Source organism: Ensifer sp. M14 (genome assembly GCF_003355565.1).
Taxonomy (GTDB): domain Bacteria; phylum Pseudomonadota; class Alphaproteobacteria; order Rhizobiales; family Rhizobiaceae; genus Ensifer.
The window spans coordinates 1,279,016-1,334,520 of the sequence record NZ_QJNR01000004.1 but is presented as its reverse complement, the minus strand read 5'-3'; the positions used below and the strand labels follow the sequence as shown (position 1 = coordinate 1,334,520).

Annotated in this window: 54 protein-coding genes, 1 other RNA gene and 1 pseudogene (1 of these 56 cut by a window edge); 34 read left to right on the top strand and 22 right to left on the bottom strand. The window is 61.8% G+C overall.

Annotated features, from left to right (window positions below; translation table 11 throughout):
- From BLJAPNOD_RS06355 to BLJAPNOD_RS06335, 5 genes are all read right to left on the bottom strand, one after another.
- Positions 1–1,025: the 5' portion of a DNA repair ATPase gene (locus BLJAPNOD_RS06355; protein WP_115419267.1), read on the bottom strand. 640 nt of this gene lie to the left of the window's left edge; the window shows 1,025 of its 1,665 coding nt (coding positions 1–1,025); its start codon is at positions 1,023–1,025; its stop codon lies beyond the left edge, outside the window.
- Positions 1,026–1,280: 255 nt separating this feature from the next.
- Complete coding sequence (locus BLJAPNOD_RS06350; protein ID WP_147294523.1) at positions 1,281–2,783, bottom strand: site-specific integrase; 1,503 nt, start codon at positions 2,781–2,783, stop codon at positions 1,281–1,283.
- Between the two features lie 46 nt (positions 2,784–2,829).
- Positions 2,830–2,988, bottom strand: a non-coding RNA gene (gene ssrS, locus BLJAPNOD_RS06345) — 6S RNA.
- A 55-nt stretch (positions 2,989–3,043) separates the two neighbouring features.
- Positions 3,044–3,421, bottom strand: a complete 378-nt coding sequence (locus tag BLJAPNOD_RS06340; RefSeq protein WP_077500687.1) for a cell division protein ZapA — start codon at positions 3,419–3,421, stop codon at positions 3,044–3,046.
- Positions 3,422–3,432: 11 nt separating this feature from the next.
- Positions 3,433–3,702 (bottom strand): DUF4164 domain-containing protein, encoded by a 270-nt coding sequence (locus BLJAPNOD_RS06335; protein WP_053249644.1) that lies wholly within the window; start codon positions 3,700–3,702, stop codon positions 3,433–3,435.
- Between the two features lie 336 nt (positions 3,703–4,038).
- On the opposite strand from BLJAPNOD_RS06335, the gene tkt reads away from it, so the two are divergent.
- The 9 genes from tkt (at position 4,039) to BLJAPNOD_RS06290 (ending at position 13,068) form a co-directional block, all read left to right on the top strand.
- Positions 4,039–6,021: a transketolase gene (tkt, locus tag BLJAPNOD_RS06330; RefSeq protein WP_115419265.1), complete on the top strand. Its 1,983-nt coding sequence runs from the start codon at positions 4,039–4,041 to the stop codon at positions 6,019–6,021.
- 75 nt (positions 6,022–6,096) lie between these two features.
- On the top strand, positions 6,097–7,107 hold the full coding sequence (gene gap / locus BLJAPNOD_RS06325; protein WP_077500685.1) for a type I glyceraldehyde-3-phosphate dehydrogenase: 1,011 nt from the start codon (positions 6,097–6,099) through the stop codon (positions 7,105–7,107).
- A gap of 5 nt (positions 7,108–7,112) precedes the next feature.
- Positions 7,113–7,703 carry a putative glycolipid-binding domain-containing protein gene (locus BLJAPNOD_RS06320; protein WP_115419264.1) on the top strand — a complete coding sequence of 197 codons (591 nt, stop codon included), beginning with the start codon at positions 7,113–7,115 and terminating at the stop codon, positions 7,701–7,703.
- Positions 7,703–8,902, top strand: a complete 1,200-nt coding sequence (locus BLJAPNOD_RS06315) for a phosphoglycerate kinase (RefSeq protein WP_115419263.1) — start codon at positions 7,703–7,705, stop codon at positions 8,900–8,902. The genes BLJAPNOD_RS06320 and BLJAPNOD_RS06315 overlap by 1 nt, the downstream gene beginning before the upstream one ends.
- A 242-nt stretch (positions 8,903–9,144) precedes the next feature.
- On the top strand, positions 9,145–10,170 hold the full coding sequence (locus BLJAPNOD_RS06310) for a class I fructose-bisphosphate aldolase (RefSeq protein WP_115419262.1): 1,026 nt from the start codon (positions 9,145–9,147) through the stop codon (positions 10,168–10,170).
- 228 nt (positions 10,171–10,398) lie between these two features.
- Entirely contained in the window at positions 10,399–11,316 is a 918-nt protein-coding gene (locus BLJAPNOD_RS06305; RefSeq protein ID WP_115421159.1) for a PhzF family phenazine biosynthesis protein, read from the top strand.
- A 99-nt stretch (positions 11,317–11,415) separates the two neighbouring features.
- Complete coding sequence (locus BLJAPNOD_RS06300) at positions 11,416–11,949, top strand: MarR family transcriptional regulator (protein WP_115419261.1); 534 nt, start codon at positions 11,416–11,418, stop codon at positions 11,947–11,949.
- Positions 11,946–12,713, top strand: coding sequence for a DNA alkylation repair protein (locus tag BLJAPNOD_RS06295; RefSeq protein ID WP_115419260.1), 768 nt, complete (start codon positions 11,946–11,948; stop codon positions 12,711–12,713). The genes BLJAPNOD_RS06300 and BLJAPNOD_RS06295 overlap by 4 nt, the downstream gene beginning before the upstream one ends.
- Positions 12,714–12,723: 10 nt before the next feature.
- Positions 12,724–13,068: a DUF6616 family protein gene (locus BLJAPNOD_RS06290; RefSeq protein ID WP_115419259.1), complete on the top strand. Its 345-nt coding sequence runs from the start codon at positions 12,724–12,726 to the stop codon at positions 13,066–13,068.
- Positions 13,069–13,091: 23 nt separating this feature from the next.
- On the opposite strand, the gene BLJAPNOD_RS06285 is transcribed toward BLJAPNOD_RS06290, so the two are convergent.
- Both BLJAPNOD_RS06285 and BLJAPNOD_RS06280 read right to left on the bottom strand, forming a co-directional pair.
- On the bottom strand, positions 13,092–13,595 hold the full coding sequence (locus tag BLJAPNOD_RS06285) for a GrpB family protein (protein ID WP_115419258.1): 504 nt from the start codon (positions 13,593–13,595) through the stop codon (positions 13,092–13,094).
- Positions 13,596–13,658: 63 nt separating this feature from the next.
- On the bottom strand, positions 13,659–14,207 hold the full coding sequence (locus tag BLJAPNOD_RS06280; protein WP_115419257.1) for a TetR/AcrR family transcriptional regulator: 549 nt from the start codon (positions 14,205–14,207) through the stop codon (positions 13,659–13,661).
- A gap of 105 nt (positions 14,208–14,312) precedes the next feature.
- Between BLJAPNOD_RS06280 and BLJAPNOD_RS06275 the strand changes: the two genes are divergently transcribed.
- A complete protein-coding gene (locus tag BLJAPNOD_RS06275; protein ID WP_115419256.1) occupies positions 14,313–15,821 on the top strand; it encodes an MFS transporter in 1,509 nt (502 codons plus the stop codon).
- A gap of 103 nt (positions 15,822–15,924) precedes the next feature.
- On the opposite strand, the gene BLJAPNOD_RS06270 is transcribed toward BLJAPNOD_RS06275, so the two are convergent.
- Positions 15,925–17,859 (bottom strand): tetratricopeptide repeat protein, encoded by a 1,935-nt coding sequence (locus BLJAPNOD_RS06270; RefSeq protein ID WP_115419255.1) that lies wholly within the window; start codon positions 17,857–17,859, stop codon positions 15,925–15,927.
- A gap of 122 nt (positions 17,860–17,981) precedes the next feature.
- Positions 17,982–18,137: a hypothetical protein gene (locus BLJAPNOD_RS06265; RefSeq protein ID WP_115419254.1), complete on the bottom strand. Its 156-nt coding sequence runs from the start codon at positions 18,135–18,137 to the stop codon at positions 17,982–17,984.
- A 260-nt stretch (positions 18,138–18,397) separates the two neighbouring features.
- Here BLJAPNOD_RS06265 and BLJAPNOD_RS06260 point away from each other — a divergent pair, with 260 nt between their 5' ends.
- The 3 genes from BLJAPNOD_RS06260 (at position 18,398) to BLJAPNOD_RS06250 (ending at position 20,747) form a co-directional block, all read left to right on the top strand.
- Positions 18,398–19,702, top strand: a complete 1,305-nt coding sequence (locus tag BLJAPNOD_RS06260; RefSeq protein ID WP_115421158.1) for an MFS transporter — start codon at positions 18,398–18,400, stop codon at positions 19,700–19,702.
- Positions 19,689–19,877, top strand: a complete 189-nt coding sequence (locus BLJAPNOD_RS06255) for a DUF1192 domain-containing protein (protein WP_077500667.1) — start codon at positions 19,689–19,691, stop codon at positions 19,875–19,877. The genes BLJAPNOD_RS06260 and BLJAPNOD_RS06255 overlap by 14 nt, the downstream gene beginning before the upstream one ends.
- A gap of 351 nt (positions 19,878–20,228) precedes the next feature.
- Complete coding sequence (locus BLJAPNOD_RS06250) at positions 20,229–20,747, top strand: DUF1465 family protein (protein WP_077500665.1); 519 nt, start codon at positions 20,229–20,231, stop codon at positions 20,745–20,747.
- Positions 20,748–20,938: 191 nt separating this feature from the next.
- Here BLJAPNOD_RS06250 and rpmE read toward each other — a convergent pair whose 3' ends face one another.
- Positions 20,939–21,160 (bottom strand): 50S ribosomal protein L31, encoded by a 222-nt coding sequence (gene rpmE, locus BLJAPNOD_RS06245; protein WP_053249635.1) that lies wholly within the window; start codon positions 21,158–21,160, stop codon positions 20,939–20,941.
- 209 nt (positions 21,161–21,369) lie between these two features.
- Here rpmE and BLJAPNOD_RS06240 point away from each other — a divergent pair, with 209 nt between their 5' ends.
- A complete protein-coding gene (locus BLJAPNOD_RS06240) occupies positions 21,370–23,172 on the top strand; it encodes an ABC transporter ATP-binding protein/permease (protein WP_115421157.1) in 1,803 nt (600 codons plus the stop codon).
- A gap of 131 nt (positions 23,173–23,303) precedes the next feature.
- On the top strand, positions 23,304–24,296 hold the full coding sequence (locus BLJAPNOD_RS06235; protein WP_115419253.1) for a tripartite tricarboxylate transporter substrate binding protein: 993 nt from the start codon (positions 23,304–23,306) through the stop codon (positions 24,294–24,296).
- Positions 24,297–24,424: 128 nt separating this feature from the next.
- Here the strand turns inward: BLJAPNOD_RS06235 and BLJAPNOD_RS06230 are convergent, their stop codons facing one another.
- The 6 genes from BLJAPNOD_RS06230 to BLJAPNOD_RS06205 form a co-directional block, all read right to left on the bottom strand.
- The gene (locus BLJAPNOD_RS06230) at positions 24,425–26,074 is read right to left on the bottom strand and encodes an FAD-binding dehydrogenase (RefSeq protein ID WP_115419252.1); all 1,650 of its coding nucleotides are present in this window, start codon (positions 26,072–26,074) and stop codon (positions 24,425–24,427) included.
- A gap of 189 nt (positions 26,075–26,263) precedes the next feature.
- Positions 26,264–27,295: a peptidoglycan -binding protein gene (locus BLJAPNOD_RS06225; protein WP_077500660.1), complete on the bottom strand. Its 1,032-nt coding sequence runs from the start codon at positions 27,293–27,295 to the stop codon at positions 26,264–26,266.
- A gap of 3 nt (positions 27,296–27,298) precedes the next feature.
- On the bottom strand, positions 27,299–28,402 hold the full coding sequence (locus tag BLJAPNOD_RS06220; protein ID WP_115419251.1) for a MotA/TolQ/ExbB proton channel family protein: 1,104 nt from the start codon (positions 28,400–28,402) through the stop codon (positions 27,299–27,301).
- Between the two features lie 254 nt (positions 28,403–28,656).
- Positions 28,657–29,457 (bottom strand): inositol monophosphatase family protein, encoded by an 801-nt coding sequence (locus BLJAPNOD_RS06215; protein WP_077500656.1) that lies wholly within the window; start codon positions 29,455–29,457, stop codon positions 28,657–28,659.
- A 379-nt stretch (positions 29,458–29,836) separates the two neighbouring features.
- Complete coding sequence (locus BLJAPNOD_RS06210) at positions 29,837–31,054, bottom strand: tetratricopeptide repeat protein (RefSeq protein ID WP_115419250.1); 1,218 nt, start codon at positions 31,052–31,054, stop codon at positions 29,837–29,839.
- Between the two features lie 9 nt (positions 31,055–31,063).
- A complete protein-coding gene (locus BLJAPNOD_RS06205) occupies positions 31,064–31,717 on the bottom strand; it encodes a thiamine phosphate synthase (protein WP_077500652.1) in 654 nt (217 codons plus the stop codon).
- A gap of 102 nt (positions 31,718–31,819) precedes the next feature.
- Here BLJAPNOD_RS06205 and BLJAPNOD_RS06200 point away from each other — a divergent pair, with 102 nt between their 5' ends.
- Positions 31,820–32,599: a sulfite exporter TauE/SafE family protein gene (locus BLJAPNOD_RS06200; RefSeq protein ID WP_077500650.1), complete on the top strand. Its 780-nt coding sequence runs from the start codon at positions 31,820–31,822 to the stop codon at positions 32,597–32,599.
- Between the two features lie 99 nt (positions 32,600–32,698).
- Entirely contained in the window at positions 32,699–32,959 is a 261-nt protein-coding gene (locus BLJAPNOD_RS06195) for a metalloregulator ArsR/SmtB family transcription factor (RefSeq protein WP_077500648.1), read from the top strand.
- A gap of 161 nt (positions 32,960–33,120) precedes the next feature.
- On the opposite strand, the gene BLJAPNOD_RS06190 is transcribed toward BLJAPNOD_RS06195, so the two are convergent.
- Positions 33,121–33,294 carry a DUF465 domain-containing protein gene (locus BLJAPNOD_RS06190; protein WP_065780944.1) on the bottom strand — a complete coding sequence of 58 codons (174 nt, stop codon included), beginning with the start codon at positions 33,292–33,294 and terminating at the stop codon, positions 33,121–33,123.
- Positions 33,295–33,506: 212 nt separating this feature from the next.
- Here BLJAPNOD_RS06190 and BLJAPNOD_RS06185 point away from each other — a divergent pair, with 212 nt between their 5' ends.
- The 7 genes from BLJAPNOD_RS06185 to BLJAPNOD_RS06155 all read left to right on the top strand — a co-directional run bounded on the left by BLJAPNOD_RS06185 (position 33,507) and on the right by BLJAPNOD_RS06155 (position 37,848).
- Entirely contained in the window at positions 33,507–33,710 is a 204-nt protein-coding gene (locus tag BLJAPNOD_RS06185; RefSeq protein ID WP_077500646.1) for a YdcH family protein, read from the top strand.
- Between the two features lie 53 nt (positions 33,711–33,763).
- Positions 33,764–34,228: a 5-(carboxyamino)imidazole ribonucleotide mutase gene (gene purE, locus BLJAPNOD_RS06180; protein WP_038576471.1), complete on the top strand. Its 465-nt coding sequence runs from the start codon at positions 33,764–33,766 to the stop codon at positions 34,226–34,228.
- Positions 34,225–35,274: a 5-(carboxyamino)imidazole ribonucleotide synthase gene (locus BLJAPNOD_RS06175; protein WP_077500644.1), complete on the top strand. Its 1,050-nt coding sequence runs from the start codon at positions 34,225–34,227 to the stop codon at positions 35,272–35,274. The genes purE and BLJAPNOD_RS06175 overlap by 4 nt, the downstream gene beginning before the upstream one ends.
- Positions 35,275–35,450: 176 nt before the next feature.
- Positions 35,451–35,576: a type B 50S ribosomal protein L36 gene (gene ykgO / locus BLJAPNOD_RS06170; RefSeq protein WP_053249625.1), complete on the top strand. Its 126-nt coding sequence runs from the start codon at positions 35,451–35,453 to the stop codon at positions 35,574–35,576.
- Between the two features lie 81 nt (positions 35,577–35,657).
- Positions 35,658–36,272, top strand: coding sequence for a hypothetical protein (locus tag BLJAPNOD_RS06165; protein ID WP_077500642.1), 615 nt, complete (start codon positions 35,658–35,660; stop codon positions 36,270–36,272).
- Between the two features lie 53 nt (positions 36,273–36,325).
- Positions 36,326–36,814 (top strand): hypothetical protein, encoded by a 489-nt coding sequence (locus tag BLJAPNOD_RS06160; RefSeq protein ID WP_115419249.1) that lies wholly within the window; start codon positions 36,326–36,328, stop codon positions 36,812–36,814.
- A gap of 17 nt (positions 36,815–36,831) precedes the next feature.
- Positions 36,832–37,848, top strand: coding sequence for an alpha/beta hydrolase (locus tag BLJAPNOD_RS06155; protein ID WP_077500638.1), 1,017 nt, complete (start codon positions 36,832–36,834; stop codon positions 37,846–37,848).
- Here BLJAPNOD_RS06155 and pyk read toward each other — a convergent pair.
- Positions 37,845–39,284, bottom strand: coding sequence for a pyruvate kinase (gene pyk, locus BLJAPNOD_RS06150; protein WP_077500636.1), 1,440 nt, complete (start codon positions 39,282–39,284; stop codon positions 37,845–37,847). The genes BLJAPNOD_RS06155 and pyk overlap by 4 nt on opposite strands.
- Positions 39,284–39,655, bottom strand: a pseudogene (locus BLJAPNOD_RS06145) (DUF1036 domain-containing protein); the annotation flags it as partial. The gene pyk and the pseudogene BLJAPNOD_RS06145, both read right to left, overlap by 1 nt.
- Positions 39,656–39,951: 296 nt before the next feature.
- Between BLJAPNOD_RS06145 and BLJAPNOD_RS06140 the strand changes: the two are divergent.
- The 3 genes from BLJAPNOD_RS06140 (at position 39,952) to BLJAPNOD_RS06130 (ending at position 41,462) form a co-directional block, all read left to right on the top strand.
- Positions 39,952–40,746: an N-formylglutamate amidohydrolase gene (locus tag BLJAPNOD_RS06140; RefSeq protein ID WP_115419248.1), complete on the top strand. Its 795-nt coding sequence runs from the start codon at positions 39,952–39,954 to the stop codon at positions 40,744–40,746.
- A 19-nt stretch (positions 40,747–40,765) separates the two neighbouring features.
- Positions 40,766–41,071, top strand: coding sequence for a DUF1244 domain-containing protein (locus BLJAPNOD_RS06135; protein WP_115419247.1), 306 nt, complete (start codon positions 40,766–40,768; stop codon positions 41,069–41,071).
- A 124-nt stretch (positions 41,072–41,195) separates the two neighbouring features.
- A complete protein-coding gene (locus BLJAPNOD_RS06130) occupies positions 41,196–41,462 on the top strand; it encodes a DUF2312 domain-containing protein (protein WP_077500629.1) in 267 nt (88 codons plus the stop codon).
- A 79-nt stretch (positions 41,463–41,541) separates the two neighbouring features.
- Here the strand turns inward: BLJAPNOD_RS06130 and BLJAPNOD_RS06125 are convergent, their stop codons facing one another.
- Both BLJAPNOD_RS06125 and BLJAPNOD_RS06120 read right to left on the bottom strand, forming a co-directional pair.
- The gene (locus BLJAPNOD_RS06125) at positions 41,542–43,413 is read right to left on the bottom strand and encodes a DUF882 domain-containing protein (RefSeq protein ID WP_115419246.1); all 1,872 of its coding nucleotides are present in this window, start codon (positions 43,411–43,413) and stop codon (positions 41,542–41,544) included.
- Between the two features lie 180 nt (positions 43,414–43,593).
- The gene (locus BLJAPNOD_RS06120) at positions 43,594–45,138 is read right to left on the bottom strand and encodes a sigma-54 dependent transcriptional regulator (RefSeq protein WP_115421156.1); all 1,545 of its coding nucleotides are present in this window, start codon (positions 45,136–45,138) and stop codon (positions 43,594–43,596) included.
- Between the two features lie 187 nt (positions 45,139–45,325).
- Between BLJAPNOD_RS06120 and BLJAPNOD_RS06115 the strand changes: the two genes are divergently transcribed.
- The 3 genes from BLJAPNOD_RS06115 to BLJAPNOD_RS06105 are packed head-to-tail and all read left to right on the top strand — an operon-like array spanning position 45,326 to position 49,025.
- Positions 45,326–47,185 (top strand): M3 family oligoendopeptidase, encoded by a 1,860-nt coding sequence (locus BLJAPNOD_RS06115; RefSeq protein ID WP_115419245.1) that lies wholly within the window; start codon positions 45,326–45,328, stop codon positions 47,183–47,185.
- Positions 47,186–47,244: 59 nt separating this feature from the next.
- On the top strand, positions 47,245–48,402 hold the full coding sequence (locus BLJAPNOD_RS06110; RefSeq protein WP_077500623.1) for an aminodeoxychorismate synthase component I: 1,158 nt from the start codon (positions 47,245–47,247) through the stop codon (positions 48,400–48,402).
- Positions 48,399–49,025, top strand: a complete 627-nt coding sequence (locus BLJAPNOD_RS06105; protein WP_115419244.1) for an aminotransferase class IV family protein — start codon at positions 48,399–48,401, stop codon at positions 49,023–49,025. The genes BLJAPNOD_RS06110 and BLJAPNOD_RS06105 overlap by 4 nt, the downstream gene beginning before the upstream one ends.
- On the opposite strand, the gene BLJAPNOD_RS06100 is transcribed toward BLJAPNOD_RS06105, so the two are convergent.
- Complete coding sequence (locus tag BLJAPNOD_RS06100) at positions 48,990–49,940, bottom strand: GGDEF domain-containing protein (protein WP_077500619.1); 951 nt, start codon at positions 49,938–49,940, stop codon at positions 48,990–48,992. The genes BLJAPNOD_RS06105 and BLJAPNOD_RS06100 overlap by 36 nt on opposite strands.
- Before the next feature lie 144 nt (positions 49,941–50,084).
- Here BLJAPNOD_RS06100 and BLJAPNOD_RS06095 point away from each other — a divergent pair, with 144 nt between their 5' ends.
- The 4 genes from BLJAPNOD_RS06095 to BLJAPNOD_RS06080 all read left to right on the top strand — a co-directional run bounded on the left by BLJAPNOD_RS06095 (position 50,085) and on the right by BLJAPNOD_RS06080 (position 55,222).
- Positions 50,085–50,981: a DUF3445 domain-containing protein gene (locus BLJAPNOD_RS06095; RefSeq protein WP_115419242.1), complete on the top strand. Its 897-nt coding sequence runs from the start codon at positions 50,085–50,087 to the stop codon at positions 50,979–50,981.
- 143 nt (positions 50,982–51,124) lie between these two features.
- A complete protein-coding gene (locus tag BLJAPNOD_RS06090) occupies positions 51,125–52,576 on the top strand; it encodes a homospermidine synthase (protein WP_115419241.1) in 1,452 nt (483 codons plus the stop codon).
- Between the two features lie 171 nt (positions 52,577–52,747).
- A complete protein-coding gene (gene omp10, locus BLJAPNOD_RS06085) occupies positions 52,748–53,116 on the top strand; it encodes an outer membrane lipoprotein Omp10 (RefSeq protein ID WP_077500613.1) in 369 nt (122 codons plus the stop codon).
- 231 nt (positions 53,117–53,347) lie between these two features.
- The gene (locus BLJAPNOD_RS06080) at positions 53,348–55,222 is read left to right on the top strand and encodes a 5'-nucleotidase C-terminal domain-containing protein (RefSeq protein WP_115419240.1); all 1,875 of its coding nucleotides are present in this window, start codon (positions 53,348–53,350) and stop codon (positions 55,220–55,222) included.
- Positions 55,223–55,505: the final 283 nt, after the last annotated feature.

The following is a 55,505-nucleotide window of genomic DNA, read 5'->3' as shown; positions in this document are numbered from 1 at the left end:
TTGTAAAGCTTATTAATCCTTTTCTGAACTAACTCTTTCAATTGAGAGCTATTCCAGACTACGCGCAAGAAATAGTCATCATACTTTTCTCTCTGAAATCCAATATCCTTATTATCTTGTACCACTCTCTCAAGTACATCCTCGCGTATTGCTACGACGACTTTCAATCTAGATATCTTGTTAAAGGAACGAAGACACTCAATTAGTGCGCGTACAAGATCAAACCGAATTGTCTCGTCAACCCACTTTTCGTCAAGCTTGTCGACAAGTATGAAGAAGGATTTTTTATATTTTCCGTCATCAGAATCGTACGACGAAAGCAGGTCAAGAACTTTGTTTAGCTCAGCTAATTGCTCAGCGTTCACTATGCGCTTAGCTCGCGCAACCAATTCCGATCGCTTCTCGCTGCTCAATGTCCGACTGTAGCCGGCGCGTGCGGTAAATTTCTCAACCTCTGCACCGAGTTCGCCGTTCACCTTCGATTCAAGCTTGGATGTGATTTCTTTGATATTCTCGTCCATCGTGATGAAGAATTTGCCCTCCCACTCAGACAGATATTTTAATGCTGACTGCCGCCGCCCATCAGATTTGAAAAAATCCTTGAACCACCCGAAGACCTGCCGCGAACTTTCGTCGTTGTTCACATCGTATCGAAGGCGGATATACTCCAAGCACAAGACGTGTTTCCAGAGCGCCTGAAAAAACAGGTCGAGATCTAAGTCGATGGATTGCAGAAAGCGCACGATATTCGAGTTGGCTACGTAGTCCATCGACAACCCTGATAGGTCGATCACGGAGGCCGTCTCGGGATACTGCTGCTTTATCTTACGAATGATGGCTGTCTTGCCGCCGCCCGTTCGAGCAAGCACAAACATCTTGGCGTTGGTTACGTCCCGCGTCGCTTCCAAAGCAGGATGATCGACGAAACATTCGAAAAGAAAATCATCGTCCGCCTCCGCCGAATTGTTGCCAATACTGGTGTCGGGCCTTATCACTACTGGGTTCGTCTTTATATCCCTGCTCATGCCGCGCACCCTCTTACCTTACTTTCGCGCTAGGGTGGCATTTTTTGTCTGCTCAGTCTTGCTTCGTTCTTGGAAATTAACAGCTTTTGACTCCCATATCTTGGCTGATCGCAATAGGTTGGCATGGGATATTCTGGGCATTGCGTGTACATTGCAGCAAGGTCCGCGCCTACTTTGCTACCCAGCCGATGCCCCAGCCAAGCAATCGTCCATGTCGCATCGCGCAATGCGCAAAAGGCGGCTCCCAGAGCTTACCTATACCTTTTTGAAGGGCTGGAGGTGCGAGAGATCAAGTCCATTATACCGAATGGATTGGATGCCCTCGTTGAGTGCTGGCAACTTGTAACCCTCACCATAGACGCCGCGCATGCCCTTCTGGGAGTGGCCTTGCAATTGATCCATTATGGCGCTGTCAACGCCGCTATCGCGGCAAGCCTGCTCGAAATTGTGCCGCAGGGAATGCCAAACCTTCTTTGGGCCCTTGATCCCCACTGCGTTTAGCAATTTGTTGAACATCTTTGAGGCATGCCTATGCCGCTGTGTTACAGGCCCGATTTCGATGTCAGGGAACAGCCTCTCCCCTTCCGAGACAGTCGCGGCGAAATCCAGAAAGCCAAGCTTTGCAAGGATTGGATGAATAGGGATTCGGCGAACGGACGCCTCATTCTTCACACTCTTGCCTGTCTGGTCTTCGTTGATGTCGATGAACCAGATGCCGTTTTCGAGCCCAATATCTTGTCGGAGAAGCTGAACTGCTTCCATCAATCTTGCGCCGGAATACAGCGTCAGCAAAGGCACCCAGAAGCGCCCGGTATGCTGCATACGAACATGACCGGCTTTAAGCCATGCATCCGCGCTCGCAACGCCTGTAAACACAGGACTCGTAAACAGTGTTTGGAGTTCGTTCAGTGCGAACGCGTCTCTTTTCCCCTTCTTTCCACCGCCGCTCGATGGCGGTGGAATCATCGGCTGCACGATATTTTTCAGAGTGTTGTCGTGCTCCGCCCTCGCCCAGCCAAAGACCAAATTTACGGCAGTCATGATCTGCCGGACACTTTCTGCCGATAGACCCGGCATGCCGAGCGCCTTCGCAGTCTCCGCGATCTGGAGCTTCGATAGGTCTCGAAATTCCTTCTTCCTGTGAGACTGTGGCGGCAGTGCATACAGGACCGATTTCAGGTGGCGAATGTCGTGCTGCGTGTATAGATTCAGTGGTTTATCCCCGCAAATCTCCATGAATTGTTTGATCTGAGTGACGCGAGCGTTTTCCGTCTTTGGTGCCCAACCCTTCTCTTTGCGAAGCGTCGCAAAGCATTCGCCTGAGATGGCTGACATCAACGGTAGATCGATAGGCCCTGACACCGGTTTCTCTTTTACTTCTACCGGCAAGGCAGGAACAGTGGACACAACAGCCAATTCATCGGGCACTACAGGGGCGGCGACAACACGTGGCAGCATTGGAATAGCAGCCGTTGCCGCGCCAAACGACAACACGCCTATCGCTTCAGCGTGCACATGACGAAAGCGAGCGAATGCTTGATCCACCGCGACAATCACAGCAGGCAGCCGCCGAACAGCGTCTCGAAAGTCGCGAGTCTGCAGTGAGTTTTGTTCGATCTGCTTGCCATACAGTCGCCGAATATCGGCGGGGACCTTGACCCGATGATAAAAATAGCCATTCGGGTGCAAATACAGGCGATATTGATTTGACATGTTTCGACCGGTCGATTTTGACACCGGTGTGAAAATCGGTGTCAAAAAGTTTCGCTACGAGCCGAAATCATTGAAAATCAAAGGAGAAGAGGTGCGATCCACACAACCGATGGATATTTTACGATCCCGGGTGCCTACAAACGTAGGTGGGCGCCATATGTCCGGACCCACGAGCCCGGCCAGGGACAGCTCCCTTGAGATCGAGTATGGCCCCGGGGATTGTGTTTCCTGTCGGGAGGCGCAGACCGCATCCAACATATAGAGCCTATCCCCGCGTCGCGCCAGTGGCAGCCCGACGAAAGAGCTCAGTTTGTCGAAGAGGTTGCCCGGCCGTTGAGCTTGGCCGCGATGGTGTGGATCTGCGACGTGACTTCGGACAGCGCCGAAGCCAGCAGCTCCTCGCCGCGTGCCTGATCGGTGAGCGTCGTGTCGCGGCCGCGCTTGAGGGTATCGACCTCGGCTTCGAGCGCCTTCAGCCGGCGGTTCACTTCGCTGAGCTCGTCCATGACCATGATGCCGGCCATCACCGTCAGCCTGAGATCACCGATCTCGCCGAACTGCGTCTTCAAGTGGCCGACATACTGATCGAAGTTGGTGGCCAGTTCGATCAGGTGATCTTCCTGTCCCTCTTCGCAGGCCATGCGATAGGCCTTGCCGTCGATCGATACTGTCACCTGCGCCATGTCGCTTAACCTCAGCGGTCGAGCACCGCTCGAATGGTTTCCATCGCCGTCACGAGGCGTCGGGAAACCTCGCGGTTGACCTCTTCAAGCCGGTTTGCCCGGAATTGGGATTGGTCGAGTTCCTGAGCCAGTCGCGACCGGTCCGTATTGACCCGCCGAACCTCGCCCTCGAACTCACCGAGATCGCGTTCCCTGTCAAAACGGCTGTCGATCGCGTTCTCCAGGGACTGAACCGCGTTCTTCAGTTCGTCGATCGCCGCTTTGACCGTCTTTGCCGGCATGTTTTTCGATACCTCGCCCGTGAGGCCGAATCGCCAGGATCCCGTCCGCCGCTTCGGCTCACTCCTTTTTAAACCTATTACGCAAATCTCAACAATGCCAACTGCAGCAAAGCATTACGGAAGCTGTGGATGGATTGTATAGCCGGCTCATCCGGCCGCAGCGCAAAAACTCTGCTGCGACGCGATATCACCCCTTGAAAACCATGCTGCCAATGGCCGCGCAAGGCCTGAATTTGTTGACTCGCGCGGCGCAGATGCTATGTGTCTGCCGCTTCTTGCACGGTCTTTGGAGGATAGAGACCGTCCCCTGACCACCGAACTCAAAACGGAACAGTCATGATCTCTCGCGAAAAACACGACCGGATGGCGAATGCGATCCGTTTCCTCTCCATGGACGCCGTCGAGAAGGCAAATTCAGGTCACCCAGGCCTGCCCATGGGTGCGGCTGACATAGCGACAGTCCTCTTCACGCGCTTCCTCAGCTTCGACCCCAAGAATCCCGCCTGGCCGAACCGCGACCGCTTCGTGCTGTCGGCCGGCCATGGCTCGATGCTGCTTTATTCGCTGCTCTATTTGACGGGCTATGAAGACATCTCCATCGAAGAGATCAAGAATTTCCGCCAGCTCGGTGCCCGCACCGCCGGCCATCCGGAATACGGCCACGCCGCCGGCATCGAGACGACCACCGGTCCGCTCGGCCAGGGCATCGCCAACGCCGTCGGCATGGCAATCGCCGAACGCAAGCTGCGCGACGAGTTCGGCAAGGACCTGATGGAGCACTACACCTATGTGCTCGCCGGTGACGGCTGCCTCATGGAAGGCATCAGCCAGGAAGCCATCTCGCTTGCCGGCCACCTCAAGCTCAACAAGCTGATCGTCTTCTGGGACGACAACAGCATCTCGATCGACGGCCCGATCTCGATCGCCGACTCGACCGACCAGCATGCCCGCTTCCGCGCCTCGAACTGGAACACCATTGCCGTCGACGGCCATGATCCCGAAGCCATCGCCGCTGCGATCGAGCAGGCACAGAAGTCCGACAAGCCGACGATGATCGCGGCTAAGACGACCATCGGTTTCGGCGCGCCGAACAAGGCCGGCACCCACAAGGTTCACGGCTCGCCGCTCGGCGCCGAGGAGATCGCCGCCACCCGCAAGGCGCTCGGCTGGGAATCCGAAGCTTTCGTCGTTCCTTCCGACGTGCTCGACGCCTGGCGCCTCGCCGGCCTGCGTTCGACCAAGACCCGCAAGGACTGGGAAGAGCGCCTGGACAAGAGCGACGCCGAGAAGAAGGCGCAGTTCGTTCGCCGCTTCTCCGGCGAACTCGAAGGCCGCCTGTCGTCGGCCATCGACGACTACAAGAAGAAGCTCGCCGAGACCAAGCCGTCGCCGGCAACCCGCAAGGCTTCCGAAGACGCGCTCGAAGTCATCAATGGCGTTCTGGCCGAAACGATCGGCGGCTCGGCCGACCTGACCGGCTCGAACAACACCAAGACCAGCCAGACCAAGTCGATCACGCCGGACGATTTCTCCGGCCGCTACATCCACTGGGGTGTACGCGAGCATGGCATGGCAGCTGCGATGAACGGCATGGCGCTGCATGGCGGGGTCATCCCCTATTCCGGCGGCTTCCTGATCTTCTCGGATTATTGCCGTCCGTCGATCCGTCTGGCAGCGCTGATGGGCATCCGCGTCATCCATGTGCTGACGCATGATTCCATCGGCCTTGGCGAAGACGGCCCGACGCACCAGCCGGTCGAGCACATGGCAGCACTGCGTGCCATCCCGAACCTCCTGATGTTCCGCCCGGCTGATGCCACGGAGACGGCCGAGTGCTGGCAGCTGGCCCTCGAAAGCCACAACCGCCCGTCCGGCATCGCGCTCACCCGCCAGAACCTGATGGCCGTACGCACCGAGTACGAGGAAGAAAACCTCTGCGCGCGTGGCGCTTACGACCTGATTTCGGCAAGCGATGCCCAGGTGACGATCTTCGCCACCGGCTCGGAAATCGAAATCGCCGTCAAGGCCTGCCAGGCGCTGACCGCCAAGGGCATCTCGACCCGCGTCGTCTCGGTTCCCTGCTTCGAACTCTTTGCCGAACAGAGCGAAGACTACCAGCAGGCGATCATCGGCAATTCGCCGGTCAAGATCGCCGTCGAAGCCGGCATCCGCCAGGGTTGGGACCACTTCATCGGCAGCGACGGCACCTTCATCGGCATGTCGTCCTTCGGTGCCTCCGGCCCCTACAAGGAACTCTACAAGCACTTCGGCATCACGCCTGAGGCGGTCGTCGCCGCTGCGGAAGCCAAGCTTTCCTGATCAAGCCGCGGGGCGCGCTCGAAAGCGCGCCCCGCTTTTTTCCGACCATGCCATTCAGACAGGGAGAGACCCGATATGACAGTGAAAGTCGCCATTAACGGTTTTGGCCGCATCGGCCGCAACGTGCTGCGCGCCATCGTTGAATCCGGCCGCAAGGATATCGAAGTCGTTGCCATCAACGACCTCGGCCCGGTCGAGACCAACGCGCACCTCTTGCGTTTCGATTCGATCCACGGCCGTTTCCCGGCTGACGTGAAGGTCGAAGGCGATGCGATCATCATCAACGGCGGCAAGCCGATCAAGGTGACCGCGATCCGCAACCCGGCCGAACTGCCGCACAAGGAACTCGGCGTCGACGTCGCGATGGAATGCACCGGCATCTTCACCGCCCGCGACAAGGCAGCCTTGCATCTCGAAGCCGGTGCCAAGCGCGTCATCGTTTCGGCTCCGGCCGAAGGCGCTGACCTGACCGTCGTTTACGGCGTCAACCACGACAAGCTGACGAAGGATCACCTCGTCATCTCCAACGCCTCGTGCACGACCAACTGCCTTGCACCGGTCGCCAAGGTGCTGAACGATGTCATCGGCATCGACCACGGCATGATGACGACGATCCACTCCTACACCAACGACCAGCCGTCGCTCGACCAGATGCACAAGGATCTGTACCGCGCCCGCGCTGCCGCTCTGTCGATGATCCCGACCTCGACCGGTGCTGCCAAAGCCGTTGGCCTGGTTCTGCCGGAACTGAAGGGCAAGCTCGACGGCTTCGCCATGCGCGTTCCGACCCCGAACGTTTCGGTCGTCGACCTCAAGTTCGTCGCCAAGCGCGAAACCACCAAGGAAGAGATCAACGCTGCGATCAAGGCAGCCGCTGACGGCCCGCTCAAGGGCATCCTCGGCTACACGCTCGCTCCGAACGTCTCGATCGACTTCAACCACGACCCGCATTCCTCGGTCTTCCACATGGACCAGACCAAGGTGATGGAAGGCAAGTTCGTGTCGATCCTGACCTGGTACGACAACGAGTGGGGCTTCTCCAACCGCATGTCCGACACTGCGGTTGCGATCAGCAAGCTCATCTAACTCGGATGTTTCGCGCCCTTTCCCAAACGACGGTCCGCTGGCGTCCGCTGGAGGGGGAAGGGCTCGAACATCTGACGCTCACGTCAACCGATACAACCGACGGCGCGGTCATCCGCGCCGTCGGCGTTCTGATCGGCAATCGCGTCGGCACGCCTTACGGTGTGCGCTACCGGATCGATTGCGATGCCGGATGGCTGGTTCGAAAGCTCATGGTCGACACGACCGATGGCCGCAGCCTGCATCTGCGCTCGGACCACCGGGGTGAGTGGATGACGGCCAGAGGCTTGGCGCTGCCCGAATTCGACGGCTGCATCGACATCGACCTTGCCGGAACGCCCTTCACCAACACGCTGCCGATCCGCCGCCTCGGCCTTGATCGCAAGGCCGGCACCGTCAGGCTGAAAATGCTCTACGTGCCCTTCGACACGTTCGAGCCTGTTGTCGACGGCCAGCACTACACCTGTCTCGAAGACTTCAGGCTCTATCGCTACGAGGCCGAGGACCGCAGTTTTACAGCGGACCTGCCCGTGGACGAGGACGGCCTCGTCATCGACTACCCCACCCTTTTCCAAAGACTATCACCGGAGACGATCTGATGACTTTCAAGACCCTCGACGACCTGACCGACATTGCCGGCAAGCGCGTGCTTGTGCGCGTCGACCTCAACGTGCCGGTCAAGGACGGCGTGGTCACTGACGCGACCCGCATCGAACGCGTTGCACCGACGATCCGCGAACTGTCGGAAAAGGGCGCCAAGGTCATCCTGCTGGCGCATTTCGGCCGCCCGAAGGGTGAGCCGGTTGCCGACATGTCGCTGAAGACCATTGCGCCGGCCGTCGAAGACATTCTCGATCAGCGTGTGCACTTTGCTGCCGACTGCATCGGCGACAAGGCCGCGAACGCCATTGCCGAGATGAACGACGGCGACGTGCTGCTGCTCGAAAACACCCGCTTCCACAAGGGCGAGGAAAAGAACGAGCCTGAATTCGTCAAGGCACTTGCCGCCAACGGCGACATCTATGTCAACGATGCCTTCTCGGCCGCCCACCGCGCCCACGCTTCGACCGAGGGCCTTGCCCACCACCTGCCCGCCTATGCCGGCCGCACCATGCAGGCCGAGCTCGAGGCGCTGGAAAAGGGCCTCGGCCAGCCGAAGCGCCCGGTCGTTGCCATTGTCGGCGGCGCCAAGGTCTCGACCAAGATCGATCTGCTGCAGAACCTCGTCAAGAAGGTTGACGCCCTCGTGATCGGCGGTGGCATGGCCAACACCTTCATCGCCGCAAAGGGCATCAATGTCGGCAAGTCGCTTTGCGAACACGACCTTGCCGATACCGCCAAGGCGATCATCGCGGCGGCGGCTGAAGCCGGCTGCGCCATCGTGCTGCCGGAAGACGGCGTTGTCGCCCACGAGTTCAAGGCCGGCGCCGACAATGAAGTGGTCGATGTGACCGCCATCCCCGCAGACGCGATGATGCTGGACGTTGGTCCGAAGTCGATCGCTGCGGTCAACGACTGGATCTCGAAGGCCGAGACGCTGGTCTGGAACGGCCCGCTCGGCGCCTTCGAAATCGCCCCCTTCGACAAGGCGACGGTTGCCGTTGCCAAGCATGCGGCCGCCCGCACGCGCCAGGGCTCGCTCGTGTCGGTCGCCGGCGGCGGCGATACGGTTGCCGCCCTCAACCACGCCGAAGTCACCGACGATTTCAGCTACGTCTCGACGGCCGGTGGCGCCTTCCTCGAATGGATGGAAGGCAAGCCGCTGCCGGGCGTCGACATCCTCAAGCAGCGGAACTGAGCCAAACACTCAGGCGCGCGGTTCACCCGCGCGCCTGAAACACAGAAAAAATCAAAACAATTCAACCGATTAAAATAATTTAAATCGTTTCAGTCGCTTTTCCTGCCTTTTTCCCGGACAATTTCTCCTGGTTACTCGCGCCCTCGCTTGGGGCGTGGCGGTTGCGTGTGCACCGTCGGTCCCGAAACTGTTTCAGTGGTCGCCCGATCCGTTGACGATCGGCGCCGTCTAGGGAGAAAAACATGAGCGAAAGACTGGAAGACATTGCTGTTGCCATGGTCGCCAACGGCCGGGGCCTGCTTGCCGCCGACGAGTCTACGGCGACGATCAAGAAGCGTTTCGACGGCATCGGCCTCGAGTCTACCGAGACATCGCGGCGCGACTATCGCGAGATGCTGGTGCGCGCCGACGAGGCGATGCGCAAGTATATCTCCGGCGTCATTCTCTACGAGGAAACCCTGTTCCAGAAGGCGGCCGACGGCACGCCGCTGGTCGACGTCATCCGCGCCGCAGGCTCGATCCCCGGCATCAAGGTCGACGCCGGCGCCAAGCCGATGACAAATTTTCCGGCCGAAACGATCACCGAGGGCCTCGACGGCCTCGCCCAGCGTCTGGCTAGGTATCACGAGGCCGGCGCGCGCTTTGCCAAGTGGCGTGGCGTGATCGCCATTTCGGACACCTTGCCGAGCCAAGGCGCCATCAGGGCAAACGCCCATGCGCTCGCACGCTATGCTGCTCTTTGCCAGGAAGCCGGCATCGTTCCGATCGTCGAGCCTGAGGTGCTGATGGACGGCGCGCCCGGCGATCACTCGATCGACCGGTCCGAGGAGATCACCGAATGGACGCTGCGTCTTACCTTCGAGGCACTCGCCGAGATGCGGGTGAAGCTCGAAGGCATGATCCTGAAGCCGAGCATGGTGATCGACGGCAAGAAGGCCCGCAAGGCGTCCGTCGCCGAGGTTGCAGAACGCACGATCAAGGTGCTGCGACGCACGGTTCCGTCAGCCGTGCCCGGCATTGCCTTCCTCTCCGGTGGCCAGACGACGGAGGAGGCAACGGCCCATCTCTCGGCCATGAACGCGACCCACGACCTTCCCTGGAAGCTCACCTTCTCCTACGGCCGCGCGCTGCAGCAGGAAGCGCTATCCGCCTGGAACGGCAAGGCCGAGAACGTCGCCGCCGGCCAGCGCGCCTTTTCGCACCGCGCCGAAATGTGCAGCCTCGCTGCCAAGGGTAGCTGGAAGAAGGATCTGGAGAAGGCCGCCTGAGCGCGCTCGGCAGCCGGTCCAGGTCAGACACAAGGGGCCGTTCGTCGGCCCCTTTTTCATGCTGCCCTCATGGTCTGTCCATTGCCCGGACCTGAACTTGTCACCAAGACAAGTTGCCGTCTTTGCCGGCTCCGACACCTGCCTTAAGCCTTTCGCTCCAGGCCATCGGGCGGCGCGCATCGCCGTCGAACCCAGCGGAAGCGAGCGCTCATGACGTCTTTTTCACCTGTGCACTCCGTCGACTATGTCACTGTCGATGTCTTCACTGCGGAACGTTTCGCCGGCAACCAGCTCGCAGTCATTCCTGACGCACGAGGTTTGAGCGATCAGCAGATGCAGGCGATCGCGACCGAGTTCGGCTACTCCGAGGTTACCTTCGTGCTGCCGCCGGAGGACCCTACAAACACCGCGCGGGTCCGCATCTTTACGCCGACGACAGAAATCCCCTTCGCCGGGCATCCGAATGTCGGCACCGCCTTCGTGCTTGGCTGGCAGGCAGAGATTTTCGGCAGTGCGCCTGGCGACCATTTGCGGTTCGAAGAACGGGCCGGGCTCGTCGAAGTGGCCCTGTCGCGGGCAGACGGCGCAGTGACCAGCGCCCGCATCGTCGCGCCGCGGCCCTTGAGCATCGGACCAATGATCGATGTCGAGACGATCGCTGCCTGCGCCATGGTCCCGCCCGATGCCGTCAGGACGGACAATCACTTCCCCGTGCGCGTTTCCGTCGGCTTACCTTTCGCCGTTGCCGAACTGAAGGATGTCGCCGCCCTGTCGGCGGCACGTCCCAACGTCACCGCTTTCGAAGCAGCCAACAAGCGCTACAAGCCGGACGAAGACAGCTTCAGCCTGTTCCTCTATGCCCGCTCGACGGAAAATCCCTGGCGACTTCGCGCCCGCATGTTCGCGCCGCTCGACAATGTCATCGAGGACCCGGCGACCGGCAGCGCCTCGGCTGCGCTCAGCGCCTATCTCGTCTCGCTTCTGCCCGAAGACACCATCGACGTCGACCTGACGATCGAGCAGGGCGTCGAGATGGGCCGCCGAAGCATCATCGAGGTCAGCGTCAGCAAATATGGCGGTGTCGTCGGCAGGACCAGCATTGCCGGCGCCTGTGTGATCGCGATGCGCGGATCCATCTCGCTTTAGCCAGCGCAAACCAACTGACCCACCGGCGCGGACACACCAATCCGCGCCACCGAACAATGTCATTGACTTATGATAAGGCGCCATACTATATGGCGCCTTATGGAAATTCTCGAGCAAAAACACCTCGCGCTGATTGATGAAGCTGAAAGACGCGGCGACGGCGCAACCGCCAATCTGCGCCTGTGCTTCGAAGTCATAGCCTTGGCGGCGGCGATCGATCGTGACTGCGCTGCCCGGTTGGCGCCCCACAATCTCTCCGAAGGAAAGTTCGTGCTGTTGTTCCTCCTGCACCAACTGCCGGACGGCCTGTCACCGCATGAGCTTGCCGATCGCGCCGGCGTCACCCGCGCGACCGTCACCGGGCTTCTGGACGGGCTGGAGCGCGACGGCTTTCTCGGGAGGCAGCAGAGCAAGGACGATCGCCGCAAGGTGCTGGTCCGGCTGTCGCCGAAGGGCGAGGATGCGGCGCGCGAACTGTTCGACACCCATACGCGCTGGATCGCATCGCTGTTTGCCGGTTTCGACGAGAGCGACCGGCAAACCCTAAGCGCCCTCATCCAGCGCGCATGGCGCAATACCGACGGCGGGCGAAAGGCAGTGCAGACGAAAGCCGCAAGCGAGATCACGCAATGAGCGCCGCCCCGCGGAGGATGGCGGAGATCGACGCGCAACGGCTGGCGCTCCTGAACGCGGGGCTGGCGGAAGCCTCGACGCTGACCGAATGCCTCGCAGTCGATTTTGAAACGTTGATGCGGGCGGCGGTTCCGAAGGTCGGCGACGATGCTTTCGCCGCTATCGGTGCTGTCGCCAGCAGTGGCATTTCCAAGCGCATGGCGCTCGCCGCCGGATTGATCCGCGAGCGGCTTGGCGATGGCGCCGTGTCGGGGCTACGGCAGCATCGCTCAGACACCGTTCGCGGCTGGGCCTGCTTCATGATCGGCGCAAATACGGCGCTTACGCTTGAAGACCGCCTCGCCGCGATCCGTCCGCTTGCCGACGATCCGCATTTCGGCGTTCGCGAATGGGCATGGATCGCCGTGCGGCCGCAGCTTGCGCAGGACATCGCAACCACGATTTCCCTTCTTGCCGCCTGGACGGGCTCGCCCTCCGACCGTCTGCGCCGGTTCGCAAGCGAAGCAACGCGTCCGCGCGGCGTCTGGTGCAGCCATATCGCTTCGCTGAAACGAAATCCGGAAATGGCACTTGCCATTCTTGAACCGCTGAACGCGGACCCGTCGCGCTATGTCCAGGATTCCGTCGGAAACTGGCTGAACGACGCCGCCAAGGATCGACCGGACTGGGTACGCAATCTCTGCGCCTCCTGGCAAAGCCACCACGAAAACGCGGCAACCACCCGCATCTGCAAGCGCGCCCTTCGATCCATCGACAGATCCTGAAAGACAATTCATGACCCACTATCTGAGCGAACTCTACACCCCGAAGCAGGCCTGGCTCGCGCTCGACCCAGCCGGGCGCCACAGATTCTTCGAGGCCGTCGGCAGCGGTCTGGCTGACCTGTCGCGCGTCGGGGTGGAGCCGATCGCCTTCGGCGAGGTCGATGCCGGCACGCTCCGCGCCGCGCCGCACGCCTATTTCGCCATCTGGCGGTTCCCGGATGAAGCCGCACTGGACGCGCTTGTCTCGGGCATCTCAGCATCCGGCTGGCACGACTACTTCGAAACGATCAACGCAGCCGGTCGCGCAGTGGATCTGCCCGGCCACCTTGCCCAGCTGACCGCGGCCGGTAGCTGACGCCCGATCAGGGAGCGCGGCGATCAACCCCGTTTTGCAAGCTCGACGACTTCGTTGATGAATTGCGTCTTGGCAGCAGTGTAGCTGTCTCCATCGAAGGGGAACGTGGCCGCAAGGCGTCTCTTCAACGCCGCGTAGGCGTCCGCCATCTCACGGCTTTGACGCAAGTGATCGCGAAAGATCAGGCGGCGCTGATGGGTGTCGCTGAAAGGCGGGCAGAGATAGACGCGCTGCCCCGGCGAGCTCTGCCTGACGAATGCCCAGACGCCATCATCATACCTGTTCCCCCGTGAGACAAACCCGCTGGCAATGAGTGCTGCACTCCCGGCACCAATTGTTTCCGCGCCGCGCATCGTCACATCGATGTCGATGACCGGTTTCGCGGCGAGCCCGGGAACGGCGGTGCTGCCGATATGGTCGATCGCAATCACCGCAAGGCCGAGCAGGCTCACCAGATGCTTGGACATGGCAGCAAAAGCTTGCGGCCACGCATCGTCATAGGCAACCACTTCGACTGGGGTCGGCATGCAATTCTCCCTTACTTGCATCCCTGCCGCTGGCCGGATGTCGCGCGGCGTCCAAAGTCCCCGTCAGGCGGGTTTCTTCGGCACCAAGGCAACGATATCGGCAAAAATGTCCCGCCATTCCGCATCGTCCATTTCGGCGAAGCCGAAACTGCGCAGCAGAAACGTGCCTTCGGCGGCAAGAAACGCAAGGCGCGCCCGTCGCCCCTCGTCGGTCGACAGATCGAGGCTGTCGAGACGCCCGCGATACCACACGCGGTTCTTTTCCATATGGTCTTCGCGCTGCAGAAGTGCTGCCATCATCCCTGTCGTGCGGGCGTTCTCTGCCGTGTTCAGGCGCGCCGTCACCTCCACATGCGCGCGCATTGCCGTCACCGGATCGGTCGCGTCTCCGACTTTGTCGGCCACAGCGCTGTCGAATTCATTGAACCGACGCTCAATCATCGCATCGATCAATCCATCCTTGTTGCCGAAGCAATATTGAACGCCACCCTTGGTGATGCCCGCCGCCTTCGCCACCGCATCGATCGTCAGGCCACCGGCGCCGACGGTGCTTACTGTCGCCTCCGCCGCATCCAGCACCTTGTCGCGATCGATCGTCCGGCGTCGTCCCATTTCCGATTCCCTCTTTCAATTCCATACGTATGTATTTATATAGCTGCTCTGATGTCAACAAGGCCATAGGTCCCGCAGGCAGCGGTTCGGCCACAGAGGTGTACCATGTCCCCGCATAATCGCTGGCTCATTCTGGCCATCGTGTCGAGCGCGCTGTTCCTGATCGTCGTCGATATGACCGTGCTTTACACGGCCCTTCCCCGGCTGACCCACGATCTCGGCGCGTCCGCGTCGGAAAAACTCTGGATCGTCAATGCCTATGCACTGGTCGTTGCCGGCCTGCTGCCGGGGCTCGGCACGCTCGGCGACAGGCTTGGCCACAAGCGGCCGTTCATTGCCGGCCTCGCCGTGTTCGGCCTCGCCTCGCTGATCGCCGCCTATGCGCCGAATCCGTCGATCCTCATTGCCGGCCGTGTGCTGCTGGCCGTCGGCGCCGCGCTGATGATGCCGGCGACGCTTTCGATCATCCGGCTGACCTTTACCGACGAGCGCGAGCGGGCGCTGGCGATCGGCATCTGGGCCGCCATCGCCTCGGGCGGTGCGGCCATCGGGCCAGTGCTCGGCGGCTTCCTGCTCGAATACTTCTGGTGGGGCTCGGTCTTTCTCATCAACGTGCCAGTCGTCGCCGTCGCCTTGCTGCTCGGCCTGGTCGTGCTTGCCGATAGCAAGGGCAACAAGGACCACCCGTGGGACCCACTCGGCTCCGTCCAGATCATGGTCGGTCTGGTCGGGCTTGCCTATGCCATCAAGGAGATGAGCAAGCGTGAGCCATCGGCGCAGGCCGGGCTCATCGCCGCCGTGATCGGCGCCGTCGCGCTCGTCGTCTTCGTGCGCCGGCAGAGGCGCAGCGCGCATCCGATGATCGACTTCGGCCTGTTCCGCAACGCCGCCTTTTCCTCGGGCGTCGCCGCAGCCTTGGTGACATCCGGAGCGCTCGTCGGCGTCGAGCTCGTGCTGACCCAGCGTCTGCAGCTCGTCGCCGGCTATTCGCCGCTTGAGGCCGGCATCTTCATCCTGCCGATCCCGCTTGCCGCCTTCGTCGCCGGCCCGCTGACAGGCATGATGCTGCCGCGTCTCGGCCCCGAGATGGTGCTGCGCACCGGCCTCATCACCGCGGCTGCCGGCCTCGGTGCGTTTCTCGCCGTGCACGAAGCCGGCGCCCTCGGCCAGATCGTCAGTCTGGTCGTGCTCGGCCTCGGCGTTGGCGCGACGATGACGGCCGCCTCCAGCGCCATCATGTCCAACGCCCCACCGCAGCACGCCGGCATGGCCGCCTCCATCGAGGAGGTCTCCTTCGAACTCGGCGGCGCCATCGGAATTGCAGTACTCGGCAGCGTCATGTCGGCGGTCTACACCGCCTTCGTCGTGCTGCCGGAAGGTGCCGGCATATCGGCGATCGCGCGCGACAGCCTCGATGAAGCGTTGATCCTGGCGGAAAAGCTGTCGCCGGATGTCGCCGAAAGCCTGGTAGCACTCGCCAGGACGGCCTTCGAAAAGGCGTTTGTCGCCGTTGTCGTGTTGGCGACTGGTCTGTTGGTCACGACCGGTGCCGGCATCTGGTGGTTCACGCGAGGCAAGTCACGGCAACCGGTTCAATCCTACCGCGGCCATTGAACCCTCCAGCGCCGCGCGTGAAAACTGACGCGCGACGCTGTAACACTCTCCTTGTCCCGCATGATCCAAGTCGATTCCGATTCAAGGAATTATGCAGCAGGGATCAGTGCTTGACTGCCTCGCATTGGGCGATCGCCTCCACCATGGCCTGGAAGCGCACATGGTGGCGAACCGCATCCAGATCGGAATCCTGCTTGAACCACAGCAGCTGGTAGCAGGAACTCTGCGGCAACAGGCTCTCGAGCATATCGAGCGCCGTATCGACATCACCGAGGATCGAATAGACGCAGGCCGTGTTGTAGCGTGCGACGATATCGTCGGGATCGATGGCGATCGCACAGGCCGCCCATTCGCGCGCGCGATCCGCCTCGCCCATATGCGCCAGCGCCAACGCGCCGCGATGCGCCGGACCAGAGTTTTCCGGATGCGACTCCAGCGCCCGTTCCGCCCGGGAGATGCCGATCTTCGCCCAATGTCCGCGTTCGGTCTCCTGGCCGAGCGATTTGTAGGCGCTCATCAGATGGATCGGCGAAAGGTAGTCGTCCGGCCGGATTTCCGCCGCCCGCTTGAAAAACTCGATCGCCGTCTCGAACTCGCCGCGCATGAAGAGAAAGCGGCCATAGTGAAAATTTGCCTCGTAGAGCTGGGAATCGAGTGCCAAGGCGCGCTCGAACTCGGCAACAGCCTCTTCGCTTTGCCCGTCCTGATGCAGGACCAGGCCTCTGGAAGCGTGGGCCTCGGCGAGATCAGGGTCGAGCTCCAGTGCGCGCGCGCTCGTGCTTAAGATGCTTTCGAGCGGAAACTCGTGCTCATGCCAGTCGCGAAGGGCGGATTCGCAATCGGCGATGCCGGCATAGGCACGGGCAAAGTTCGGGTCGAGCTCGACGGCTTTCTGGAACATGCGCCGGGCAAGCAGCAGATAGGAGCGCGTCCAGGCATGCGAGAACCGCCGGCCGCGCAGATAATAGGTATAGGCTTCGACGCTCGTCGTCGGGTCCCGTTCGATCGCCTTTTTCTCTTCCGGCAACAGCTTGATGCGCAGCTGGTTGACGATGGCATGGGTGATCTCGTCCTGAATGGCGAAGATGTCGGTAAGATCGCGGTCGTAGCGGTCGGCCCACAAATGCGTACCGGTCAGCGCATCGATCAGCTGTCCGGTGATGCGAACCCGCCCGCCGGCCTTGCGCACACTGCCCTCGAGGATGAAGCGGACACCGAGTTCCTGCGCCGCTGTTTTGACCCGCACCGACCGCCCCTTGTAGGTAAAGACCGTGTTGCGGGCGACGACGTGCAGCTGCGAGATCTTCGACAGGTCGGTGATGATGTCCTCGGTGATACCGTCGGAAAAATACTCCTGCTCCGGATCATGGCTCATGTTGGTGAAGGGCAACACGGCAACGGACAGCCCGTAACCATCGTCGACGGTCACCGTATGGGTGCCGTTCACCACCTTGGCGATCTTGGTCGGCGCCCCCAGCGCGACGGAATAGACGTGGACGCCGGCCGCGATATTCTTCAGTGCGTGCTGGCCCTTGTCGACAAAGCCGACATCCAGCCTCGAGCCGACGTGGTCGCGTACCGAAGCAGACACCGCAATGCCGGAGGGTTCCGCCAGGCCCTCGAGCCGGGCTGCGACATTGACGCCGTCGCCGAAGATATCGCCGTCCTCGACGATGACGTCGCCGAGATGCACGCCGATGCGCAGTTCGATGCGCTTCAGTTGCGGGACGTCCTCGTTGCGGATCAGCATGCCGCGCTGAATATCGACGGCGCAGGCGACCGCATGCACGACGCTTGCGAACTCGACCAGAATGCCGTCGCCGGTCAGCTTGACGATTCGGCCTTTGTGCCGGCTGACCTTGGGGTCCACCAGCTCGTTCTTGTGCCGCTTCATGGCGGCCAGCGTACCGGTCTCGTCAGCGCCTATGAGACGACTGTAGCCCACGACATCGGCAGCGAGGATGGCAGCAAGGCGGCGTTCCAAGTAACCCCCGAATTCATCTCCGTGATGAAGCGGACAATCTAGCGCGTTCTTCATGATCTGTCCTGCGCACTTTTCCAGCTACTACTATTGATCGAGTAACGGCATAGCAGAGTAGATCGACCGGCACAGTTTCCAAAGGCACAACCGTGGCATCGCACCGCGAAGAGTTGGACCCGTCAGGGTCGAATGAGAACCGTGACCATCATCATGGCGATCGCGAACACGGCAATCTTCCAGAAATCGCGGCGCTGCCTGAGGCCCGGCAGGCCGATTGGCCAGATCAACTGGATGGCCATCGCCAGAAGCAGAATGATCGCCAGCGCCTTCGACATATCCAGCCTATCCTCGAGGGAAGTTCCCCAACCCGGCGAAGCGTCACACCGCCGTCACCTTGTCGTCGCATGTAGCGCACGCTCAGTCGCGGCGCGCACCTGCTTTTGATCCCGGAATTCGATATCGATTCTCGGGATGATGCATTAGAGGGCTATTGTTTCCGCCGCCGATTTGCAATGACCGGCGGGACAGAATCCGGCTGGCAATTCAGGGCACGCCGCCCTAACTTGCTGACGGCAGAACGATTTTCGGATGGATGATGAGAAAAAACCTGCTCCCCGTTGCCTCTCTCTTGCTGGGCACGCTGTTTCTCTTCCTGGGCAATGGCCTGCAGGGCCTGCTTTTGCCGGTCAGGGGCACCGCCGAGGGCTACCCCACCACCATCCTCGGCCTGATCGGCACGTCCTGGGCGGCCGGCTTCGTGCTTGGCTGTTTCTTTGCACCGAATGTCGTCAAACGCATCGGTCACGTGCGCGCCTTCAGCGTCTTTTCATCACTGATCGCCATCGTCGCGCTCATGACCGGCATCCTGATCGACCCGACCTGGTGGCTGATCCTGCGTGCGCTCACCGGCTTTGCGACCGCCGGCACCTCGATGATCATCGAAAGCTGGCTCAACGAACGCGCCACCAATGAGAGCCGCGGCGTCATCTTTTCCCTCTACATCGCCATCACGCTCTTCGGCGTCGTCGGCGGCCAGATGATGATCCCGTTCGGCGATACCTCCACCAGCACTCTCTTCATGATCTGCGGCATTCTCTATTGCGTCGCAATGCTGCCGACGCTCCTGTCAAAGGCCGCGACGCCGCAGCCGCTGAAACAGGTGCAACTCGACCTGCGCGGGCTCTACAGAAACTCCCCGGTCTCGTTCCTCGGCATCCTGCTCGTCGGCATCGCCAATGGCGCCTTCGGCACGCTCGGCGCCGTCTTCGGCCGCCAGGCGGGCCTCTCCGACAGCACGGTGGCGGCGATGATGAGCGTGGCGATCTTTGCCGGCGCAGTCATGCAGCTACCCGCCGGGCGCCTCTCGGACCGCATCGATCGGCGCTACGTGCTGGCAGCCCTTGCCGGCGTCGGCGCGTTTGCGGGGCTGCTGATCTTCCTGGTCGAACCGAGCCAGGTCTGGATCGTGCTGACGCTGATCGCGATCTATGGCGCCGCCGCCAACGCGCTCTACCCGATCGCCGTTTCGCATGCCAACGACTTTGCGACGGCCGAGGATTTCGTCAAGGTTTCAGGCGGCTTGCTGCTGCTCTACGGCATCGGCACCATCATCGGCCCAACCATCGGCGGCCCTGTCATGACCGCGACCGGTCCCTATGGGCTGTTCATGATCACCGCCTGCGCCCACATCCTCATCACCGCCTATGCCATCATCCGCAGCCGCATGCGTGCGCCGGTTCCCGTCGCCGAGCGCGACGCCTTCTCGCCGATCAACGCCGGAACGGCGATGACGCCAGAGAGCCTGCAGCTCTCGCCGCGTGCAGCACCGTTCGACGAAACGCATGATCAGGACGGCGACTTCGACCCGGAACAGGAGGAGAAGCCGAATGGGCCTGTTTGACGAAGACCTACCGAAGAAGAAACTGGCGCATGAGATCGGCAGCGACCTGTCCTTGCTGTCGGTCGACGAACTCACCCAGCGCATCGCATTGCTGAACGAGGAAATCGCCCGGCTCGAGGCCGAGCGCGAGCGCAAATCCGCAAGCCGGTCGGCGGCAGAAGGTCTGTTTCGCTGACGGCGACACAAGGACAACCGGCCCGAAACGGCGCTTACTTAACGGTATATTAAGCATTCTCTGCGATTGTCTGATCATCCGGAGCTTTCCGGACTCAGACAATTTCTCCGACTGGCGAATGGGTCTGATTTTTCTCCCTGTTTTACCTTGAGAGCCGCTTTCCGCGGCTCTTTTTTTGTTTTGGCATAGGTTGCTGCAAAGAATTGTGGAGATTAACCCTTTCTTAAGAATGCTCTTGCGCGAAATGCGCTATGGCATCATTCTTCAGGCATAGAGGCCGGCAAGGAAACTTTTCCCAAAGCCGCCCGTTACCCGACTGTCGTGATGCGTTTGAACCAGGGAAAACAGGTCATGTCCGAAAGAGGATTGAATACCGTCAGTTTCGCGGGACACGCGGCGGCGTCGGCGCAGTTCAAGGCGCTCTATTCGGAAGGCATGGGTCTGGTCGAAGAAACCGCGAGCTATCTCGACGGTCCCGGTCGCCTGGCATCCAAGGTCCTGCCGCGCATGGCATCGGTTCTCTATGCAGCAGAATCCATGCGGCTCACCACCCGCCTGATGCAGATGGCATCGTGGCTCCTGCTTCAACGCGCCGTCAACAATGGCGAGATGAGCCGCGACCAGGTGCTTTCGGAAAAGAGCAAGGTTCGCCTCGACAGCTTCAACGTCGACCGCAGCGCGCCTGGCTGGAGCGAGCTTCCGGAATCGTTCCGCGACCTCATCGAGCGCTCGCTGCGCCTGCAGAACCGCGTCGCCCTGCTCGACCGCGAGATCTACCGCCCGCAGGAAGCCTCGACCTTCGTTCCGGACAACCAGAACGGCGTCAAGGCACAGATCAAGTTGCTGCAGACGGCCTTCGGCACCAACTGATTTGAAGATATCCGGCAGTTTTCTGCCAGCGAAACAGACCCGGCCCTCGCGCCGGGTTTTTTCATGCGCCGATCAGGCACGCTCGCATGCTTTCACACATCAGAGATCCGCTACCGAGCAGAAAAGAAGGCCCAGAACAACAAAAAGCCCGGCAGAGCCGGGCTTCGAAAACGCGCCAAGAGAGCGTGCTATTAGAGGCCGAGGCCTTCGAAACGCTTCTTGAACTTGGAGACGCGGCCGCCGCGGTCCATGAGCTGCTGGTTGCCACCCGTCCAGGCCGGGTGCGACTTCGGGTCGATTTCCAGGTTCATGGTGGCGCCTTCAGAACCCCAGGTCGAGCGGGTTTCGTATTCGGTGCCGTCAGTCATGACCACCTTGATCAGGTGATAGTCGGGATGGATATCTGCCTTCATAATGATCTTCCTAGAGTTCCAGGGTCCAATTGTCGCAAGGCATTGCGACTTCGAGACCGAACACGTAAATGAAGCCGCAGACCGCCTGATGGGCCACGGCTTCCCAATTCGATGCCGTGCCTATACATCAAGGTCTGCGGGATAACAAGTGCCGCGCGGAAGACTCATGGGCAAACCCGCCCCCTCCGTGATTGGCGAACGGGGGTCATGTGTCCGAACGAGAAAACCAGTCGCCATCGCGTAGATCCATTCGCCCTCTCGCCACGCTGCTGCCCTACCTCAAGCGCTATCGATATCTGGTCATAGGGGCCGGGATTTCACTCGTGACCGCAGCGATAACGACCCTGACGCTGCCGCTCGCCGTCAGGCGCATGGTCGACAACGGCTTTTCCAATTCCGATAGTGGCTTCATCAATACCTATTTCGCGATGCTGATGATGCTCGCCATCATCCTCGCCTTGGCGAGTGCCGCGCGCTACTACTTCGTCATCACCCTTGGCGAACGCATCGTCGCTGATCTCCGCCGCAACGTCTTTGAGCACGTCACCCGCCTTTCCGCGTCGTTCTTCGACGTCAACCAGTCGGGCGAGATCGTCTCCCGGCTGACCGCCGACACCACGCAGCTGAAGTCCGCCGTCGGCGCGACAGCATCGGTCGCCCTTCGCAACCTGATCCTGTGTCTCGGCGCCATCGGCATGATGGTCTATACCAGCCCGAAGCTGTCGAGCCTTGTGCTGGCAGCAATTCCGGTGATCGTGTTTCCGCTGGTCGGCTTCGGCCGCTCCGTCCGCCGCCGATCCCGCGAGGCGCAGGACACGCTGGCGATGGCATCGGCCTATGCCGGCGAGGCGATTGCCGCCTCGCGCACCGTTCAGGCCTTCAACAGCGAAGACATCGCCAACAACCGCTTCGGCACGGCGGTCGAGGATGCCTTCGGCGCCGCGCGCTCAGCGATCAAGGCGCGTTCCGTGCTGACTGCATTCGCCATCACCATGGTGTTCGGCAGCGTCGTCGCGGTCCTCTGGTTTGGGGCTCGCGACGTGCTGGCAGGCAATCTCTCGGCCGGCACCCTCAGCCAGTTCCTGCTCTATTCGGTCTTTGCCGCCGGCAGCCTCGGCTCGCTGTCGGAGGTCTGGGGCGAGCTTTCGCAGGCAGCCGGCGCTGCGGAGCGGCTGAACGAACTCCTCACCGAAGTTCCTGATATCAAGGCGCCGGAAAATCCCGTCGCCCTGCCGTCGCCGGCGCTCGGCGCCATCAGCTTCGACGACGTCTATTTCGCCTACCCGGCACGCCCCGATTACAAGAGCCTGAACGGCCTCAGCTTTGCGATCAAGCCCGGTGAAACCGTCGCCATCGTCGGCCCGTCGGGTGCGGGCAAGAGCACCGTATTCTCGATGCTGCTGCGGTTCTACGACCCGGCAAAGGGCGCCGTCACCGTCGATGGTGTCGACATCCGCACCGTCGATCCGAAGGAACTGCGCGCCCGTCTGGCGATCGTGCCGCAGGACGTCACCATCTTCGCGTCCTCCGTTCACGACAACATTGCCTTCGGCGTGCCGGATGCAAGCCGCGAGGCCGTGCGCGCTGCAGCCGTCGCCGCCCAAGCCGACGAATTCATCGGCCGGATGGAAAAAGGCTACGACACGCTTGTCGGCGAGCGCGGCATCACGCTCTCGGGCGGCCAGCGCCAGCGCATCGCCATTGCCCGCGCGATTTTGCGCAATGCCCCGATCCTTCTGCTGGACGAGGCAACGTCGGCGCTCGACGCCGAAAGCGAAACGCTGGTTCAGAAGGCGCTTGAAGGCTTGCTGCATGAGCGCACGACCATTGTCATTGCCCATCGGCTCGCAACCGTCTTGAAGGCTGACCGCATCCTGGTGATGGAACACGGCCGGGTGGTCGAAGAGGGAACCCATGCCTCGCTGATCCGCCAGGACGGGCTTTATGCGAAGCTGGCCCGGTTGCAGTTCAACCACGGCGCCGAGGAGCTGTTCCTGAACCCAAACAAGTAATACAAACACTACGATAGTCTGATGCCGGCATGTCCGGCACGCCATTGCAGCTGCAAAGCCGGACCCTATTCTATAGGTGCCGGCTTTTTTTGGCCGCCATGACAGACGTGGACTGTCCAGGGAGGACCCTCATGACGTTTTCGAATTTGACCCGACGGGCAGCGCTCGCCCTCGGCTTCACTGCCCTCACCGTTTTCGGATCCGGTATCCAGGCGAACGCTCAAGGCTTTCCGGATCGCGCCGTCACCCTCGTCGTTCCCTTTGCCGCCGGGGGCTCGACCGACGTGGTGGCGCGCATCGTCGCACAGAAGATGTCGGAGGATCTCGGCCAGCAGGTCATCGTCCAGAACGTCGCCGGCGCCGGCGGCAACCTCGGTGCCGACAATGTCGCGCGCGCCAATCCGGATGGCTACACGATCCTGATGGGCACGGTCGCGACACACGCGCTCAACCCGCTGATCCTCAAGACCAAGCCCTATGACCCGGAAAAGGACTTTGCGCCGATCTCGCTTCTGGTCGTCGTGCCGAACGTGCTGGTGGTCAATCCCGAACTGCCGGCCAAGACCGTCGAAGAATTGCTGGCACTCTTGAAAGCCAAGCCCGACGAATATGCCTACGCCTCGTCCGGCAACGGCACGCCGTTGCACCTCTCCGGCGAACTCTTCAAGAAGATGGCTGGCGTCAACATGCAGCATATCCCCTACAAGGGCGCCGGCCCGGCGCTGAACGACGTCATCGGCAACCAGGTGCCGATCATGTTCGACAACCTGCCCTCCTCTTCCGGGCACATCAAGGCCGGCACCTTGCGGGCGCTTGCGGTCACGACGTCCGAACGCGCACCCTCGTTCCCCGATGTTCCGACGGTCGCCGAGGCCGGTATTCCGGGTTACGAAACCTACACCTGGAACGCGCTGTTTGCGCCTGCCAACACGCCCGAACCCGTTGTCGCCCGACTCAACGAGGCCGCTAACAAGGCGCTTGCCGATCCGGCCGTGGTCGAGCGCATGAAAGAGTTCAGCGCCACCATCGTCGGCTCGACGCCTGAGGAGCTTGGCGCCCACGTGAAGGCCGAACTGGCAAAATGGACGCCTGTCGTTCGCGACGCCAACATCCAGATGGATTGATCCTTGGCATCTCACGCCACACGGCGGATTGGCCCCTCATCCGGCTGCCGCCGCCTTCTCCCCGCCTGCGGGGAGAAGGCTAGGGTGAGGGGCATGATATACGGACAACGATAGCCGTTTGGCTTCGCTCAAGCCGTCTCGCAAGCGCCCCGCCCTGCCACCCGACCGGAATAGATGCAGCCGCCGAGAAACGTGCCCTCGAGCGCGTTGTAGCCGTGCATGCCGCCGCCGCCGAAGCCGGCCACTTCGCCCGCGGCGTAAAGCCCCGAGACCGGCTCGCCCGATTGCTCCAGCACCTGGCCCGACAGGTTGGTCTGGAGACCCCCGAGTGTCTTGCGCGTCAGGATATGCAGCCGGACGGCAATCAGCGGTCCGGCCTTGGGATCGAGCAGCCGGTGCGGCTTGGCGGTGCGCAACAGCCGGTCGCCGCGGTAGGATCGCGCGCCGCGGATCGCCGTCACCTGGGCATCCTTGGAAAAGGGATTGGCGATCTCGCGATCGCGTGCCTCGATCTGCTCGCGCAGGTGATCGATCGACAGCCGGTGCTCGCCTGTCAACGCATTCATCGCCGGCACGAGATCGTCGAGCCGATCTCGGACGATAAAATCCTCGCCCTGGTCCATGAAAGCCTGCACCGGCCCGGGCGGGTTCTTGCCCAAGCGCTTGAGGAGAAGCGCGATGCTCTTGCCGGTCAGATCCGGATTCTGCTCGGAACCGGAGAGTGCGAATTCCTTCTTGATGATCGCCTGCGTCAGGATGAACCAGCTGTAGTCATGGCCGCTGTCGCGAATGGCCTTGAGGGTGCCGAGCGTGTCGAAACCGGGCATGGCGGGTGCCGGAAAGCGGTTGCCGTCGGCATCGCACCAGAAGGACGACGGACCGGGCAGGATGCGGATGCCATGGTCCGGCCAGATCGGATCGAAGTTCTTCAGGCCCTCGGTATAGTGCCACATACGATCAGAATTGATCACCGAGCCGCGGGCGCGTGACGCTATCTCCAGCATCCGGCCATCGACATGGTGCGGCACGCCGCAGACCATCGTTGCCGGGGGCTGGCCCAGCCGCTTGCGCGGCCAGTTGCGCCGTACCAGCTCCTGGTTGCCGCCGATGCCGCCGGAGGTCACGATGACGGCGCCGGCCGATATCTCGAAATCGCCGGCGACATCGCGCGAACTGCGCTGGCCGCGTTCGACCGGATCGGCCTTCAGCACCGAACCGCGCGCGCCGGTGACCGCCCCATCGGTCGTCACCAGCTCATCGACCCGGTGGCGGAAGCGAAAGCGCACGAGGCCGCGGCTTTCCGCTTCCCGCGTCAGCCGCACGAACGGCTCGAGTACCGCTGGGCCTGTGCCCCAGGTGACGTGGAAACGCGGCACCGAATTGCCGTGACCATGCGCAAGGCCGCCGCCGCGCTCGGCCCAGCCGACAACGGGGAACCAGCGCATGCCGAGCTGATGCAGCCAGCTGCGCTTTTCGCCGGCAGCGAAATCGAGATAGGCATCCGCCCACAGTCGTGGCCAGTGATCTTCCGGACGATCGAACTGCGACGAGCCCATCCAGTCCTGCCGGGCCAGTTGGCGGCTATCCCTGATGCCCATGCGGCGTTGCTCGGGACTGTCGACGAAAAACAGGCCGCCCAGCGACCAGAAGGCCTGGCCGCCGAGGTTCTGCTCCCCCTCCTGATCGAGGACGATCACCTTGCGGCCAAGGGCCGCTGCCTCCGACGCCGCCACAAGGCCGGCAAGACCGGCACCGACCACCAGCACATCACAATCCATCCAAGCCGCCCCCGCATCCTCAGGAGATGCAGCCGCCATCCTTGATCCCTGGAGACACCAGTCCTCTCCGGCATCCTCAGAAGGCAGGCTGAGCGCATCCCTCAGGCGCAAGTGTTACGCGTACGTCAAGGTCAATTCAAGGGTGCTGGATCAAGAGTCCGGGCGCCGGTGACATCCCGGTCAGACCGCCTATTTCTCGGTCAGCTTCAGCTCGATGCGACGGTTCTGCGACCGCGCCTCGACGCTGTCACCCTCGGCGATCGGCTGATACTCGCCGAAACCGGCGGCAACCAGCCGATCGGCCGGCACGCCCTTCGAGATCAGGAATTTGACGACGGATGTGGCACGGGCAGACGAAAGCTCCCAGTTGTCGGCATAACGGCCGGTGCCGGAGAGTTGGACATTGTCCGTGTGCCCGTCGACGCGCAGCACCCAGTTGATCTCGGCCGGAATTTCCTTGGCAAGGTCGAGCAGCGCCGAGGCGAGCTTGGCCATTTCGGTCTGGCCCTCGGGGTTGAGCTCGTTGCCGCCGGAGGGGAAAAGCACCTCGGACTGGAAGACGAAGCGGTCGCCGACAATGCGGATGTTTTCGCGATCGGACAGGATTTCGCGCAGCCGCCCGAAGAAATCGGAGCGATAGCGGTTCAGTTCCTGCACCCGTTGCGCCAGTGCGACATTCAGACGGCGGCCGAGATCGGCGATCTTTGTCTGCGAAGACTGGTCCTTGGCTTCAGACGCCTGCAGCGCCTCTTCGATCGCCGCAATTTGGCTGCGCAGCGCTGCAATCTGCTGGTTCAGAAGCTCGATCTGGCTAATGGCGCGGGCGCTGGTCTGGCGTTCGGCGTCGAGCTCGGCACCGACACGCCCCAGCTTCTCGTTGGCGGCATCCGCGCTGCCGGCACCCCGGTCTAGCAGGGCCTGCAGGCGGGACCGTTCACCTTCCGACTGGGAAAGGGAAGCCTGCAGATTGGCGAGCGAATCCTCGAGATCCTGCTTGCCGCTCTTTTCCAGCGCCAGCAACTGCGTCAGCTCGTTGATCTGGCTGTTCAGCCGGGTCAGAACCTCGTCCTTGCCGCTGATTTCGCGGCTGAGCAGGAACTGCGCCAGCACGAAGACGCTGAGCAGGAACATGATCGACAAAAGCAGCGTCGATAGCGCATCGACGAAGCCGGGCCAATAATCGATCGTGCGCTGTGAACGGCCTTTTCGGGCAAGCGCCATGGATCATTCCCCTCCGGTGTCGTCCGCATGGCTGAGCTTGGCCTGCGATCCGGACTTCTCGCCGTTCACCGAAATGCGCTCGGAGTGTCCGATGCGCGTCGTCAGCTTGTCGAGCGTCTTGCGCATGGCCTTGGCTTCTTCCTGCTGCGCCTCGATCCAGTCGCGCAGCATCTGCTGCTCACCGCGCATGTTCTTGACAAGCCCTTGGATGCCTTCGGCAAGGCTCGCCATCGCCGCCGTGGTGCGCTGGTTGGAGCCGCCTTCATGATTGAGGCGGACGAGCTGGTCCGTCAGGCGCTTCAGTTCTTCGACCGGCGCGCCGGAAGGCAGGTCGCCCGCAATGGCCAGTTCCGACCCGACATCGGTGACGGAGGACAGCCAGTTTTCAAGCTCGGTGTAGAAACGGTTCTGCGCCCTTCCTGCCTGCAGATCGAGAAAACCGAGGATCAGCGAACCGGCAAGACCGAAGAGCGACGTCGAAAACGCCGTTCCCATGCCGGTGAGCGGCGCCGAAAGGCCTGTTTTCAGGGCACCAAGCACGTCCTCGGTGCTGCCGGAACCGGCATCCAGCGACTGGATGACGGTGTTGATCGAGCCGATGGTGCCGAGCAAGCCCCAGAAGGTGCCAAGCAGACCGAGGAAGACGAGAAGGCCGGTCAGGTAGCGCGTGGTGTCGCGCGATTCATCGAGCCGCGTTGCAATCGAGTCCAGGATCGACCTGAGCGCCGTCGTCGAAATCGCCGTCTGGCGTCCACCGATCAGCGCGCGCATCGGCGCGAGCAAGACCGGGTCGCGGCCGACCTTGTCGGCGCTGCCGGCAGCGCGGAACGAATTGAACCAGCGCACTTCGGGGCGAAGGCCGAGCACATGATTGAACGCCAAGAGGATGCCGATCAACAGCACCCCGAGGATCAGACCGTTGAGGCCCGGATTGGCGAGAAAGGCATTGTGTGCCTGCCGAAAGAGGATCGCGCCGACGAAACCGACGATGATCAGGAAGATCACCATGGTCCAGAAAAAGTGCATGGGGCTCGAAAGCTTATGCGGATTGTAATCTGCTTCCACGCCTTCCCGACCGTCCCACCCGGACAGATGCAGTTTCGTCATGGGTATACCATTCTCCCGGTTGCATTTGGCGGAACGGTGCCGCGACGCGTCGGAGCCTACTGCATAATTCCTCAAATCGGAATCGATTTAAGGAGAAAGTTATGCAGCCGGTTTGGAGCGCGGCAGCGTCCATGGCGCGTGATGTTTGACGCGGGGCGCTATAGGCGAACTTTGCGCCGAATTGAAGGAAAAACAAAAGCCTCCGACGCGTGGCGCACCGGAGGCTTGGCAGCCATGAAACGAATGGCCGTTGATTATTTCGTCGGGATCGGACGGTGAACGACGTCGCGCAACGCCTTGGTGATGTACTCGTTGCCGCAGACGATCGAACCTTCGTCGACCGGCTTTGCGCCGCCGTCGATATCCGTCGACCAGCCACCGGCCTCGCGGATAAGAAGCACGCCGGCAGCGATGTCCCAGGCCGCCAGATCGCGCTCCCAGTAGCCGTCGAAACGGCCGGCAGCGACATAGGCGAGGTCGAGCGCAGCCGAGCCCATGCGACGGATGCCGGCGACTTCGCCCATCACGTGACGCAGCTCGATCAGGTACTTGCCGTGATTGCCGCGACCGAGATGCGGCGTGCCGGTGGCGATCACCGCATCCGACAGGGCCTTGCGGGCCGCCACGCGCAGACGACGGTCATTGAGGAACGCGCCGCCGCCGCGCTCGGCCGTATAGAGTTCGTCCGTCGCAGGGTTGAACACGACAGCACCGACGATCTCGCCCTGGCGCTCAAGCGCGATCGAGACAGCGAAATGCGGAATGCCGTGCAGAAAATTGGTGGTTCCGTCGAGCGGATCGACGATCCAGCGATGGGCGCCGTCGGTACCGATGATCTCTTCGCCTTCTTCGCCGAGGAAGCCATAGGTCGGACGTGCCTTCAGCAGTTCTTCGCGGATGAGCTTTTCGGCCTTGCGGTCCGCCTGCGACACGTAGTCGCTCGGTCCCTTGAGCGAGACCTGCAGGTTCTGTACTTCACCGAAATCGCGCGCGAGCGACTTGCCGGCCTTGAAGGCGGCCTGGACCATGACATTGAGAAGAGCTGAACGGGCCATCTGGCGATCCTTGTGAAGCGAAGGCCGATCGAGCCTTCTCGATCGGACATTGAACCTGTGTGACGAAACGCAAGGCGCCTGCCGCTCGGGCAAGACTTGTCATCGAGTTCCGTCGTCAAAAAACCGAGTGAAGATCACTCCGCCCGGGTCGCGACGGAAAGCCGTGGCGCCAGGGGCTAAAATCGGGGCTTCAAGACCACAAAAGCCCCGGAAGTTCAAGAGAAATAGCGCCTGCCCCCACCGAACGGTCGAGATTCAGGCGCCTACAGCGCCGCGCGTCTCATTAGACGCGCAAAGGTCGCTGTGGCACTTTGATTTTTGCTGCATGTTTTATCCTTAAATCGAATATGATTTAAGGAAACATCCAGCGGAATGCCGGTCAGGTCGAGCGAAACTTGTTGGCCGCGCTGAGTGCCGCCTTCTGCTGCTGCTCGTTGAGACCGAGGTAGAAGTCTTCCAGCGCATCATCCTTGAGGCCGGCGCGGCGCGACAGCACATACCACTTCGCCGCTTCGACCGGATTGGGCCGGGTGCCGATGGCATTGACATAGAGATGCGACAGCCGGTTCTGCGCCACGACATTGCCGCCTTCCGCCGCCCGCTTCATCCAGCCGAAACCGTCCTCCAGGTTGCGATCGCCGGCGATGCCTTCGATCATCCAGATGGCGATGTCCAGCTGCGCCGTATCGTAACCGGCATGGGCGGCGCGAAGCAGCCACCCTCTCGCCCTTGCCCGCTTGCCCTCGTCGATGCCATCGACGTTGAGGTAGATCTGCGACAGCGCATATTGCGCGTCGGCGATCCCCTGCTCGGCCGATTTTTCGTAGTAGGGCATCGCCGCCTTGAGACCCTTGGGTCCGGGGCTGTCGGCCACCAGCGTCTGCCCATAGTTGAACTGGGCCGATGCATTGCCGAGATCGGCCGCCTTCTTCATCAGTTCTTCGGATTTCTTCCGGTCGCGCTTGACGTAGCGCCCCTCCATCAGGATCAGCGCGTATTTGAACATCGCCGCCGGGTTGCCATTCTCCGCGGCCTGCCCGTACCAGAACGCCGCCTGCTTGGCATTGCGCACGACGCCGAGGCCCTGTTGCAGGATTTCGGCAACAAGCGTCTGGGCCGCCGGATCACCAAGCTGTGCCCGCGGAAGTGCCAGATCCATCGCCGTCAGATAGTAGCCGCGCTGGAAAGCGCCGTAGGCCTCGTCGACCTTGCCGGCAAAGGGTTTTTCCGCCGGCAGGGCCGGCAGCTCAGCGCCCATGCGATCGAAGACATTGACGCCTTGCGACGGCACGGTTCCGTCTCCGGCCTTCTTCTTTTCCACCGGATCACCCGGTTTGCCCCCAGGCTTGCCGGCGGCCGTGCCGCCTTCCGGCATGGCGGCTCCATTGAAGGGCGTGATGCGGCCGCGTTTGGCAGCGCCGCTGTTATCGCTATTGACGTCTTCACCTTGCACAGAGGCCGGCTTTTCCGGCACGGGAACGGACTGTTCCTGCGCAAGAACCGGTTGCTCTTGCGCAAGCGCCGGCATCGCCGCGGCAGCGGCGGCGGCAAGGAGGGCAACGCCCCAGCTGAGCTTTGACGACAGTCGGTTCAACATCGACACGTCTTAATCTTCAAACCGTGGCGCTTTTTCGTCAAGAAGCGCGTTGACGGCGGCAACCACCGAGGGCGCCTGCTCAGGCTCGCCGAAGACAGCCAGACGAAGTGCCACGAACTCGGCCCCCGTTTCCGCGGCTGCCAGCGCCGATTGCGGATCCGTGCCGCCCATGACGATGCAGGGGATCTCGATCATCGAAGCCCACCATTCGGCCAGCGCCAGGTTTTTCGGATGCGCATCCGGTTTGATGTCCCCATCGGTCTTGCCGAAGAATACATAGTCCGGGCGCACTTCGCCGACTTCCAGCGCGTGATGACGGTCGGCCGCATTGCCACCGCCGACGATGAGTTTCGGCGTGTGCTTCTCGATCGCCTCGCCGAGCGCTTCGGCATTGCCGGAAATGTGCAGGCCGTCGGCCTTGACGCGCCCGGCCACGCGGCTGTCGCCGTCGATCAGCGCTGCGGCTCCAGCCTCCTGGATGATCGGCACGAGAAGCTCGGCATGTTTCTGAAACTCGCCATCGTCGAGACCGTATTGCGGCACGATCACCGAAGCGACGTCGCCGCCCTTCAGGGCGTCGGCAAGCACCTTGGCGCGTTCCGCCGGATCGGCGATATCGGGTGCGATCAGCACCAGGCGGCAGCGTTCACTTGTCTTGCTCATGACATCCATTTCCGGCTGTGTCCGCCTGTCGACGGAAACCAGCGCTCGATTTCGTTTGGGAAAACCGATAGACGGAGACGTCAAAAGGATCAACCGCCACCGATGCTTCCCGACTTCGACTTCTATCTCGTCGCCATCCCGGCGGTTCTTCTCGTTGGCCTCAGCAAGGGCGGCATGGGCGAGGCCCTTTCGCTGATGGGCGTGCCGATCCTGTCCATGGCCGTCTCGCCGGTTCAGGCGGCAGCACTGCTCTTGCCGATCCTGATCGCGATGGACCTCGTCTCACTCTGGATGTGGCGCAAGCACGGAGACCGCAAGACGCTGATCATGCTGTTGCCCGGTGCCATTGCCGGCATTCTCATCGGTTGGGCGACATCGGCCTATGTCTCGCGCGATTATCTGCGGCTGATCATCGGCCTCATCACCGTGCTGTTCGTGCTGCGCTATGTCTACAATGTCTGGCGCATGCGCAATGGAATAACGATCAAACCCAAGCAGCAGCGGGCCGGCCCGGCGACGCTCTGGGGCTCGTTTGCCGGCTATGGCAGTTTCGTTGCCCATGCCGGCGGCCCGCCGTTCCAGATCTACGCCCTACCGCTGCAACTCGATCCGCGCGAATATACCGGCACGATCGTTCGCTTCTTCGCCATCCTCAATGCCGTCAAGCTGATCCCCTATTTTGCACTCGGCCAGCTCGACATGAGCAATCTGAAAATCTCGGCGACGTTGTTTCCGCTGGCGATCGTCGCCACCGTCTGCGGCGCCTTCATCGTTCGCCGGATGAAGCCGCAGGTCTTCTATCCCTTCATGTATAGCATGGCCTTTATCGCGGGGCTGAAACTGCTGTGGGACGGTTTGAACAGCTTGCTGGCCGGTGCCTGAACCGCATTAAAGCAATCCGTCATGTTGCAAAGCAAAAAGACAAATGCCGCATTGCACAATTTTCTTGCCGCCCTCAGGGAATTCGCTTAACGTCTGCTCATGACTATCGCGGACCCTTTCGATGCCATCGCGGATCCTAACCGGCGTTACCTGCTGGAGGAACTTCGCCGCGCGCCCAAGACGGTCAACGAACTGGCCGTGGGATTGCCGATCAGCCGGCCGGCGGTATCGCAGCACCTGAAGGCTTTGCTGGACTGCAATCTGGTCTCGGTCGAGGCCAATGGCACCCGCCGAATTTACGCCATCAACCGCCCCGGCTTCGACAGACTCAACCTTTGGTTGGATCAATTCTGGGCGTGATCCTCTGGTGGAAGCGTAACCGCCGCCTGACACAAAACGACCGGGTCTCAAACCCGGTCGAGCGATCCGTATCTTCCGTTGAGGGGATTGGTTGTGAACCTTGTCGCGTCGTCTCCTTGGAGAGGACACCTCCCGTTGTTACTGGGAATTACCGTGCATAATCAGTGAGTCGAGGAGCGAAGCCTTTCGATTTCGTCCTTGATGCGCAGCTTCCTTCGCTTGATGTCGCTGATCATTTCGTCCTCGGTAGAGGGCTGGTTCATTGCTGCATGAAGCTCCTGCTCCAATGCGCCATGTTTTTTCTCAAGCGTTGCAAGATGAGCCTCAATGGTCATTGGCAGTCCCTTCCTTTTGCTTGCATCCGGCAGGTAAATGCCGGATGTTCCATGGTTGTAACCTTACTACTGTGCCATGCCATTTTTCATTTGTCGAAGGCGAAATGATGACGACGGATAACTTCCCGTTACCGCCCAAGATGTGATAGAGCGGCGCATGAAATTCCGGTTCGAGGAGGACTTCGCAACCGGGCTGATGGGGATCGCTTTGCATGCCGGACCAGGACCAGGCCGAACTCAGATTGACCGCCGCGCGGCTGAGGCAGGAACATGAAGACTATGATGCTGCCATCAACGCCATGATCCAGACCGGCTGCGATGCGCTGAGAGTTCAGCGCATGAAGAAGAAGAAGCTGGTCATCAAGGACAAGATCACCAAGATCGAAGACCAGATCATTCCCGACATCATCGCCTGAAGCGGAACCTTAAAGACGTGCTCGACACAACGACACCACCCGTCGCCATCATCATGGGAAGCCAGTCCGACTGGGAGACGATGAAGAACGCCGCCGACACGCTCGACGCGCTCGACATTGCCTATGAAGCCCGCATCGTCTCGGCACACCGTACGCCTGACCGGCTCGTCAGCTTCGCCAAAGGCGCGCGCGACGAAGGCTTCAAGGTCATCATCGCCGGCGCCGGCGGCGCCGCCCATCTTCCTGGCATGTGCGCATCGATGACGCCGCTGCCGGTCTTCGGCGTGCCCGTGCAGTCGAAAGCGCTCTCCGGCCAGGACAGCCTTCTCTCCATCGTGCAGATGCCGGCCGGCATCCCTGTCGGAACGCTGGCGATCGGACGTGCAGGCGCCGTCAACGCCGCACTGCTGGCCGCAGCCGTGCTGGCGCTCAGTGACAACGACCTGGCCGACCGTCTCGACGACTGGCGCGAGCAGCAGACCGTTGCCGTCGCGGAATATCCGGTAGACGACGCATGACCACAATCGGCATCATTGGCGGCGGCCAGCTCGGCCGCATGCTGGCCATGTCTGCTGCACGGCTGAACTTCCGCACCATCATCCTCGAGCCGCAGCCCGACTGTCCGGCAGCGCAGGTGGCAAACAAGCAGATCGTCGCCGCCTATGACGATGACGAAGCGCTTGATGCCCTGGCGGCCGCCTGCGACATCATCACCTACGAATTCGAAAACGTGCCGGTCGCAGCGGCCGAAAGACTTGCGCGCGCCCGGCCGGTATTCCCGCCACCGAAAGCGCTGGAAGCAGCCCAGGATCGCCTGGTGGAAAAGCGCTTCCTCAATGACAGCGGCATCGTCACCGCCCGCTTCCACGCCGTCGACAGCCAGGCCGACCTTGAGGCAGCGCTTGCCGATTTCGGTGGTGCCGGTGTCCTGAAGACCTGCCGCCTCGGCTACGACGGCAAGGGTCAGCGCGTCTTTCGCTCCGAACAGGACAGCCCGCAGGGCGCTTTCGCCGCGCTCGGCTCCGTGCCGTTGATCCTCGAAAGCTTCGTGCCGTTCGAACGGGAAATCTCCATTATCGCTGCCCGCTCGGTCGATGGTGCGGTTGCCTGTTACGATCCGGCAGAAAACGTTCACCGCAACGGCATTCTTCACACCTCTACCGTGCCCGCCGCCATCAGCGCGGCGACCGCAGAAGCTGCGTCTGCTGCGGCCAAGGCGATCCTCGATGCGCTCGGTTATGTCGGCGTCATCGGCGTGGAGTTCTTCGTGCTTGCCGACGGTAGCCTCGTCGCCAATGAAATGGCGCCGCGCGTGCACAATTCCGGCCACTGGACGGAAGCAGCCTGCATCGTCTCGCAATTCGAGCAGCACATTCGCGCTGTGACCGGCCTGCCTCTCGGCAATCCTGTCCGCCACTCCGACTGCGTGATGCAGAACCTGATCGGTGACGACATCGACGACGTGCCGGGATGGCTTGCCAAGGACAACGTCTTCGTCCATCTCTACGGCAAGACAGAAGCGCGACCGGGCCGCAAGATGGGTCACATCACCCGCCTGACGTGAGCCTCAAAGCCACAGAAATGCGGGGCAAGGCGCCAAAATCCGGCCTCTTGCGGTTGACACAACTGGGGTGACACGGTATTTGCCATCCCACCTTACGGAGCGCGCTGCATGGCGCGCTTTTGATTGTTAGAAATACCGGGCGAATTTTGTTTCCCCGAAACCTGCGGATCAGGAAAATGAAGATCAAGAATTCGCTCAAGTCGCTGAAGACCCGCCATCGCGAAAACCGTCTGGTTCGTCGCAAGGGCCGGATGTATATCATCAACAAGCAGAACCCGCGCTTCAAGGCACGTCAGGGCTGAGGCCCAGGCTGGTTTCTGTTTGGCACCTCGCTTCGGCGATGTCCCAGAATTGATTTTGAAACTATTCCGTGGCGAGCTAACATGCTCGCCATGCGAGTTTTTGTACCCTTGATTCTGGCGTGTTCCGCCCTTCTCTCCGCCTCAGTTGGAGCCGGCACCCTGGCTTTCGCCGCAGAGACGGCGCCGGAAACCGAGGCCGCCAGCCTCACCACTCCCAAGCAACGCCTGAACGCCCTCTTCTCTGACCTCAAGAAGGAACGAGACGCCGACAAGGCGCGCGAACTCGCCAACCAGATCCGCATGGAATGGCAGGATTCCGGCAGCGCCACGGTCAACCTGCTGATGCAATGGGCCGACAAGTCGATCACCGACAACAAGCAGGCGGCAGCCCTCGATATTCTCGACCAGGTCATTACGCTCGCCCCGAGCTACGTCGAAGGCTGGAACCGCCGGGCCACGCTCCACTACATGATGGGCAACTATCGCAAGTCGATGTCTGATATCAATCACGTCCTGTCGCTGGAGCCCCGCCATTTCGGCGCGCTCGCAGGCATGGCCGCAATCCTCGGCTCGGCCGGCAAGGACGAATTGGCGTTGAGGGCCTGGGAGCAGCTCCTGGCGATCTATCCCGCAGACCGCAAGGCGCAGGAGCAACTGGGCGAGCTCACCGAAAAGCTCGCGGGCAGCAAGACGTAGACCGTCCGGATGCCGAAGCAGGCGCGGGCCCCGCGATGATACCTCCTACGGAAATGGCCACGATCCGCACCCTTGCCATGACTGCGCGTCGGTTCATGGAGCCGATCTGGCTGGAATGGCATAGCGCCCGCAACGGCGGCGCGCGGGTCACGTCATCGCAATGGAGATGCGGGCGCACAAGCCTGTTTTTGGCCCGCGTGCTGACCGTCGAAGGGTTCGATGCCTCGTGGCAAAGCGGCACGCCGCGCTTGTCGCCTAAAGGCCCGGAACTGGGTGATTTCGGCTTTCTCAGCGATACCGGCTGGCAAAGCCATGCCTGGGTCGAATGCGGCAACCTCATCGTCGACATTACCGCCGACCAATTCGGTACGCCTCCAGTGGTCGTCACCGGCCGGCACGATCGCCGCTATCGCAAAGGCGACCGCGACACGGCCCTGCCGGAGTTCGTTCTGGCGCGTCAGCGCGCCGTCGACGAAATCTGGCCACGATGGCTGGGCATGACAGCGTCACCCGCCATCTGGATACTCGATACTGTCGACTAAGAGGAGCCACCGAGACAATGGTTCTAGCCGCCCTGCTCATCGCTGCCCTCATGCTCGCAGGGATTGCCTTCAGCCTGCACAGTGCACGAGGCATCAGCGCACGGTTCCCGAACACGGGTGAACTCATCGACGTCGGCGGCTTCCGCATGAACAGCGTCCATCTGCCGGTAACGGCAACAGCCGACCTTGCGCCACTCATCTTCATCCACGGCGCCAGCGGCAACCTTCTAGACCAGCTGCATGCCTTTGCACCCGCCTTTGACGGTCGCGCCGAAATGCTGTTCGTCGATCGGCCGGGCCATGGCTACTCCGAGCGTGGCGGACGGGAGAATGACCGCCCCGACGGCCAGGCAGATGCGATTGCAAAACTGATGGAGAAACGAGGCATGGCCCGGGCGATCATCGTCGGCCATTCTTTCGGCGGGGCGATTGCAGCAAGCTTTGCCCTTCGCCATCCGGAAAAGACGATCGGCCTTATCTTGCTGGCGCCAGCCACCCATCCCTGGCCGGGCGGCGTTGACTGGTATTACCGGCTGACGGCCCTGCCCTATATTGGCTGGCTGTTCGCCCACACGCTCGCCGCGCCGATCGGTCTCAGGCGGATCGAAAGTGGCACGCGTTCGGTCTTCTACCCCAATCCGCGGCCCGCCGACTACATCGACAAGACGGCACCGCACCTGGTGCTGCGGCCGCTGGCCTTTCGCAACAACGCCGTCGACGTCGCCAATCTTCACGCCTATGTCAGCGAGATCGCACCGCGATATCAGGAGATAGCCGCGCCGACGATCATCGTCAGCGGCGACAGTGACGACATCGTTCTCGCCGACATTCATTCGCGCGGCCTGGCACGCGACATTGTCGGATCGGAATTGCTATGGATCGGCAACCTCGGCCACAAGCCCGACTACGTCGTTACCGATGTCGTCGTTGCCGCCGTGGAAAAACTCTCCGGACGACCGATCGACCTCGACAAAATAACAAGGCGGGCCGAAGCCCGCCTTATCATGCAACCCAAGGAGGAAAGCGGTCGTTAGATACCGCTCATGCCGTCCGAGCCGATATAGGCAATGCGCAGCATGTTGGTGGCGCCGGGCGTGCCGAGCGGCACACCGGCCGAGATGATGACGCGTTCACCCGGCTTGCCGAAACCCTCGTGAGCCACGATGCGGCAGGCGCGGTTGACCATGTCGTCGAGATCGGTCGCGTCCTCGGTGACAACGCAATGCAGACCCCAGACGACCGAAAGGCGACGGGCGGTCTGCACGATCGGCGAGAGCGCGATGATCGGAACCTGCGGGCGTTCGCGGGCGGCGCGAAGGCCTGTGGTGCCGGAGGAGGTGTAGCAGACGATTGCAGACAAACGCAGCGTCTCGGCGATCTGGTGGGCCGCCAGCGAAATCGCGTCGGCACCGGTCGCCTCAGGCGGCGTGCGCTGCGCGTAGATGATGCTGGAATAATGCGGGTCGCGCTCGACGTTACTGGCGATCGACGCCATGGTCGAGACGGCCTCCACCGGATACTCGCCGGATGCGGATTCTGCCGAAAGCATGATCGCGTCCGCGCCTTCGAAGACGGCGGTCGCCACGTCGGAGACTTCGGCGCGCGTCGGCACCGGTGCGGAGATCATCGATTCCAGCATCTGCGTGGCAACGACCACCGGCTTGCCGGCGCGGCGACATGCGCGCGTCAGCTGCTTCTGCAAACCAGGCACGGATTCGAGCGGCATTTCGACGCCCAGGTCGCCACGCGCCACCATCAGCGCGTCGGAGAGTTCGATGATCTCGTCGATGCGTTCGAGCGCCTGCGGCTTCTCGATCTTGGACATCAGGCCGACGCGGCCGCGGGCGATCTTGCGGACTTCGGCCAGATCCTCAGGACGCTGGACGAAGGACAACGCCACCCAATCGAACTCGCCAGTCGCCAGAAGCGCATCGAGGTCGGAACGGTCCTTGTCGGTCAGCACGCCAACGGCCAGCAGCGTGTCGGGCAGGCTGACGCCCTTGCGATCGGAAATCTTGGTGCCGGCTACCACCGTGGTGACGATGCTCGTGCCGTCGGTCTTTTCGGCGCGCAGGTGCAGCTTGCCGTCGTCGATCAGCAGGCGATGGCCGGGCTTGACCGCTTCGAGGATCTCCGGATGCGGCAGGAAAACGCGGGTGCTGTCGCCGGGTTCGTCCTTGTTGTCGAGGGTAAAGGTCTGGCCGACCTTGAGCTCGACCTTGCCCTCGGCAAACTTGCCGACACGCAGCTTCGGACCCTGGAGGTCGCCGAGGATGCCGATCGGGCGGCCACAGCGCGCTTCGACGGCGCGGATGCGCTGCACTAGCGTGCGCATCACCTCATGGCTTGCATGGCTCATGTTGATACGGAACAGATCAGCCCCTGCCTCGTGCAGCTTCTGGATCATCTGCTCGTCGGCGGATGCCGGGCCGAGCGTGGCGAGGATTTTGACTTTTCTGTTCCGCTTCATCAATTCTGGCTTTCCTGCGTGCCGGGCGTATCGGAGAGCTGAACCATCCAGCTCCCTTGCCGCCCCGTGTCATATTCCTTGAATCCCATCCGCTGGAAGCCGCGGGCAAAGCAGTCCTGCACGCCCGAGATCTTGAATTCGTTTTCAGCGACGCACATGTTGACGTCGCCGGTCCAGCGACCACCACGGGCCGCGTCTTCCGCGTAGAGATAATAGTATCGCGATTGAAGTTCGCCCTCGATCAGGGTCGCGCACGTGGTCGCGGGAACCTGCCACCACCCCTCGGTTACCCAGCCGTCCTTGGCGCGATAACCGATTGCCACGCCGACCAGATTTTGCGTGCCGTTGCAGACGCGAAAATCGGCGCGGGCCTCCCCGGCAAAGAGAAATGAGCCTGAAATCGCCAGGGAAAACAGGAGCATTGCCCCCAATGTCGACAGCCCCGACTTCGCTTTGGAAAATGGATATCTGGACACGGTTTCCAATGGAACTCCGTTTTGATTTGCGTGGCCTTTCTTGCGACGACCAGCCCGGAAAGTCAACGTAACTCTAATCGATTACATCCGGCTAATTGGGTGTCAATTGCGCAAAACAGTTGCGTTTTTCTTGTGAATGTCGCCGACGCATGCAATCAAAAGCACAACCCCCGAAAGCAGACTGGAACGGCATGCAGTCCTATTCGCCCTATGAGATTATCGAAGCCAAGCCCACAACCGGCCTGATGCTTCTCGCCGATCACGCCATGAATCGCCTGCCGGAAGAATATGGCAGCCTCGGCCTGCCGGAAACGGCATTTCGGCGGCATATCGCCTACGATATCGGCGTCGAGCATCTGGTCCGCCGGCTTTCGGCCATGCTCGACGCTCCGGCGGTTCTCGGGTGCTTTTCGCGGCTTTTGATCGACCCCAACCGCGGCGAGGACGACCCGACGCTGATCATGAAGATTTCCGACGGCGCGATCGTCCCGGGAAACCATCCGATTACCGACGAGGAATGGAACAGCCGGCTCAATCGTTTTCACCGCCCCTATCATCGCGCGGTGGCCGAGACGCTGGAGCGAAGTGCGGCAGCGTCGGGTGGTGCGCCGCTGGTCATTTCCATCCATTCCTTCACGCCCGCCTGGAAAGGCGTTGCCCGCCCCTGGCATGCGGCCGTGCTCTGGGACAACGACCCGCGTGCCGTGCTACCGCTGATCGAGAAGCTCGAGGCCCCGGGCGACATCGTCGTCGGCAACAACGAGCCCTATGACGGCGCACTGCGCGGGGATACGATGTTCCGCCACTGCATGGCACCGGGCATTCCGCACGCGTTGATCGAGGTGCGGCAGGACCTGATCTCCGACGCGGCCGGCATTGCCGCATGGGCCGATCGGCTTGCTCCTGTCCTTACCGACCTCAACGCCCGCCCCGACCTGCATCGCTACGAGCGGCACCCTTCGCGCACCGGCGCCTATGACATTTGAGACGAAGAAAGACTGGATCATGACCGAACTCACCCCGGACCAGCAGATCGCCTTCGAGGCCGCCGCCTTCCGGCGTCTCGTCGCGCATCTTCGCGAGCGCAGCGACGTGCAGAACATCGACCTGATGAATCTGGCAGGCTTCTGCCGCAACTGTCTGTCCAATTGGTATCGGGACGCTGCCAACGAGGCTGGCGTACCGCTCGACAAGGAGCAGTCCCGCGAGATCGTCTACGGCATGCCCTATGAGGAGTGGCGGACGCTCAACCAGAGGGAAGCATCCAGCGAGCAGAAAGCCGCCTTCGAGATCAGCCGCCCCAAAGAATAGGCCACACAGGCGAGCATCCGCCACGGAAATGCCCGCGTTGTTGCGCAATGGCCCTTGACCTTGGCCGCCGTTCGCGGCACGTCACGGCACCCAAGAATTTCATTCCCCGCAAAAGGAGAAGACCATGTCAGATGCACACGGCGTCGCACGCGACCAGCTCCGCGCTTTCATCGAACGGATCGAGCGCCTGGAAGAAGAGAAGAAGACCATCGCAGACGACATCAAGGACGTCTACGGCGAAGCCAAGTCCACCGGCTTCGATGCCAAGATCCTGCGCAAGGTCATTTCCATCCGCAAGCAGGACGCCGACGAGCGCATGGAGCAGGAAGCGATCCTCGACACCTACCTGCAGGCGCTCGGCATGATCCCGGCGGCGACCGAAGAAGAATAATTTCTTCTGCCACTGACAGTAAAAAGCCCGCCGGGATCACCAGGCGGGCTTTTTTTGTTGGGTCTCGTTTGCGCGAAGCTCAGTTGGTGCTGAACTTCTTCACTTCCATGAAGTTCACAGCATTACCGCTGAAGCGGGCCGTATCGACCGTTGCTCCGGCCGTGCTGTTAAAGCCGGCGGCATAAACAGTCGTCGGGGCCGTACGCAGTGTCTTGCTAACGAAGCGCGGAGCCTTGACCGGCTTGGAAAACGTCGCGACGCGGCCAGCCGAAAGCGCCCATTCGGAGATGATCTTCTGCGTCAGCTTCGGCTCGGTGCGAACCGACGAACGGGTCGCCGCCTCAGCATCGCGCTTCTTCGGACGGCCACTCTTTGCCGGGGCTTCCGCCTGGGTATCGAAGGCGCCGTCAAAGGCATTGGCACGACCATTCGTCGAGGCCTGCGGCGCATAGGCGGCCATTTCCACCGGCTGCCGCACGGGCTCGCGCTCGGCCGGCGTCGGTGCTGCAAGTGCGACACGTGTCGATGCCTGGGCCACGGTATCACGCGGCGGCTCCGCGGAAGCCAGAACCGGACGCTCCGCAAAGGCAGGGACCGCAACCTTGGCGTCCGCGACAGCGGCAAGTGCCACATCGCCAGCCGGGCGCATGGCCGGCACAGGCACGAAGCCCAGCGCCTGCATGTCGGTTGCCAGCGGATCGACCGAGGCGACAAGCGTTTCGTCGGCAGCAGCGTTCACACCACCACGATCGAGCATCTGCGGAACCGGCACCTTGAGCGAGGCCAGATCGGCAAATTCGCTCGGCATTTCCGGCGTCTGCGGCAGGGCAGCAGCCAGCGCTTCCTGCGCGGCGTTCTTCTGCGGCGCCACCAGTGCCACCGCTACGCCGCCATTTTCAGGCGTGTCCCTAAAGGCGGGACGAACGGCCGGAACTGGCGCATTGATGTTCTGATCGGCAGCAACGGCCGGCTGCTGCTCGGCGGCAACAGAACCAGCGACGCCGGGCAATGCCTCCTGAGCGGCGGGGGCTGAAGCCGTCTGCACCTTGGCGGGTGCTGCACCACCTTCATCATCGGAGCCAGGGCCGGCCGCGATTGCCGAGGGTTCTTCATCCTCGTCGCCGCCGGCGCCAAAGAGCATGGCGAACAGGTTGCCACGGCGCTTGCCACTTTCGGCATCGCCCGTCTTGGCGCCACCGCCGGCAACTTCCATTGCCGAAGCGCCGACGCGACGCTTGTAGTCGGCCACGGCCTGGTTATAGCCCGGAAGCGGCTTGCCGTCGGATGGAACGTGCATGGTCTTGCCGTCGGGGAAGAGACGGGCGAGTTCGTTGCGGCTCATGCGCGGCCATGCGCGAACGCCGCCGACATCCATGTGCACGAATGGCGAGCCCGATGTCGGGTAGTAGCCGACGCCGCCAACTTCGAATTTCATGCCGATTTCCCGCACCGTCTTCAGCTTGACGTCCGGAATGTAGAAGTCCATCGCCTTGCCGAGCATGTGCTGGCTCTTCTTGGCAACGCCCTTTGAGCGCGAGCGCAGCATGCCGTTGGTAGCAGGCGAGCGGTAGGCCGAAACAACGTGGATGTAATCGCGCGAGCCGCTCTTGGTATAAACTTCCCAGACGAGGTCGAGCAGGCGCGGATCCATCTTGGTCGGCTCGTTGCGACGCCAGTCGCGCAGGAAGCGGTTGATCTGCTGCAGGCCCTTCGGGTCGTAGCGACCGTTGCGCTTGTAGGTGATCTGCGCCTTTTCCTGCGTATGAATGAAATAGAGCTTGAGCGTGCGCGTCTGGCCGGCAGCCTCGACGGGAGGCGCCATGCCAGGTGTAACCAGCGATACCGCGAGGGCGATGGATGTCAGAACCTGCGGCACCTTACGGGTCATCGCCGAGCAGAGTCTGCTAGCTAAGGAGCCGAGAGGCTTCTTAAAACCGAACAAATTTGGCATTCAATCCCCGTCCGACGGACAACCGTGCTTCGCTGTCTCAGATGACTGTCAAATAAGGTGACAGCATGGCATATATGCCACAGTCGTCACCGCCCCTTATAATATAGTGAATACTTCACTAACAAGGTCTAAACGGCGGTGATGCAATCGCACGGCTAATGAATCGTGAATGCGTCGATTTTATGCCGCCTCACGCAGGGGATTGTCGGGGTCGATGCCGTAATCCTTGAGCTTTCGGTAGAGCGTGGACCGGCCGATGCCGAGTTTTCGGGCTACCTGGCTCATCTGGCCCCGATAGAATTTCAGCGCAAAACGAATCAGTTCCTCCTCCACTTCGGCAAGCTTGCGCACGTCTCCGCCCTCGTCGACGCTGGCAATTGCGTTCTCCATGCGGCCGTCATGAGACGCATCGGCCTCCATCGATTTCGCCGTGCTGGCAAAATCGGGATAGAGGTTCGCGGCCGGATCGACGGCAACAGGCGGGCGCTCGGGTCCGGCATCCCCCCAGGAAAAACCGGAACGATCGGAGACGACGTAGCCGGGGATCTGTGTAGCGATCTGCGGGAAGTCCTTGACCGTCAGCTCGCTGCCCTCAGCCAGAACGACCGCGCGGAAGATCGCGTTTTCCAGCTGGCGGATGTTGCCCGGCCAGTCATAGGCGGTCAGCAGTGCCATCGCACCGCTCGAAACGGTGAGCGGTGTGTTGAGCCTCTGCTCGGACGCGAACCGATCGACGAACGAGCGCACAAGAACCGGGACGTCCTCCTTGCGCCGGCGCAGCGCCGGAATGGTGATCGGGAAGACGTTGAGACGATAATAGAGATCCTCGCGGAACCGGCCCTCGCGCACCTCGTTGATGAGGTCCTTGTTGGTCGCCGAGATCAGTCGCACATTCACCCGATGCGGATGGCGCGCGCCGATCGTTTCGATCTCGCCCTGCTGGACCGCACGCAACAGCTTTACCTGGACTTCGAGCGGCAGGTCGCCGATCTCGTCGAGGAACAGCGTGCCGCCATCGGCATCGACGAATTTGCCGCTGTGCTTTTCGGTGGCGCCGGTAAAGGCGCCCTTCTCGTGGCCGAAGAGAATGCTCTCGACAAGATTGTGCGGGATGGCGCCACAGTTGACGGTGATGAACGGCTTGCCCGAACGGTCGCTGGCCGCCTGGATCGCCCGCGCCACCATTTCCTTGCCGACGCCGGATTCGCCTTCGAGCACGATCGGAATGTTGGACTGCGCTGCCCGCCGGGCAAGATCGATGACCCGGATCATCGCCGGGCTCGCCGACACGACGTCATCGAAGCCGACGGCGCCGCCGCGCGGGCGGCGCGAGGTTTTGACCTTGCCGTCGCGGCTCGCCATCTTCAGCGCATTGCCGAGCGCCACAGACAGCCGCTCGGGTGAAACCGGCTTGACCAGGAAGTCGAAGGCACCGGCCTGCATAGCGTGGACGACGGTTTCGATGCCACCCTGCCCGGTCTGAACGATCACGGGCGTATCGACGCCCCGTTCCGCCAGCGCATCGAGAAAGCCGTGGCCGTTCATTTCGGGCATCAGCAGGTCGAGAAGGATGACGTTGATGATGCCGCCCTTGCGCTCGAGCAATTCCAGGCCGCTGCGGCCATTGTCGGCGAGATGCGCGACATGACCGAGACGCTCGATCATGTTCGTCAGCAACCGGCGCTGCACCGGATCGTCATCGATGACAAGAATGTGTGATGTCACGGAAGCCTCCTGCTTTGGACACGCGGTACTTTTGGCCAACGTCATGTGCCAAATCACGTCAGGCATCTGTGCCATAAAGGGCTGAACATCATCTTTTGAGAAATGCTTGCATTTTATCCATTGCCGGCGATAGCAATGGGATCCGTATCGCTTGCCTCTTCCTGTCACGAACATGAGAAATCCGACGATGACCTTCCGCACCTTCGCTTCCGAGAAAACCGTCGTCCGTGCCGCCGCCGGCCCTGCCCAAGGCGCGGTATCCGCGCTCGGCGATCTCCCCTCCTGGCGGCTGGAGGATCTCTATCCGTCCGCGACTTCAGATGCTTTCTTCTCGGACATGAAGAAGGCCGACGCGGAGTCGATCGCGTTCGAAACCAGGTGGAAAGGCAAGCTCGCTGCCGCCGCCACGAAGACCGGCGACGACGGCATCGGTGCAGCCGTGAAGGAATTCGAGGCGCTGGAAGACATCATGGGACGCATCGCGTCCTTTGCAGGCCTCACCTATTTCTCCGACACCTCAAAGCCGGAAAACGGCAAGCTCTATGGCGACGTACAGTCGAAGCTGACCGACATGTCGGCACACCTTCTGTTCTTCTCGCTCGAGCTCAACCGCATCGACGATGCCGTGATCGATGCGGCACTCACCAACGACAGCCTTGCCGCGCACTACAAGCCCTGGCTTCTCGACCTGCGCAAGGACAAGCCCTATCAGCTCGACGACAAGCTCGAGCAACTGTTCCTCGAAAAGTCGATGACCGGTCCGGCCGCCTTCAACCGTCTGTTCGACGAGACAATGGCGGCGCTGACCTTTACCGTCGACGGCGAGACGATGCCGCTCGAAGTGGCCCTGAACCTGCTGCAGGATCCTTCGACCGAGGTGCGCAAGAAGGCGGCGATGGCGCTGGCCGAAACCTTCAGGGCCAATATCCGCACCTTCACGCTGATCACCAATACGCTCGCCAAGGACAAGGAAATCTCCGATCGCTGGCGCGGCTTCGAGGATATCGCCGACAGCCGGCATCTGGCCAACCGTGTCGAGCGCGAGGTTGTCGATGCGCTTGCGGAAGCGGTGAAGACAGCCTATCCGCGCCTCTCGCATCGCTACTACGCGATGAAGGCAAAGTGGCTCGGCATGGAACAGATGGACTTCTGGGATCGCAACGCGCCGCTGCCGGAAACGCCGAACGCGCTGATCTCATGGAACGAGGCAAAGGACACGGTGCTTTCGGCCTACCATGCTTTCGACCCTGAGATGGCCGCAATCGCCCGCCGCTTCTTCGACGACCGCTGGATCGATGCACCGGTTCGCCCAGGCAAGGCGCCTGGCGCCTTCGCTCACCCGACCGTTCCGTCAGCGCACCCTTACGTACTCGTCAACTACATGGGCAAGCCGCGCGACGTGATGACGCTCGCCCACGAACTCGGCCACGGCGTGCATCAGGTGCTCGCCGGCGAACAGGGCGCATTGATGGCTTCGACGCCACTGACCCTGGCCGAGACCGCATCGGTGTTCGGTGAAATGCTGACCTTCCGCGCGCTTCTCGACCAGACCAAGGACAAGCGCGAGCGCAAGGCCATGCTTGCCCAAAAGGTCGAGGACATGATCAACACGGTCGTGCGCCAGATCGCCTTCTACGAATTCGAGCGCAAGCTGCACACGGCGCGCAAGGAAGGCGAACTGACGGCGGACGACATCGGCAATCTCTGGCTTTCGGTACAGGCGGAAAGCCTCGGCCCGGCGATCCGGATTTCCGAGGGCTACGAGACCTACTGGGCCTATATCCCGCACTTCATTCACTCGCCGTTCTACGTCTATGCCTACGCCTTCGGCGATTGCCTGGTGAACTCGCTCTATGCCGTCTACCAGAACGCCGAGAAGGGCTTCCAGGCGAAGTATTTCGAAATGCTGAAGGCCGGCGGCACCAAGCACCATTCGGAGTTGCTGGCTCCCTTCGGCCTCGACGCCACCGATCCGTCGTTCTGGGCACAGGGTCTGTCGATGATCGAAGGGCTGATCGACGAACTCGAGGCGCTTGATAAGGGGTGATCCGATCCGTGGCGAACCCGTGGTCGACCATTGAATAGGCTGTCAGCAAAGCGGCATCGATGAACGAAAATGCACCCTATGTGCTTTTCCGGGACGACAGCGAAAACCGGACGACGGTTTTCGCCGATCCGGAGCGCGTCGTCACGGCGCGGACCAAAGCCGAATTCCACCGTGGCCTGGCCGAGCTCGAACGCGCCCACGCGGCCGGCAAATGGATTGCCGGATACATGGCGTACGAGGCCGGCCATCTTTTCGAGGAGAAGCTCGCCCCCTTTGCCGAGGAGGGCCGCGAAACGCCGTTGATGTCCTTCGGCATCTTCGACGCGCCGAGCGACGGCCATCCGCTTGGCGAGCCGCAACGGCGGACCGAGAACGAGCCTTTTCTAGCCGAGCCGCGTGCCGCCTGGGATTTTCCCACCTACCGCGCGCGGTTCGAGCGCCTGCACCAGCACTTGCGCCAGGGCGATTGTTACCAGGCGAACCTGACCATGCCGATCCGCGCCCGCTGGTCGGGCGATCCGCGCGCCGCCTTCTGGTCGTTGATCGAGCGTCAGCCAGTAAAATACGGCGCCCTCGTGGCGCTCGATGGCCCGATCCTCGTCTCGCGCTCGCCCGAGCTTTTCTTCCGGGTTGACGCCGACCGATGGATCGAGACGCATCCGATGAAGGGAACGGCCAAGCGCGGCGCGTCGGCTGCGGAGGATGCAGACATCATCGCCGCCATGCGCACTGATGAGAAAACCCAGGCCGAAAACCGGATGATCGTCGACCTCTTGCGCAACGACATATCGCGCATCACCGAGGTCGGGACACTCGACGTCCCGAAACTCTTCGACATCGAAACCTATCCGACCGTGCACCAGATGGTCAGCCATGTCCGCGCCAAGCTGCGGCCGGATGTCGGCATCACCGATATCTTCACCGCCCTCTTTCCCTGCGGCTCGATCACCGGCGCGCCGAAGATGCGGGCGATGGAAATCCTGCACGACCTCGAGGACGGACCACGCGACGCCTATTGCGGCGCGATCGGCTTCATCGCGCCGAACGGCATCATGCGCTTCAGCGTCGCGATCCGCACCATCTCGCTGTTTGCCGACGGGCAGGCCGTGTTCAATGTCGGCGGCGGCATCGTCTTTGATTCCGGCGCACAGTCGGAATATGACGAATGCCTGCTCAAGGCGCGCTTTGCGCTCGGCGATGCCGAGATCGCCCGATGACGGATTTTTCGCTGATCGAGACCCTGCGCTTTGAGCCCGACGAGGGGTTCGTTCGATTGAAGTTACATCTCGCCCGGCTCCGTCGGTCCGCACGGCGGCTGGGTTTTGCCAACCCCGAACGGGCTGAGTCCGAGCTCGAATACGCCATCAAGGGCGCAACGAGCCCGCTACGTGTCCGCCTGACGCTTGACCGCAACGGCGCAATTGCCGTGACCAACGCCGCTTTCACGCCCCTTGCCGAAGATACCGTCTGGCGCGTGCGCTTCGCGCAAACGCGGCTGTCGTCCGAAGACAAGCTCCTGCGGGTCAAGACCACGCGGCGCGACATCTACGAGGCAGCGCGCGCCGAGTACCCCGCAACGGAGATCGACGAGGTTCTTCTCCTCAATGAAAAGGGCGATGTTTGCGAGGGAACAATCACGTCGATCTTCCTCGATGACGGCAGCGGCACACTGAAGACGCCGCCGATCGCCTGCGGCCTGCTGGCTGGCGTGCTCAGGACCGAACTCATCTGCCAGAGGCGGGCACGCGTCGCCCGCCTGTCACCAGACGATCTGGCACGCGGCCAGCTCTATGTCGGCAATTCGCTACGGGGCCTGATCCGGGCGCAGCTCGGGGTCTGAGCCCGGCAAGGTGTAGCGCTTGACGCGATCGCGCCCGTCGCGCTTGGCGAGGTAAAGCGCCTCGTCGGCGCGGGCATAGATGTCCTTGACGCCGTCGCCTTCGCGATACTCGGCCAGCCCCACCGAACAGGTGTAGTAGAACTCCGGGATGCTGGCGAGCGGCCTGGCGCTGCGCACCTTGTCGAGCAGACGGTCAAGGATCATGTTGCCTTCGCTGATGGTGGTATCGGGCAGGATCAGCATGAACTCCTCGCCGCCGATGCGTCCGAAGCAATCGGACCGGCGCACGAATTCCTGCATCTGGCGGGCGAAGTCGAGCAGAACTTCATCGCCCTGGTGGTGGCCGTAGCGGTCGTTGATCGCCTTGAAGTAATCGATGTCGATGATGGCGACGCAGCCCCACATATGCGGGTTCTGGGCGCAATTGGCGATGAACTCGCCGAGCCGCCCCATGGTGTGGCGCCGGTTGGGAACATTGGTCAGTTCGTCGACCTGTGAGGCCCTGAGCGCGAAATCGCGATCCTGGCGCAGGGTGCGCTCCTCGACCCGCACGGTGGTGATGTCGACGGCGACGCACATCATCCACCCCTTGGCATCGACCGTTTCCGTCATCCACAGCCAGCGGCCGTCATGCAGGTCGGTCTCCATCGCACGAAACGGGATCTTTCCGCGCCGATGGATCGTCGAGGCTATCCAGCCTTCGATGTCGCTGGTCGAAAGAACGGTGCCGCGACTGGCCGCATGGTTGCGCCGCATGATGTCGGCCCAGGTCGGCGTCTCCTCCGCGTCGACGAAGTAGGCGGCGCGAAAGGCTTCATTGGCAAATTGCAGCCGATCGTGCTGATCGTAGAGAGCCATCAGCACGGGCGTCTGGGCCTGCAGGCCCATGAGTGTCTTTATGTGGTCGCCGGTCACGTTCAGTCTGCAACGCCTCCACTACGGGCAAGGAAACAACAATCATGGCGCGTGGCGATTGATTGTATCAAAGCTATAGCACGAAGAGCTTGTGACAAGCTTCGGCCCATGCGAAACGATAGGGATTATGGTTAAATCGCGAGAATGATCCGGTCATCCCGCATGAAACACACGCCTTACGACGGTTCCTCCAAGCCTTTTACCATCGGCCTCACCCAACTTGATCCCGATCGCTGGATCGAGCCGGACGATCAGATACAGCACTATCTCAACCAGAAAGCCCATCTGCTCGCCCAGTCCCGCGGCGCGGTCTTTGTCGCCGAAGACGGAACCGAACAGGCGCAGAACGAGGTGCTGCAGATCCTCTCCGACTATCTGCCGACGCGGTATCCAGACATCTACTGTCGGCAGGACAATCTCATGATAGTCGGCGGCAGTCGCGTGGCCCTGTCGGGCGACGACGCGCTGGTGATTGCCGGCTCACTCATCCAGGACGATCTCGCCATCATGCAGCGCAGTGATCGCGGCTGGCGGCTTGGCGCTGCCTATATCGCCTTCCCCTCGTCCTGGTCGCTCGCGGAAAAGTTCGGGCGCACGATGGATGAGATCCATGCCCCGGTTCCCGGCTTCGGCGACGGCACGCGCAATGCCGAACTCATCGCCCGCATGTTCGACAATCTGCCGCCCGGCCGTTTCGTCGAGCGCTTCAACTGGGCTGTCAATGTCGACGGTTCCCTGCATCTGCCCAAGTCGAAATCCGAAAGCCTCTCGGCAACCGCCATCGAGCTAACCGAAGAAAGCGCGTTCATCCGCATCGAACGCCAGACGTTGCGCAAACTGCCCGAGACCGGCGCGATCGTCTTCACCATCCGCATCTATTCCGATCCACTGTCTCTGTTGCGACAGCGGGAGGATGCCGCCACTCTGGCTCTTGCCTTCGTCGAGCAATTGCGCGCGCTCGACCTGCCGCAGGCGGCCTACAAGGGCCTCGTCAGCAAGCGCGACGCCCTGATTTCGGCGCTGATTTCCATCGCTGGTTAAACAATATCGCAGGTCAGCGTTGACCCGGCGGCCCTTTATTGTGACAGCAAACTGTGCTCTAGGGCCTATCACACGGCGCGAGCCTCGTTTTCAGACACTTTCAACACCGTCTCAGGGAAAGTTTCCTCAGGAGTAAGACCAAAATGGCAGACACCACCTATCCGGTTTACGGCGAGATCACCGGCCCGATCGTCATGATCGGCTTCGGTTCGATCGGCCGCGGCACCTTGCCGTTGATCGAGCGCCACTTCAAATACGACAAGAACCGGTTGATCGTGATCGAGCCTCGTGAGGATGCCGCCGACAACGAGATCTTCGAACGCCATGGCGTCCGCCACGTTCGCGCGCATGTGACGAAAGACAACTACAAGGAACTGCTGAAGCCGCTTCTGACCGAAGGCGAAGGCCAGGGCTTCTGCGTCAACCTGTCGGTCGACACCGGCTCGGTCGACCTGATCAAGATGTGCCGCAAGCTCGACGTTCTCTACATCGACACCGTCGTCGAGCCGTGGCTCGGCTTCTACTTCGATGCCGAAATGGACAATGCATCGCGCACCAACTACGCCCTGCGCGAAACGCTGCGCAAGGAAAAGGAAAAGAACCCGGGCGGCACCACGGCCGTCTCGACCTGCGGCGCCAACCCGGGCATGGTCTCGTGGTTCGTCAAGCAGGGCCTCTTGAACCTCGCCAACGACCTCGGCGTGAAGTTTGACGAGCCGCATCAGGACGACCGCGAAGGCTGGGCCAAGCTGATGAAGAAGGTCGGCGTCAAGGGCATTCACATTGCCGAGCGCGACACCCAGCTGACCAAGAAGCCGAAGCCGCTCAACGTCTTCTGGAACACCTGGTCGGTCGAAGGCTTCATCTCCGAAGGTCTGCAGCCGGCCGAACTCGGCTGGGGCACCCACGAGAACTGGATGCCGAAGAACGCCAAGAAGCACAAGAAGGGCTGCAAGGCGGCCATCTATCTGGAGCAGCCTGGCGCCAACACCCGCGTGCGCAGCTGGTGCCCGACCCCCGGTCCGCAGTATGGCTTCCTCGTCACCCACAACGAGTCGATCTCGATCGCCGACTTCTTCACCGTGCGCGACAAGGACGGCGAAGTCACCTACCGCCCAACCTGCCATTATGCCTACCATCCGGCCAACGACGCGGTCCTGTCGCTGCACGAAATGTTCGGCAACGGCGGCAACGCGCAGCCGGTCCATCACGTTCTCGACGAGAAGGAACTGGTTGAAGGCGTCGACGAACTGGGCGTGCTGCTCTACGGCCACGACAAGAATGCCTACTGGTTCGGCTCGCGCCTGTCTCTGGAAGAGACCCGCCGCATCGCCCCCTACCAGAACGCCACCGGTCTGCAGGTCACCTCTGCGGTACTCGCCGGCATGGTCTGGGCGATCGAAAACCCGAAGGCCGGCATCGTCGAAGCCGACGAGGTGGACTACAAACGCTGCCTCGAAGTGCAACTGCCTTACCTCGGCCCGGTCGAAGGCCACTACACCGACTGGACCCCGCTCGACGGCCGCCCGGGCCTGTTCCCGGAAGACATCGACACCAAGGATCCCTGGCAGTTCAAGAACATCCTCGTTCGCTAAACTGCTGAGATTGCGAAGCATCCGGCCCGGGGCATTTCTGCCCCGGGCTTTTTTTATCCATATGGGAAAAGCCCGGCGCGCCGGCCCGACCGCTCTTGCTTTCAACTCTTGATCGCGGCATGGTTCGGCGAAATGAAACGGACGCTCGGCACCAAGCGAGGGAAATCGCCAATGAAGCCATTCGCAATTCTGACCCTTCTCGCGACCGCCGCGGCCCTGGCCTCCTGCCAGTCGTCGCCCCGGGAAGTTGGAGGGGCACCGCCCGCTCGCCAGGCAGCGGGTGTCGAAGGCTCATGGACGGATCCGAACGGCATCGTGTCGACCTTTGCAGGCGGCACCTTCTCGACCCGCACGACCGACAGCAACCAGTTGCTGGCTTCCGGCAACTACGTGCAGCTCAGCCCGACGCTCGTCGAGATCAATATGACCTCGCTGGTGCGCAACACCCAATCCAAGGTCAATTGCGCGCTGGTCACCCAGAGCCAGCTCAATTGCACCACCGATGCCGGCGCCCAGTTCTCGCTGGCGCGACGCGGCTGAGACTGCCTTCGGTACACAAATCAAAGCCTCCGCAAGGGGGCTTTTTTTGTTGCTATTGTATGACTTAACCCTAGTTACAGATCCGGCAACCGGAGGATGGCTTTAGCGCTTGAACTCGCGTCGAAGTGATGAAAACATCCGGCCCGGCAAAGCCACCCCGGCTGTGGGGACCAGATCCGTAACCCGGATCCGCGATCGGCCGGAAGACAACAGGCAAAACAGGAGAACATCATGATCAGACACATGCGGACCGGCCTGATGACCGCGTCCATCCTTGCCCTCTCCTCGGGCGCAGCCTTCGCCGATTATGAACTGAACATCCTGCACATCAACGATCTCCACTCCCGCATCGAATCGATCAACAAGTTCGATTCGACCTGCTCGACTGAGGAGGAAGGCAAGAACGAGTGCTTCGGCGGCGTTGCGCGCCTGAAGTCCCTGATCGACCAGAAGCGCCAGGACCTGTCCGGCAAGAATGTCTTGCTGCTGAACGCCGGCGACAATTTCCAGGGTTCGCTGTTCTTCACCACCTACAAGGGGCTGGCTGAAGCCGAATTCCTCAACCTGATGAAGTTCGACGCCATGACCGTCGGCAACCATGAGTTCGACGAGAGCGAGGATGGCCTTGTCGGCTTCCTCGAAAAGGTCGAATTCCCCGTCGTCACCGCCAACGTGCTGCCGAGCTACAAGTCGAAGATCGGCGACCGGATCAAGCCGTCGATCGTTCTCGAAGTGGGTGGTCAGAAGGTCGGCATCGTCGGTGCCGTCGCCAACGACACGCCCGAGCTTTCCTCGCCAGGCCCGGACATCCTGATCGGCGACGACGTCGCCACCACGACCGCCGCGGTCGAGGAGCTGAAGAAGCAGGGCGTCGACAAGATCATCGCGCTCACCCACGTGGGCTACCCGCGCGACCTGGCGGCAATCGCCAAGATCCCCGATGTCGACGTCGTCGTCGGCGGCCATTCGCACAGCCTCTTGTCGAACACCGACGAAAAGGCCGAAGGCCCCTACCCGACGATGGTCGACAATCCCGGTGGCTACAAGGTCCCCGTCGTCCAGGCCGGCTCCTATTCGAAGTATCTCGGCGACCTCGTCGTCACCTTCGACGACAAGGGCGTGGTCAAGGCTGCCAAGGGCGATCCGATCCTGGTCGACAGCTCCATCAAGCCCGACCAGTCGGTGCTGACCCGCGTGGCCGAACTCGCCAAGCCGATCGAGGAGCTGCGCTCCAAGATCATCGGCAAGACCGAAGCGCCGATCGACGGTTCGCGTGACAATTGCCGCGCCAAGGAATGCGAAATGGGCAGCCTGGTTGCCGACGCCATGCTCGACCGCGTCAAGGGCCAGGGCGTGACGATCGCCATCACCAATGGCGGCGGCCTGCGCGCCTCGATCGATGCCGGCGACGTCTCGATGGGCGAAGCGATCACCGTGCTGCCGTTCCAGAACACCGTTGCGACCTTCCAGCTGAAGGGTGCCGACATCAAGGAGGCACTTGAGAACGGCCTCAGCAAGCTCGAAGAGGCAGGCGGCCGCTTCCCGCAGGTTGCCGGTCTGAAGTACTCGTTCGACCGCTCGGAACCGGTCGGCAGCCGCGTCGTCTCGGTCGAGGTCAAGGACGGCGAGGCCTACGGCCCGCTCGATCCGGCAAAGACCTATTCGCTGGTCACCAACAACTACATGCGCAACGGCGGCGACGGCTACGACGTGTTCAAGACCAAGGGCGAGAATGCCTATGACTACGGTCCGGGTCTCGAAACCGTGCTGGCCGACTACCTCGCCGCGCACCAGCCGTTCAAGCCCTACACCGATGGCCGCATCACCGAAGTGGCTGCAGCCGCCGGCGCGACCACAGCCGAACCGGCAACGGAAGCCAAGCCGGCGACCGACGCAACGGCGACGCAGCCTGCAACCGACGCTGCCGTCAGCACCACGGCCTCCGGTCCGCAGAAGCACGTCATCGCCAAGGGCGACACACTTTGGGATCTCGCCAAGGCGTTCTATGGCGATGGCGCCGTCTGGGCGAAGATCTCGGCTGCCAACGGCAAGCCGGCGCCGCGCCACCTGCATGTGGGCACCGAACTGGAGATTCCGGCAAAGTAATACCAACCTGCGCCGATATTGACCTCTTGCGTGGGACCGTGTGCGGTCATCCGGCAAGGAGGATACCGCAGAGCGATGCCTTGGCATCGGTCGAGGATTGCGACGCTGCCGGTGGCCGACAGACGGCCCACCCGAAGGGCCGGGCGCTTTTGCCCCCCAGGCAGCGTCGACAATCCTCACCGAACCGCGGGGGTCCGGTTGCGGTTTTCTCCTTGCTGGAAACCAAAATCGCGCCGGCGCAATAGGCCAATATCGGCGCAGGTTGGTATAAGGACAATTTGCC

What these genes read in the sequence shown, in the direction of transcription:
- BLJAPNOD_RS06340 (WP_077500687.1), bottom strand. Translation starts at nt 3,421, where the DNA reads ATGGCGCAGGTGACAGTATCGATCGACGGCAAGGCCTATCGCATGGCC.
- BLJAPNOD_RS06335 (WP_053249644.1), bottom strand. Translation starts at nt 3,702, where the DNA reads ATGCCGGCAAAGACGGTCAAAGCGGCGATCGACGAACTGAAGAACGCG.
- tkt (WP_115419265.1), top strand. Translation starts at nt 4,039, where the DNA reads ATGATCTCTCGCGAAAAACACGACCGGATGGCGAATGCGATCCGTTTC.
- gap (WP_077500685.1), top strand. Translation starts at nt 6,097, where the DNA reads ATGACAGTGAAAGTCGCCATTAACGGTTTTGGCCGCATCGGCCGCAAC.
- BLJAPNOD_RS06320 (WP_115419264.1), top strand. Translation starts at nt 7,113, where the DNA reads ATGTTTCGCGCCCTTTCCCAAACGACGGTCCGCTGGCGTCCGCTGGAG.
- BLJAPNOD_RS06315 (WP_115419263.1), top strand. Translation starts at nt 7,703, where the DNA reads ATGACTTTCAAGACCCTCGACGACCTGACCGACATTGCCGGCAAGCGC.
- BLJAPNOD_RS06310 (WP_115419262.1), top strand. Translation starts at nt 9,145, where the DNA reads ATGAGCGAAAGACTGGAAGACATTGCTGTTGCCATGGTCGCCAACGGC.
- BLJAPNOD_RS06300 (WP_115419261.1), top strand. Translation starts at nt 11,416, where the DNA reads ATGGAAATTCTCGAGCAAAAACACCTCGCGCTGATTGATGAAGCTGAA.
- BLJAPNOD_RS06295 (WP_115419260.1), top strand. Translation starts at nt 11,946, where the DNA reads ATGAGCGCCGCCCCGCGGAGGATGGCGGAGATCGACGCGCAACGGCTG.
- BLJAPNOD_RS06290 (WP_115419259.1), top strand. Translation starts at nt 12,724, where the DNA reads ATGACCCACTATCTGAGCGAACTCTACACCCCGAAGCAGGCCTGGCTC.
- BLJAPNOD_RS06285 (WP_115419258.1), bottom strand. Translation starts at nt 13,595, where the DNA reads ATGCCGACCCCAGTCGAAGTGGTTGCCTATGACGATGCGTGGCCGCAA.
- BLJAPNOD_RS06280 (WP_115419257.1), bottom strand. Translation starts at nt 14,207, where the DNA reads ATGGGACGACGCCGGACGATCGATCGCGACAAGGTGCTGGATGCGGCG.
- BLJAPNOD_RS06275 (WP_115419256.1), top strand. Translation starts at nt 14,313, where the DNA reads ATGTCCCCGCATAATCGCTGGCTCATTCTGGCCATCGTGTCGAGCGCG.
- BLJAPNOD_RS06270 (WP_115419255.1), bottom strand. Translation starts at nt 17,859, where the DNA reads ATGAAGAACGCGCTAGATTGTCCGCTTCATCACGGAGATGAATTCGGG.
- BLJAPNOD_RS06265 (WP_115419254.1), bottom strand. Translation starts at nt 18,137, where the DNA reads ATGTCGAAGGCGCTGGCGATCATTCTGCTTCTGGCGATGGCCATCCAG.
- BLJAPNOD_RS06260 (WP_115421158.1), top strand. Translation starts at nt 18,398, where the DNA reads ATGAGAAAAAACCTGCTCCCCGTTGCCTCTCTCTTGCTGGGCACGCTG.
- BLJAPNOD_RS06255 (WP_077500667.1), top strand. Translation starts at nt 19,689, where the DNA reads ATGGGCCTGTTTGACGAAGACCTACCGAAGAAGAAACTGGCGCATGAG.
- BLJAPNOD_RS06250 (WP_077500665.1), top strand. Translation starts at nt 20,229, where the DNA reads ATGTCCGAAAGAGGATTGAATACCGTCAGTTTCGCGGGACACGCGGCG.
- rpmE (WP_053249635.1), bottom strand. Translation starts at nt 21,160, where the DNA reads ATGAAGGCAGATATCCATCCCGACTATCACCTGATCAAGGTGGTCATG.
- BLJAPNOD_RS06235 (WP_115419253.1), top strand. Translation starts at nt 23,304, where the DNA reads ATGACGTTTTCGAATTTGACCCGACGGGCAGCGCTCGCCCTCGGCTTC.
- BLJAPNOD_RS06230 (WP_115419252.1), bottom strand. Translation starts at nt 26,074, where the DNA reads ATGGATTGTGATGTGCTGGTGGTCGGTGCCGGTCTTGCCGGCCTTGTG.
- BLJAPNOD_RS06225 (WP_077500660.1), bottom strand. Translation starts at nt 27,295, where the DNA reads ATGGCGCTTGCCCGAAAAGGCCGTTCACAGCGCACGATCGATTATTGG.
- BLJAPNOD_RS06220 (WP_115419251.1), bottom strand. Translation starts at nt 28,402, where the DNA reads ATGACGAAACTGCATCTGTCCGGGTGGGACGGTCGGGAAGGCGTGGAA.
- BLJAPNOD_RS06215 (WP_077500656.1), bottom strand. Translation starts at nt 29,457, where the DNA reads ATGGCCCGTTCAGCTCTTCTCAATGTCATGGTCCAGGCCGCCTTCAAG.
- BLJAPNOD_RS06210 (WP_115419250.1), bottom strand. Translation starts at nt 31,054, where the DNA reads ATGTTGAACCGACTGTCGTCAAAGCTCAGCTGGGGCGTTGCCCTCCTT.
- BLJAPNOD_RS06205 (WP_077500652.1), bottom strand. Translation starts at nt 31,717, where the DNA reads ATGAGCAAGACAAGTGAACGCTGCCGCCTGGTGCTGATCGCACCCGAT.
- BLJAPNOD_RS06200 (WP_077500650.1), top strand. Translation starts at nt 31,820, where the DNA reads ATGCTTCCCGACTTCGACTTCTATCTCGTCGCCATCCCGGCGGTTCTT.
- BLJAPNOD_RS06195 (WP_077500648.1), top strand. Translation starts at nt 32,699, where the DNA reads ATGACTATCGCGGACCCTTTCGATGCCATCGCGGATCCTAACCGGCGT.
- BLJAPNOD_RS06190 (WP_065780944.1), bottom strand. Translation starts at nt 33,294, where the DNA reads ATGACCATTGAGGCTCATCTTGCAACGCTTGAGAAAAAACATGGCGCA.
- BLJAPNOD_RS06185 (WP_077500646.1), top strand. Translation starts at nt 33,507, where the DNA reads ATGCCGGACCAGGACCAGGCCGAACTCAGATTGACCGCCGCGCGGCTG.
- purE (WP_038576471.1), top strand. Translation starts at nt 33,764, where the DNA reads ATGGGAAGCCAGTCCGACTGGGAGACGATGAAGAACGCCGCCGACACG.
- BLJAPNOD_RS06175 (WP_077500644.1), top strand. Translation starts at nt 34,225, where the DNA reads ATGACCACAATCGGCATCATTGGCGGCGGCCAGCTCGGCCGCATGCTG.
- ykgO (WP_053249625.1), top strand. Translation starts at nt 35,451, where the DNA reads ATGAAGATCAAGAATTCGCTCAAGTCGCTGAAGACCCGCCATCGCGAA.
- BLJAPNOD_RS06165 (WP_077500642.1), top strand. Translation starts at nt 35,658, where the DNA reads ATGCTCGCCATGCGAGTTTTTGTACCCTTGATTCTGGCGTGTTCCGCC.
- BLJAPNOD_RS06160 (WP_115419249.1), top strand. Translation starts at nt 36,326, where the DNA reads ATGGCCACGATCCGCACCCTTGCCATGACTGCGCGTCGGTTCATGGAG.
- BLJAPNOD_RS06155 (WP_077500638.1), top strand. Translation starts at nt 36,832, where the DNA reads ATGGTTCTAGCCGCCCTGCTCATCGCTGCCCTCATGCTCGCAGGGATT.
- pyk (WP_077500636.1), bottom strand. Translation starts at nt 39,284, where the DNA reads ATGAAGCGGAACAGAAAAGTCAAAATCCTCGCCACGCTCGGCCCGGCA.
- BLJAPNOD_RS06140 (WP_115419248.1), top strand. Translation starts at nt 39,952, where the DNA reads ATGCAGTCCTATTCGCCCTATGAGATTATCGAAGCCAAGCCCACAACC.
- BLJAPNOD_RS06135 (WP_115419247.1), top strand. Translation starts at nt 40,766, where the DNA reads ATGACCGAACTCACCCCGGACCAGCAGATCGCCTTCGAGGCCGCCGCC.
- BLJAPNOD_RS06130 (WP_077500629.1), top strand. Translation starts at nt 41,196, where the DNA reads ATGTCAGATGCACACGGCGTCGCACGCGACCAGCTCCGCGCTTTCATC.
- BLJAPNOD_RS06125 (WP_115419246.1), bottom strand. Translation starts at nt 43,413, where the DNA reads ATGCCAAATTTGTTCGGTTTTAAGAAGCCTCTCGGCTCCTTAGCTAGC.
- BLJAPNOD_RS06115 (WP_115419245.1), top strand. Translation starts at nt 45,326, where the DNA reads ATGACCTTCCGCACCTTCGCTTCCGAGAAAACCGTCGTCCGTGCCGCC.
- BLJAPNOD_RS06110 (WP_077500623.1), top strand. Translation starts at nt 47,245, where the DNA reads ATGAACGAAAATGCACCCTATGTGCTTTTCCGGGACGACAGCGAAAAC.
- BLJAPNOD_RS06105 (WP_115419244.1), top strand. Translation starts at nt 48,399, where the DNA reads ATGACGGATTTTTCGCTGATCGAGACCCTGCGCTTTGAGCCCGACGAG.
- BLJAPNOD_RS06095 (WP_115419242.1), top strand. Translation starts at nt 50,085, where the DNA reads ATGATCCGGTCATCCCGCATGAAACACACGCCTTACGACGGTTCCTCC.
- BLJAPNOD_RS06090 (WP_115419241.1), top strand. Translation starts at nt 51,125, where the DNA reads ATGGCAGACACCACCTATCCGGTTTACGGCGAGATCACCGGCCCGATC.
- omp10 (WP_077500613.1), top strand. Translation starts at nt 52,748, where the DNA reads ATGAAGCCATTCGCAATTCTGACCCTTCTCGCGACCGCCGCGGCCCTG.
- BLJAPNOD_RS06080 (WP_115419240.1), top strand. Translation starts at nt 53,348, where the DNA reads ATGATCAGACACATGCGGACCGGCCTGATGACCGCGTCCATCCTTGCC.